The sequence below is a fragment of the Gemmatimonadota bacterium genome, assembly GCA_026705765.1.
Taxonomy (GTDB): Bacteria; Latescibacterota; UBA2968; order UBA2968; family UBA2968; genus VXRD01.
Map to the genome: position 1 here is coordinate 1 of JAPPAB010000137.1, position 44,246 is coordinate 44,246.

Below are 44,246 nucleotides of genomic sequence, written 5' to 3' on the forward strand. Positions count from 1 at the left end.
TATACTCAGCATAACACGCTTTGGTAAGGATCAATTTGCTAAAGCAAAACAAATTCTAAGCCCTTAACTCCCAAGTTTAGAAACTTCGGCATCACGGGCTTGTGAGGTGAACAGGCAAGTGTGGATAGTAATTTCAATAATATACCTATCTATTTCCCACCACAGACTCGCGATGACAACCTGCCGGGACTTCAAACTCTCCACAGACAAATCTCCCGTACTCATCGCAGCCTGTAAGCGCGCCTCCCAATTCTCTGGCGTCCACCCAAGACTGCGGCTCAAATGCAGCAACCACTTCTCATGTGGAATATACTCCCGGTTGGCTACAAAAAGTGCTTGAACCAACGCAGTGACAGCCTGATTGAACACATAGTGACCCTGTAGAACATCCCCGCGATGAATCCAGCTATCGCCCGCAAGCCGGAAATACCACCAGCAACTCATCAGCAAATTTCCCGCCTTACCGGGTTCAGGTCGCTCAGCCAATTTCTCAGCAAAAAGTGAATGGATAAGCTCCCGAGGATCAAACAGAATCTCCGCATACGATGCATCCCACAACTCAGTATCATCCCAATCGCGCGCGCTTTCAGCCCTAAAATCTACATACTTGATATCATAGAGTTGCCCCGCCAATTTGGTAATCCCAACAGCAATCGGAGGCTTACTCAATTGCCAGTCCACAAAAGCTTCTGAAGTCAAATAGATAGTTACATCAATCTCCGAGAGATGATCTGCATAACCCCGTGAAAGACCACCGTTCAAGGTCAAGCCTACAACACCCGGCAAAGCTTCAAACTCCGGCAACATCTTTTCCAAATGATGTCGAAGCGCAGCGATCTTGTTCTCAGACTCGATTTGTACCTGTGGACGATTCACTTCTTCACTCATATCCCGCAACTCTTTACCTCAAGAACGATCTACAAACGGATCTGGATCGTATTTTGAATGATTTTGTGAAATGCACTGTAGCACTTGATAGTCATCTATAGACTGCCACATATAAATTCTTCTGCATTGTGAACACAAAAAAAGAATATTGTCATCATCAAGCGGATCGTAGAGTTTCTCGATCAACCTCGATTTTCCATATTTTTCATATAATGCATTGAGCGTTTCCAGAGGAATCGCGCGTAATGCCTCTTTAGAAATCTCCGGTTTTATACCCCACAGAGGTTTCAAATCAAACCCACAAACGCACTGTCTATCGTGCATATCCCCGTCCCGCCTGTGTACGCGTTCATCGTCAAACCATCTCCAATCGTATAGCCTTTTGCACTTTGAACACAACTCATAATGGGCTGATGTCCCCGGCATCTCTTCATTTTCTATGAGGCGATTAATCTCCTCCTGTTCTGGCAGACCCAGCACCTTCTTTGTCCCAACCAAACAGTATCGGCATCGCCGATTTTTTTGGCGAATATAGAAGATCAGATAGATGGGACCCACCACAATAATCAGCAACAAAATAAAAGACAATAATCGTTCCATTGTTATTCCATAACTTCACTCTGAAATATGAATATCTTCGACCTGCACCACATCAATCGCATAATGAACGCAAGCGCGAATGTCGTCTTCTTGAAGGTCGGGAAAATAATCAGGGAGAATCGTCTTAAACGAGATTCCCTCACGCACCAATTCGAGAACATCAACTACTGGAATCCGGGTTCCTGCAACACAAGGCTTACCAAAATGAATTTGGGGATCAACCGCAATCCTGCCTCGATAATTTCTATTGTCCATATCGCTTAGACTCCAAATGCCAAGATTCACCACAGGCAATTCACCCATTAGCCGCGAGGTCATGGAAGATAAGACCTTCTCGTTGTGGATAACTTATAATCGCCACATCATCAACAACCACGACAGAGTGTGGCCCGTTCGGAGCCTCGCCCAAATACACTGAACACTGGATGCGACCCGTGAGTTTGTTTAGGGTGACAAGCTCACGATTATTCCGGTTAACCGATAGGAGCTTATCGCGGTAAAGGGCCTGAGAAAGTGGATCGACCCATCGAAAATGCTTGTTTCTCGCATTAGGAGCGAAACGGAAGTTTCCCAGTATTTCCCGCCCCAATTCATCAATGAGACAGATGCCTCTCAGTGACTGGAACATACCAACGAACAGGCGTGTTTGCTCCGCATCGTATGTCAGGCAAATTGGCATGGAGTTGTCACTTTGACCGCTCTCGACTTCGGCGAGATAGAGATTGCCAATATACCGACGCTTGGCAAGATCATAGACCGCCAGAAAGCAATTTCCTCCCTGATAGGATATGCCGTCCAAATTGCCACCTCGCTGGATGCCGATATAGAGAAGCGGTTTGGATGGATGAGGAAGAATACATAGACTACCCCGGCCACCTTGAGGATAGTCAATCGCCTCATACTCGTAGGTGGTGCTGTCTATAACGAACAGGCAATTGACTTGGTTGCTCGCGAAATAGACATGCCGTCCATCTGGAGAGGCCGCGATCGCGCCTTCGCCTCCGCCTGGAATCTCGATTCGGTTGATGATTGATTGCGTGTCAATGTCAATAACGAGAATAACCTTCGAGAACACCTGACCGACGAATAGCTTTCCATCAGCACATGCCATATTGCCGGGTGGATACTGCCTGATGACCCTTCGGCTATTTATAGTCCCTTGATCTTCATATTTGTCCAGATCAATTATGCTTTCAATGGATCGGGATACAGGATCGACAATGGCGATGTTGCCGACTTGGGGTGCGCCCCAATTTCCGACAAATACGCGTCCTTCATACTTCAGAAGATGATGCGGTTGGTAGTGGTTTGGAAACACCTGGACCGGTGATGCGTCCGGTTCGTCGGACTCTTTGAGGATAAGTGGGATACGGGTCCTGTTCAACTGCGCTGTTTGCCTGAAGTCTTCAAGTGAACTTTGAAGAAGGATGTTTGTGTTTTGCGCCGCCTCGGACGCACCCGACTGAAATCCGCTCTCGCAAAAGATAAATCCACGGTCGGCTCCAACGTCTTGAACGATACCCTGTAGATTTAGAACCTCTTTCTTTTCCACAGGCCTTGATGTCAGCTTGCATTCAACAATCCAGCGACAGTCATAGCCGAACTGTGGAAACGTTACATACACATCGATTTTGTGCTTTCCGCGCGCACCTGTAATCGTCTTCTCGACTTCGGCTCTACAACCGAGTTCCCTGAAGACCTCCGCCGCGGCCTCCTGATACTCCAGCCAGTTTCCGTATTTCGGGCTCATTAGAAAGGAATGCCTCCAAAATAAGCCGGTGTCTGCGTCGAATCTGTATTGATAGTCAAGAGTAGGGACCTCTTCTCAAAATCCGATTTCCTTTCGATATCCCGAGTTGTCGCAATAAGATCAAGCGGTTTCAAGATCCGTCTCCAAATGCAGGCGCCGCCACTTGCGATACACATGCTGCCAATCAGATTTCTCAACCCATGACGGGCTGGGGAACTCGCCTATGCCCGCCTCAATCAACTTTGGACGGATGCGTCTGATGAAGCTGGATGTCCAACTGGAGTCGAGCCGTTTCTGGTCACCATCGAAGACAATAATGATGCGAAGATACGTTTCGCCGCTGGCGTCAGAACCAAATTCATCGACCAAGGGCACCACCACAATGGGGTCGAACACGAACTCGTCCGACGAGAACCGTTCCGCAAGGGTCTCGCTGACAATGGTCTGGACTTTCTCATTTTGTTCCTGTGTCATCACAGTGTCTCCCTGTGGGATAAAAAATACATTTTCCGCTGTGTATTCGTCTGGACTTGGTCCGTTTTAGGTGAATGTCATTCCAATGTTCCTGAAGCCTTCTTCTGGGTCGAACTCCGCCACTTCAGCACGTTTATCAACAATCGGAAGGTCGAAATCCTCTGGCTTCTCGCAGAAGTAATTCTTTCGACCTCCTCCCTTAAACAAAGACATATCGTAGCGATTCTTGTAGTCTGGCCCCCAAATGATTTCCAGCCGGTCACCCAGTTCCTCCCACCCTTCGGAGTTCATCCTGACTGTCATCCAGCACCAGAACTTGCCGTGAATTTGCATTCGCTCCTGTCGCTTTCGTAGGCTATAGACGTACTGGGAAGGTTCGAAATTGTCGTTCACCGCATATTCCGCTATTCGCAAAGTGCCAAAGATGACCTCGTGCAGGAACTCTATGCTCACCATGGGCATGGACTTTGGGTTCTCAATGAGGTAGTAGCGCCAATCAAAGGAACCGAAGTGTTTTCCCTTGTTCTCCACGCCGTCGAGATTGGTTAGAAAGTCGTCAAGACATGTAAACGGAAACGTCATGTTGTTCTCGAAGGCAAGAACGCCCCTGAAGTCGTCGTAGTATTCCCTAAGAAGATCTTTATCGTCTTCCGGCAATCGTAGGAACAACTCGTTCAGCGTGTGGATCAGGTCCGGCGTACTGCCGTGTATGTGAATAAGCAGCTTGAAGGACTCTTCCAAAAGGAAATATCCACAGATAACATAGCCCCATGCCTGGTATATCTCGTGGTTAGCTACCCTGTCAGGTTTCACAGGACACTTGGCGTATTTTTCCTTCTCCATACGCAATGCCGTGTCCAGACCAGCTACTGTCGCGAGATCGGCATCCTTGAGGTTGCTCTTATTCTTGCTCATTTCGTCAACGTATAGTAGAAAAGTTGAAAAAAATTTCACGCCTACGATCCATCTACTGTCAGAGCGGTATTACTGAATACACTCTCTTCAGCACATGTTCTGCCTCAATCATCCACAATATATCCGAAAGCCAAAAAGGTGTCAACGAACCCTAAAGTAAAAAAAGCACGCTCTAAACAGAACGTGCTTTTTCATTTTACTTCTGAAACCGCTATTCAGCCCCACAACTGGTTTCGTAGGTACCAATACTCACTATTTACAGATCTGCCAATTTACCATAACGCACGTACATGGGGATAACTTAAAATCTGTTGATCCACAGTTAAAACAGTCGCATCAAACAAGCGTGCCGATGCGACAATCATTTGATCTGACGGATCTTGGTGAAAAGGCTGTGGAAGCCGCGTACTCTCAATGGCTATTTCAGGAGACAGAGGAAGCAATTGAAAATGTGACATATTCAACGCCTGTTCAACCCATTGATCAATCTCTATACGCAACCTGAGTCTGTTTTTCTCGACCAATTTTGCAACTTCCCACACTGAAATTACAGACATCAAGAGCTGATCGGTTGCATCCAAATTAATGATCATATCGCGAACTGCAGGTGACAGTTTCTCTGGTGCTGTATGCCACCAGACCCATACATGGGTATCCATTAAATATATCATCGTGCAGCATCCCAGATATCGGCTCCCAGAGGGGATACAATATCAACTTCCTCAAGTACTGTTCCTTTCAACTTGCCAGGCTCTTGAACCGCTACACCTTCTGAAACATCTGCCCCATAGGCTAATGGTACTACCTTAACAATCGCCTTTCCCCGTTTTGTCACGATCACAGGTTCGCCTGTTTGAACAACCTGTTCCAAAATTCCCAAGGCTTGAGCCTTAAATTCAGTTACACTCCTCGTCTGCATTGTTTCCTCCTATAATCTCATTTTTTGACTAACCAATTTTTTAAAGGCTTACACACTGATACTTAATCTTGCCATGAACTCCGTTATCCCAGAATACATATTAGTAACTTGCTCGGATGTATATTCGTCATATTTGCCGTGCGCTGCTTTGTTACGCAAGTCTAACCACATGGTTACGGCTTTTTGGTCTAATTTAGAATAAACATTTTCTTTTGCCAAATCTGAATTAAGCCGATCTGCTTTTTTGGGGATTAGAATACCCTGATTATTCTCAAACTCAATAGATACTGAGTTTGCATTGCAAAGTTGACGCAAATGCTCTTCTAAAACACTTCCTATGATTACAGCAGCAGGATCTTTATATTCTTGCGTTAATAAATGATCAGCCATTTCTAAGAAGTCGGCGAATAGTTCCGCGGCAACCAAACCTTTAACAGTAAACAACCAATCGCCTTCAATTTCTTGCTTAATTGAATTCAGGATCTCAAGACCAGACTCTATGTCTGAAGGATAATAGCCATCAACAGATGTATTAAAGCTATCATAGTAAGAATGATCTTTTCCATAGACTCTTTCTATAAAAGATAGTGAGGCTGCCTTGAAGCCATTAGCCTTACCTGTGTCAACATACCTTCCTCCATATTCGCTACTTTTTGTCGTCGCAAGTACTGCTTTACCTAAGTTTTCCACTTGTTCTAAACGATTTAATAGCTTTTCCTGCATAATCTATCCTTTCCGGTTCTAAGATGCGTCAATCATGCGGACGCTGCCTTCGCCCAGCTCTCAGGCATAAGGAGTCGCCATCGGGATATGAGACGACGGCATGAAAGCCTCGGATCGAGTTTGGCATTGCCCTGGGTCAAACGCGCACGGCACGCCTCAACAAGAGTGGTAGTGTTGGGGCCGCGTTCTGCCAGAAAGCCCAGGCGCTTGAATACGGCACCGTTACCGACCCGGTCTGCATAGGCAATCAGCCTGTCATCATCCCTATCCTTGCGCTCGAAATAGACTGCAAGACAATCGGCAACATGCTGGATACCGGCTCCGAGGTCAGGATCGTCAAGCATGTCGATAATGGTACGGTGAACATCCGATACAGCAATCCGGGTTCTTCCGAGCCAGACAGTCTTCGTGCCGAAGATCATATCCTGCCGGACATGCTTCAGGGTAAAATGTGCGCCATGGCGTTGCTGGCATTTCGCACGCACAGCACGCGCAGTCATCACAACAATATCGCGGAAGATCTGCTCTGTCAAATCCCAGTGTTCCGCAGCAGTCCGGCCGCCAATGTAGGCCGGCTTAAAAAGCGCAGGCACCAGCACCCAGGGATCATCAAGAACCAGTTCGCTGGTAAGGGAATCAAGGCCAACAGGTACATAAGCGCCTGGGCCGACGCGCCGCAACCAGCCCTGTCCCCTCCAACGGGAGAGAAGCTTGGTGGCGTCGGAACGGCTAACGCAAAGAGCATGTTCAGCATCGGCGATATGAATAATATCGCCTGCTGTCCGAATAACAGCAGACAACCTGCGGCGTCCCTCAGGTATGGTAGTCTCTAAGTTCATGGTAATGTATAGTCAAACTGCAAAAAATCGCATTTTATGTGAATTTTTGTCTTCATGATATATGATAGCCAAATTCTCGCAGTTTTTCAACCATTTTGTAATGTATTATATTGATTGTGGTGATTTCGTAACAACAAGGAGATAAACAGCGGAGGAAATAATGAAACTCTGGTATAACGAACCAGCGGAAGATTGGAATCACGCCTTGCCCGTGGGGGCTGGGAAACTCGGCGCCATGGTATTTGGTGGGGTGAGCAATGAACGCATACAAATGAACGAAGACTCGATCTGGGCGGGACCTCCCGTACCCAAATCACCGCCGGGCGCGCAACAGGTCGTCGCACGCGCGCGTCAACTGCTCTTTGAAGGCCAATACACAGAAGCGCAGGACCTCGTGCAAGAAGGTGTCATGGGAGAACGCATAGTACCGCGCAGCTACCAGACATTGGGCGACTTGCTCATCGAGCAAAGCGGTGTCGAACAACACACCGATTACCGCCGCGAACTCTCGCTAAACTCTGCAATCGCCACAACGCGATGGAATGCAAATGGCGTCGCATATCACCGAGAAGTATTCGCCACAGCAATCGACCGGGCAATAATCTGTCGCATCGCATCCGACAAAGCAGGCGCAATATCGTGTCGGATAGCTTTTCATCGGGAAGAAAACGCGCAGTGGTCGGGCATATCTGAAAACACACTCCTCATAACCGGCCGCTCAGGACACGGAGAAACCCATCCCGGCGTGAAATTCTCTGCAGGCATCAAAGCAATTGCCGAAAACGGGCGCATCCAGTGTGCCAACGACACCCTCATCATCGAAAATGCAGACGCAGTCACAATAGTCGTCTGCGCCGACACCGACTACAACTTTGACGACCCCTACACGCCCCTGACACGCGACCTGAAAACCTCCGCGATATCCACAATCGATAGTGTGCGTCCATATCTCCGCGTAAAACGCGAACACGTTCGGGATCACAACAACTACTTTAACCGATGCGCCTTCTCTCTCGGAGAAGACAAATACGACAACATCCCCACAGACCACCGCCTCGCCGAATTCGAACACACATCAGACCCCGCGCTCGTTGCACTCTACTTCAACTTTGGGCGCTACCTCACAATCTGTTGCTCGCGCCCGGGCAGTTTATGCGCCAACCTACAGGGCATCTGGAACCAGGAATACGAAGCTCCGTGGAACAGCGACTACCACATCAACATCAATATCCAGATGATCTACTGGCTCTGTGAACTCGTCGGCTTGCCCGAATGCCATGAACCGTATTTGGGATTTTCAAACGCCCTGCGCACAACAGCCCGCCAAACAGCAACAGAAGTCTATGGTTGTCGCGGAACCGCAGCGCATCACACAACAGATGCGTGGCGATTCACCGACCCATTGGGAAAGGTACAATACGGCATGTGGCCCATGGGCTGTGGATGGAACAGCAGGCACTTTTTGGAACACTGGGATTTCAACGGCTCAGAAACATTTCTGCGCGACCAGGCCTGGCCGGTTGTGCGGGATGCCGCCCTGTTCTTCCTCGACTGGTTGGCAGAAGATCCAAAAACCGGCAAACTCGTATCCGGCCCCTCCTCTTCACCGGAAAACCGCTTCCTCGCACCGGGCACCCAGGACGTATGCAACCTCGTCATGGGACCGAGCATGGACCAGCAAATAATCTGGGAAACATTCACAAATTGTATGCGCTGTGCCGAGATCCTATCCCTCGACGACCCCATTATCGACGACATAAAAAGCGCACTATCCCGTCTCGCAGAACCGCAAATCGGCTCCGATGGACGCCTGATGGAATGGACGGAAGAATTTGAAGAACCAGAACCAGGACACCGGCATATCTCACACATCTACGGCGTATATCCCGGCTTCCAACTCGTCAACCAACCCGACTTCTTGGCTGCCACGCGCAAAAGCATAGAACACCGCCTCGCACATGGCGGCGGACACACGGGTTGGAGCAGAGCATGGCTCATCAACGTGTGGGCGCGCTTAAAAGACGCAGATTGCGCCTGGGAAGACGTGCGACAACTACTCATACGCTCGACACTGCCCAACCTATTCGACAACCACCCCCCATTTCAGATGGACGGCAACATGGGCGGTGCCGCGGGCATTGTGGAAATGATATTGCAAAGCCATCACAACGCCGTCGAATTACTTCCCGCACTGCCAGACGCATGGACAGAAGGCAACGCAGAAGGACTGCGGGCAAGGGGAGGATTTATTGTAGATTTACAATGGAAAAACGGGGAAAAATCCGCGCGCATAACTTCCCTATTGGGCAATCCTATCCGCATACAATACAACGGCTCTATACGCGCAGTCAATGACGACCAGGAGGTCATCGCAGAAGGTCAGGGAGAAATCGCGTTCCAAACCGAAAAAGACAAAAGCTACAACATAGTCATCTCCCAATAATCAAACCATCGGGATCGACCTCATCGCGCAAAATGCACAACTCCGCTTCCGTGGGCGGCACCGTCTCTTCGACCTCAACCACCTGACCCAAATCAAACCCGGTATTCTCCTGCACCTGTTCAAACGTCACGCCGGGATGCAAACTCTCGACCTGCATCCGACATGTATCTTCATCAAAACGCATCACACCCAAATCCGTAATCACGCGATAGGGTCCCCCGCCTTTGGGCAACCCCGCAGCCTCGCGCGCCCCCGGCCCAGTCAGAAAACCCGGCGTCGTCAAAAAATCGACCTCCTCCACAAACCGACGGCGATCGTGCTGTGTAATAATCAGCGTGCGCCAGCAAAAACTCGCAAAATCATTGGCACCCCCGCTACCCGGAAAACGCACACGCGGTTTTTTGTAATCGCCAATAACCGTAGAATTTAAATTCCCATACGCATCGATCTGAGCACCGCCCAAAAACGCGTAATCCATCACACCCCGCTGGCACGCCTCCATAATGTCACACATACTCGTCGCCATAAGCGCCCGATGTGTCGTGCGCGAATCGCCCACAGAAATGGGCATCGCGGGCAACATCGGCGCCAAACCACCCGCCTCAAAAGCCACCAAAAGCCCCGGCGCATGCGTCTTTTGTGCCAGCATCGCCGCAGCACACGGCGCCCCCGTACCCACCCCAACGGTCGCCTCATCCTCCAGCAACCGGGACGCCACACAAATCGCCATTTCAACTTCATTGTAATCAAACATAACCCGCACCCTTACCTTCCAACCTCTGCAACTCCGCCAGCCGCTCTTCCCCGCCGCAAATCTCCAGATAGTCCTCAAAACAATCAACACCATACAAATACTTATCCAGAAACGCGCGATATGTCTCCGCATCTTGCTCTGCGTCCAACCACGCTTTGAGATGCACCTCATCCGAGAAATACTCCCCAGCCATATTGCCGGGAAACGATCCATAAGGCACATGACACACCGCATCAACACAAAAAGCCGGAATCGCGGTTGCATTGGGATCGCTGCGAATCTCATCTGTACTCACAATGCGCTCGGCACTCACAATCACACGTTTAGATGCACGCGACAAATCCCAATCAGCCACCGTAATACCCCGAATGCGGCAATTCCCGAATAAATCACTCTCGTGCACATGAATAAGCGCCACATCGGGATACAGAGCGGGCACAACCGTCAGCGACTTGCCCGTAAAAGGACACGCGATCTCCTTAGCCGCACTCTCCCGAAACGTATCCGTCCCCAACATACTGCGAACAGGCACAAAAGGCACACCCGTCGCCGCCGCCCGAAACCGACATGCCAGCGCGTAATTTGTCCACTCACACACCTCCACCTCTCCACTCTCCATCAACCGCCGCGCCTGTGCCGACAACCCGCGCGCTTCCAACCCCAAAATATATGCCGCATCCAACCGCGAAAAAATCTGCTTCCCCGTACGCGTACCCGCCGCCAAAATCTGAAAATCGTGCGTCGTCGTATGACCGGCAAACCCCAGATCCGTTCGCTCCTGCCGCACAACCTCGTGCAAAAGAGCCGTCGCAATCCTGTTCCCCCCAAACCCGCCAGAAGCCAGATAATCCCCATCGTGCACAAACCGGGCAACAGCATCAGACACAGATATCAGCTTATCTGTCAACGCGCCCTTCTTCTCTCGAAAAAACGCCCGTGCAACATCTGGATCGGGATCTGTAAACAGCGGTCCCTGGCCTGTATTTTCAGAACTCGTCATTATTCCCACCTCAAAGCGCTGTCCAACCGCCATCCACCAGCAGCGTATGCCCTGTAATGAGATCGGCAGCCGGACTCGCCAAAAACACCACCGCACCCACCACATCTTCGGGCTGTCCCACGCGCCCCAAAGGAATGCGAGAAAGCAAATCCTCGCGCAACTCTTCATTATCAAACGTCGATTGTGTCAACGGCGTCAAAATAAACGTCGGACCCACGGCATTCACCGTAATCTGATGGGGTGCCCACTCCACAGCCAACACCCGCGTCAGATTCACCACACCGGCCTTACTCGAACAATAAGCCGCCCGCTTGTAATAGCCCACCACCCCATTTTGCGACGCAATATTCACAATTTTGCCACCACCCGTCTCAATCATCGACTGCGCCACGCGCTGCGACATAAAAAACAACCCCTTCAAATTCACATCCAGCACCCCATCCCAATCCGCCTCTGTCACTTCGAGCGCATCCCTGGGAATATTCACACCCGCATTATTCACCAGAACATCAACCCGGCCATAAGTATCGACAACCCGGCTCACCGCAGCATCAATACTCTCCAAATCCGGCAATTCCAACGCCAAGGGCAACGCCCGCTGCTCCAAATCTTCAACCGCTTCGCACACCTCATCCAGCGCATCGATCTTCTGCGGCACCTCACACACCGCCACATCGGCACCCACCTCAGCCACTGCCAGTGCAATCGCCCGTCCAATACCCGAACCCGCACCCGTCACCAGCACCACCTTATCATCCAATCGCATACTGGGCAACACCATCACGCCCGCTCCTTTCACGAAGAAAAAGAAATATTATTCTCCGTATGCCGGCAAGAAATATCATCATCTCCGCGAAAATTCCTACACCCCCAGAAAACCCCATAGCGCCCCTTGCGCTGAACCATATCCGCGCCACACTTCGGACAAACTGGCAACCATGAATCACAATCGGCATCGAGACATATTTTAAATCGCCCAACGCGCTGCATCGGATTGCCACACTGTTGACATCCGCTCTCAGTATGATTGCACAACGGATAATTGCTACAACCGTAAAACGACTTTCCCTGCACGGCAACAAGCGTACCCGTCTTGCACTTCACACAGCGAATGCGCTCAAAAAACGCCTGTTCCAAACGGGTCTCAAAATCGTCCAGCGCCAGCGGATATTTATTCTTCAACAACTCGACCAAAAACTCAGAAGCATTCGCCATATCCCCAATCAAATACACGCGCTGTTTGGCGCGCGTCAGCGCAACATAAAACAAACGGCGCTCCTCCGAATGTGGAAAAGGATCTAACGCGGGCAACAACGCCTCGAGCAAAGAATGCGAAGTCTTCTGCGAAGGAAAACCGTACTGACCGCGTTCAAGCCCCAGCACCACCACATAATCCGCCTCCAAACCCTTCGCACCGTGAACGGTATTACACGCAATAGACAAAGAAGGGAACCGCTTCCTCAACATCATCATCTGCGTGTCATTGGGCAAGTTAAAACGAAACCTGCCCAACAAATAAACCGAACTACCCTCTTCCGCCCGCTCGGCGACATGCGCCAGCACACGATCCAACCGATCGTCAAGATCCGCCTCTGAACCGCGACGCCTCTTCTCGCGCAACAGTGAAACCGCGGGATAATTTACCATCGCGTGCGTAGTCAACGCCTTCTTAACCTGAGCCGGATTCTCAATCACAAACCGGGAAGCAACATCGCAAATACTATTATTAAACCGAAAAGTCTTATCCAGCACCGTAATTTTAGTCGCCCCAAACCTCGCCTCAAAATCCGTAGTAAACCGAATATCACTACCCGTAAAGCGATAAATCGACTGCCAATCATCGCCCACGCAAAACAGAGAACACGCACCAACAGACTCTCTCAGCGCCCGGACCAACCGCGCACGCGGCTCGGAAATATCCTGAAACTCATCCACCAGAATGTACCGCCAGGGCGAAACAAAGCGACCACATTGCACATACGCGATTGCCCTGCCAATCATATCGTCAAAATCAATGTGCTTATTTTCTTTCAAAAATGCTTCATACTTCTCATAAATCGGCACCACAATTTTCAAAGCCTGCTGCTGAGCCAGACTCAGATCGTCGCCCTGAACAAACTCTGTCCACGGTTGATCTGGACGAGGCAAATGGCTCTTATACCGCCTCAACAAATCTGCGAGCAACGGAGTCAAATCGCGAATCGCCCCAAACTCCCTCAGCGTATCCAGCATCTCATCTGTCGAACGCGGATTAAATTGTACCCCGGCCTGTATTAATTTTTCCTGCAAGCCAATTAGCAAGCGACCTTCGGAATATTCGTAGTGAAAGGTCTCAATCAAGCGCGTCTCGTACTTCTCGTGAACTCCGCGCTTCCATTCCATCCCCGCGTGATACTTCTTCTTCTCCACATAAGGCGCCGTATTCCCATCGCGGTCTATACCAAAGTGCTCCAGATAAATACCGTAATCTGGAAGATAAAAATCGGGTTGATATTGCCGATACTCTGGACTCCTCGTCTCATGCTCATAATCAGCCTCGTATCGATACGCCACCCCCAGCATAAACAGATGATTGGCAATCCACAACTCACCCAAACCCTTTACCATCTCCCCCTTCAAGGTGCGAATCTCATTCGCAAAAATATATTCAAAGTACTCCCCCTGGGTTTTAAAATCAAAGGGATTGACCTCCTGATACCTGTAATAACCCAGATAATCCAGAACCCATTGTCTATAGGTCGGAATCGCGAGCAACGCCTCAAACCACCCATCGACATGCTTCTCAAGCAACGCGCCATCTGTTGCCAGAGGAGAAATCGAAGGCTGCACCTTCTCGACCGAAGCAATAATATCCTTGCCCAACTTGTGAAACGTACTCGCAACAACACCTTTCTTATCCACGCGCTCATCCAGCCGCTCCTGCATCTCTCGTGCCGCCTTATTCGCAAAAGCCAGCATAAGAATCTCATCGGGCCGTGCCTGCCCGCTCTCAACCAAAAAACCCGCACGCCCCACCATCGCACTCGTCTTGCCAGTACCCGCACCAGCCAGCACCAGATTATTGTCCTCGTCTATCACACAGGCATCGCGCTGGCTCTCGCTCAGCGGATTGCTCTCCACCCCATCAAAAAAGGTCGAAAACGCTTCTTTGAGGCGCTTGACATACTGCGCGCGAAAATCTTCCACCTCTTGATCGCCCCAGTGCGCCACCTCCTGCACCAGCGTAAAATCGGCATGGCGCTTGCGATCCAAATACCCTACCGCCGGCACCATGCGAAACTGATCGAGCATATCCTGCGCCATCGCTTTTACCTTCAACAAACGGGAACTGCGCAGATAACCTTCATCCAGCAATAGATTAATCTCCTCGGCACACCGCCGCACCTCTGACGCGAACTTTTGAGACTCCTCCAACCAATACCAATAATCCTCCAACCAGTCGAAAAATCCCTCCACCTCTGATTTGCCCAACCCCTTCAGCCGCTCCTCTCCGCGATCCGTCGGCAACACCAGTTCAAAAAACAGCCTCCCCCGGTGTAATACATCTTCTCGCGTCAAATTTTCAGCGCATAAGGCAAAGCGTTTGCCCCCGCCCCTCTCCAAAATCAGACTATCAGATGAAATTAAAATCGTTGCCGTCCTCGCGCCCAAAAGACGCATCATCCAATGCGGGGTAATACTTTTGTTCTCAAGTGTATTCATCAGTATCTCAATTAAAAAAAGAAAAAGTCTCCTTACTTCGGAGACTTTTTTAAAAAATAGATGCGGTGTACATAATTCCTACTGTTGTGGTATAAATAGAGTTTTTCTATATATTTCCTTTTCATGCCTTCGGCGACTTCATTTTTTTGCGCGCCCAAAAAAATGAAGCAAAAAAAGGGCGCCCCTGCGGGGGGCTTGCACAGCGCAAAGCGTTTTTGTGATAATACGCCATGCTGTGGCCTGCACAGTTGGGATACCATAAGGATGCCCGCTGCGAGACGGACTTGCGCGCTGTGCATAATGGCTTTGATTGATGGCGTTTTGTGAGGGTGTGTTTTTGTGAGGGCTTATCTGAAGTACTGCGCAACATAAATTCTTAATTTTTAATTGCCTTCACTCACCTATCTCATCAAACCCATTCACAACCCGGCTGATCAACCCGTATTCCACAGCCTCATCGGGACTCATCCAATAATCTCGATCCGTATCTTCCTCAATCTTTTCAAGTGGCTGACCGGTCTCATCGGCATACATCTCGTTAATCTTCTTCTTAATCTTCACGACCTCCTCAGCCGTGCGTCGCACATCTTCAGCCACCCCTTGAAACCGCATTGAGGGCTGATGAATCATAAGGCGAGAATTTGGCAAAGCCAGCCGATCTGCCTTATCTGCCGCCATCATAATCACCGTCGCCGCACTGGCTGACAGACCCGCACTGATAATTTTTACTCTGGGGCGGATAAACCGAATCATATCGTAAATCGCAAACCCATCGTACACACTACCGCCGGGCGAATTAATAAAAATTTTAATCGGTTCTTCTGGATCTTCATGATCCAAAAACAGCAACTGCGCCGTCACCTTAGCCGTCAATTTGTGATCCACGGGATCGGAAATCAAAATCGTACGCGCATCTATCAGTCCCTTGTTCAAAATACCGTTCTTCGACGCGCCGTCTTCCTCTTTATCCTCATCCTCGAGGATCACATCGTCCTCAAAAATCATCCAATCCTCCAAAAAATAAAATCAAAAAACTCGTTATAACCAATGGCTCAATTTATCCTATATCCCCATTTGAGTCAAGAGGCTTGCTATTAATTTTTTCTCTCCAAACGCCTAATCCGCCCTCACCAACTTCACCTCCACACTCTTACCATCCTGACACATAAACGCCACAATCGTCTGATCCGACTGAACCCTTGCGTCCGCCAGATCATACGCACCATCCAAACGCCATTTTCCGCGCACTGTCACCTCCACCTTCCGCGGCATACTCGCCTGATTGACAATCAGCGAACCATCCTGACGGTGCGGCGTTTGAATCTCCCAGTCCCACCCAAAATCCGGATCAGCAACAGAAAGCAATAACCCGTCACCCACTTCTCGGACCATCACCAAACTCGGCAAAGATACAGCCTCAACAGGTCCACCTGTCGGCCTTGCATCCTTATCGAACAGCGCATAACCCGTCGCCTTCATCCCCCGGTGATGCACAATATGTGCCTGACCATCTTGCCGCCACACATAGTATTCCGGTGAACTCGCAAACGCACGCACCCTATCCGGCGACCTCTGAACCAGCACGGCATAGTGATACGACGCATCCTGAGGCGCGCTCCCGTGATCCAGATACGCCAGTTCAAAAGCCCCTGTACCGCCGCTATCCCTACCATAATTTTTAGAAACTTGCACCTGACGCTGCACCCGCAAATCGCCCCCATCGGGAACCACATACCCATTGCCCAGAGAATCCATCAGCCATGCCCTCTGCCCCATTGTCCCCGAAAACATGTATGGAATCGCATGCACACTTTCCCCATTCACCCCCGTAGAACGGTCCTCAGAGATAGCCGCCTGAAATAGCGGCGTCACCGTCGCATGCCCACCATCATCATTCTCAATACCCGACCCCAGGCAAACCAGCACATCGTCAAAACAGAACACCGTCTTAACCGCCCGAAAACTCGTATTGAATCTCGTATCGTGCAACTTCAGCGCAAACACGCCATCTTGTCCCTCCAAATTCACCCCACCCACAAAAGTCTCATCCGAAAAATTGCGATCGCGTCCCTCGTGTTTGAGCTGCTCATGACTCAGGCGAATCGCCGTCGTACCGGGCCACATACTCCAATCCCATCCATCTCGCACAATCCCACTCGCCTCACGGCCAACCGGATCGCCATTCGCGTAAATCAGCATCGTCCCATAGCTCAAATAACGACCGAGCGGATTATTCCTCCCCGACGATTCGTAATCCCACACGTACTTGCTCCACCCCTTCATACTCACCATCCAGTCCCCACGCCGATGTATGGACAGCGCGCCATAAGGCAGAGTCCAGTGCCCGGACGGCGGAGCGGCAGGTGCGTACCCCGCCTCTGCAAAATCTGCCATCATCTGCATCGCACCCGGCGTGTGCAAATACATCAGCCGCACCGATACCCGCTCAAACAAATCTTCTATCAGCAACTGCGATTGAGGTCTCCAAAGCTGCATAAACGCGCCCGATAATTCCGCATCCACCGGAGAATAGCTCAAAGCCACATACATATACGCCGGCAAAAGTTTGGTAGCCACCGCTGTATTCCGCGGAAAACGACCATTAACAGCCATTGAAATATCATACGTATTCGCCATAATCCTGGACGTCAACAGTGCCTGCTTCAAATTATCGCGCTTATCATCCGCAACTGCAAAAGGCGTATCATACAACAAATACACCAGCACAGAAGCCACGTGAAAAGCATTTGGCGCATACCCACTCGCGTAAATACCTCGATGGTGAAAACCCACAAAATCCGGCTTAATCGTATCCAGCCACCCAGGCGCAATAGATAGTGCATTATTGAGCCATACAATATAGCGACGCATATTCGCCACCTTCTCGGGCGAATCGTCCATCATCAAAATGCACAACAACCGATACATCGCCACCGAACGCAAAAAATCCGCATTCGCGCCCGGCACCTGCGGATCCTCATACAACTCGCCAAACATACTGAACCATTTCAGCGTCGCCAACTCTCGCGCCAGTAACCCCTTGCTCCGCAAAACATCCCGCATCAAATACACGGCATGGGCATATCCCGCAACCCGCAAAAACTCGTGATGCATCGCCCCAACACCACTGCCATCTGCCCAACCTTGATCGTGCAAATAATCGAAAATATCTATCACCCGGTCTCTCGCCTCCTCATTCCCATTCAACCGATAATCCAGCACCAGACGCAACAAAACCCCCTGAAAAACACTCTGAAAAAGGGGTTCATAGGGCGACAGCTCGGCAAACAGGGGCTTCCCCAAAATGCGGTCATCCTCGCGTCGAATCTCGTAATCCGCCAAGCTACGATACCCGCGTCTTATATAGTCTTTAAGCTCATTGAGCCGAATCCTCACAGGCTCCCGCTGGTCATCCTTCACCCCAGCACCCAGCACCCACGCCTCATATCGCCGGGCAATCGTCTCAAACGCCTGTCTCTCATCATCGGTAATCTGCAAAGGAAGAGGACCCGGCAACCTGTTTTGACTCCATCGATATTCGCGGCTCCTATCTGCTCTATTCGCATTGACAAAGGGAACCTGAGCATCTGGAGACCGCCTGGGGTGAATTCTCTCCACCAACGCCACCAGATCCAGATAAACAGCCCCGCTATTCGGTGCCCTGATTTCAAACGCCGTCACACGCCCATTTCTCGCCCCCTCATAAGACCTGTTCCGCGCATCATCCCGTAAATGGATCCACATCGCCCGCCAGCCCGTGAAATTCAAACCAAACTCAAACTGGTAGCGCGGATTATTTGCAGCCAATTCAGACTCTGTCCCAAACCGAAACGTCAGCACCTCATCGAGCGCCACCTCGTTATACACCCACGCCCGAAACCCGGTCAGCGCCTTATTGCGTCCCGGCGCGGGATCCGTGAACAAAATCCGCCCATTATTCTGCCATGACCACTTCAAGGAGTGCTGTCCCCCTTTGTACCGCCTCATCGAAAGCGACACCTCGCTGCCCGCATCTACCCGGTAGGCCCCGGACTCATCCTCAAAATCATAGTGCCAGGGCATATCCTGTGCCAGCGCCGCACTGGCCATACCAACTGCAAAAATAAAGATCCACTTCATACACACCCCTCTAAAAACTATACCGGCGCATCTTCTGGCCTGGGAATATTCACAAACCAGGCAAAAACGGCAACTATCAACACCGCTGGTGACAGCGCGTAAAACGCGGGTGCATAAGATCCCGCAGAACTAAAAATAGACTCCATAAACCACGGACCTGTTGCAGAAGCCAAAACCGCAAACACCTGTGCCGCCCCCTGAATCTTACCCAGATGAAGACGGCCAAAAATATCTGCCCACGCCGTAAAAAAAATCACCGAAACCACGCCACCTGAAAAACCGAGCAATCCCGCATGTGTCAGCGCTTGCCCCGGCGTTTTAAGCTCCGGAAACGCGATCAAATAAACGCCAACCGCCAGCATCGCAATCGTCATCAGCCTGCCCAAAGACCATCGGCGCGCCGCCCACCCCGCTGTAAAATTCCCCAACAAACCCGTCGCCATAAACACCGCCATCGCATATTGAAACACCGTCTCATCAAACCCCAACTCCCTCAATATAGACTGATTGAACAGCATCACCCCCGCAATAACCAGATTGTAGAGCGCACTCCCAATAGCAAACACATAAAAAGCCGGTGTCATCAATGCCTGTACGAGCGTAAATCCAATCACCGGCTCATCCGACTCATCATCTTTTACAACCTCGGTATCCAGCCCAACCGCCTCCGGATCTCGACGAACAAATAGCAGACACAAACCAGATAGAACCATCAAAATCCACCCCAGCCCCGACCACATAACCCGCCAACCCTGCTTGAGCACAACATCACCAGCAACAACAATAGCAACCGCAAAACCCAGACTCATAAGCACGGCAAAAATACCCATCGCAACACTCAACCGCCGCACAAACCACTTGCCAACCATCGTCAAACTAACCACAGACAGCGCGCTCTGCCCCACACCCCGCATCAAAACCAGCAACAAAAGCAAAAAACCAGCACCTGCCACCTGACTAAAACCCAAAACCACCAGACTCAGAACAAATAGCACCCCTGTCACAACAGCGCGAACCCCAAAGCGATCAATAGTTACCCCGCAGATCAAATTGAACAACGCCCCAAAAATCGTCGCCCAGAAATTCATCCTGGCAAAATCGAGCCGGGAAATCCCCAGATCCGCGATCAAAGGCTCCGTAATCAAACCAATACCAACACTTCTGCCCGGCAGCGTCGCCACCATCGCAACCGCCGCAAAAATCAGAACCACCCAGCCATAATAAAACGGCACACGCGCGGGTAGCGCATTGCCAAAAATATTTTTCGAACTCATTCCACACACGCCTTGAGCTTTGCCAGACCCTCTTCAGCAACCACAACAGACCCCTTCTCCCAATAACCCGGATTAAACAACTCCAGAGACAACATCCCCTCATACCCCGCATTCTCAAACCCCGCCAAAATCTCTGCCCAGGGCGCCAAGCCATCCCCCGGATAAACCCGATCCGCATCTGTTATGGTATCCCTGCCGGGCGACGCTGGATAATCATTCACATGCACCAGCCCCAGCTTGCCCGGACCCAGATGTTCCAGCCCGTGAAAATGTCCACTCCCCTTGTACATATGATAAACATCCGCCAGCAGCACCGTATCGGGCCGCCCGCATTCAGCCGCCACCAGCAAAGCCTCGCCCAACGTACCCAGAGTTTGTGCAATACCCCAAAACTCCAGCAGAGGTTTCGCTCGAAACCCGGCAACCTCATCCATCAACTCACCATAGCGACGCGCCACAGAAAACAAATCCACATCCCGGTCTCGAATCCCAAAAGGCGGTGCCGCGACATACGTGCAATTGAGCGCATCGGCCATCTCAAAACAGCGACGCGCCTCTTCAAGCCCCTTTGCCCGCTCCTCATCCTCTGGCACTGACCACTCAAAAAACGCGATCAAATTGACAATCTGAATCCCCCTACCCGCTGCCTTATCGCGTATCTCAGACAGCGAACCACCCCCCGCAACCCACGCATCAATTTCTGCTACCCATGGCTCAATCCCCTCATACCCCGCATCCGCCGCGATATCGATGGCATCAACCACAGAAACGCCCTCATTGCGAATCGTGCTGGTATTCAAACAATACGAAAAACCCATTTTTATTCTCCCGATTCGTTGATGAACTGCTGGCGCAGTCATGCTCGAATTACTCGCCTTCATACCCCGTTTCGTTGATTCGTCTATTCGTTGATTCGTTTTTTTATATACTCGGCAAAGGTGCCGTATCGCCCGTCTCGTGCTGCCACAAGCGAATCGCCGCCGACATATTGCGAACGCGGTCCCGATGCTCGGGCGCATCGAACAAATTATGCTCCTCAAAAGGATCGGTATTCAAATCGAACAACTCGCACTGATCGCCCGCACACAAATTCAACTTCCACCGGTCGCCCGTCACAACACAACGCCACGGCAGCGTCGCCACCAAATTGATATCCGGATTCCCCAAATTGCGGTCGCCAATCCCATTCCACTCCATAAACGCCATATGCGCCTTCAAATCGCGTTCACCTGTCAACGCACCTGCCACACTCTCACCCTGACACTGGTCTGGAATCGGCAGCCCTGCCAGATCCAAAAGCGTCGGAACCAGATCCGCGTGACCAAACACCCCATCCACCCGCGTCTGCTCTGTACTCAACCACGGCACATGCATCAAAAACGGTACCCGTGCCGACTCCTCGTAAAACGCCCGCTTCTCCCACATGCGATGATCGCCCGCCATCTCGCCGTGATCACTCGTAAACACAAAAATCGTATTCTCCATCTGACCCGTCTCATCCAGCGCCTGCACCATCTGACCAATGGCATCATCCACAATTTTCACATTGCCCAAATACTGCGCCCGCAACTTCCGCCAATTCTCATCCCGCGTCATATCTTCCGCCACAACCCGCGCATCCGTAGTATTGCGATAAAAATCCGAGCGCACGCGGTTAAACAGCGAATGCCCCTCTGGATGCTTCAAAAACGTCGGTCCCACCGGAATCTCCTCCGGATCGTACAACCCGTCATAAGGTCCCCGATAAGGCGGATGCGGCTCAAACGTACTGGCAACGAGCAGCCAAGGACGCTCCGTATTCTCGCGAATAAACCGCTCGGACTCCGCGCCCACATAAGCCCCAATCTGCGCGGAAGCCGGCATCTCCGCGCGTTGTTGGGGCGTAAACCTGTTGGGCACATTCGGCGCAAAGCCCTGATCCAGCAGCCACTGGTGGTACCCGCACCCATCCGCAATACTGCACCACTCGTCAAACCCGTGCTGACAGTTGCCATCATCTCCCAAATGCCACTTGCCCACATACCCCTTGCGGTACGCATCGGGCATCATCTCCGCTATGGACAACGTCTCCTCCCTCAGCGGGATCCCATTGACCACACACCCATGCGAATGCGGATAAAGCCCGGTAATCAACGACCCGCGCGCCGGCGTACAAACCGCCTGCGTCACATAGGCATTCTCAAAAACAAAACTGCGCGCGGCCAGTGCGTCATGATGCGGCGACTGAATCCACTCATTGCCATAACACGCCATCGTATCCGTGCGCTGTTGATCGGTAATAATAACTACAATATTTGGTTGATGGGACACTGCGAATCCTCCCTAAAAAATGAACTTGCATAAATATGCTGAATTTAGCATATTATATCTTGTGTATGCAAAACCACAAAAATACTGGAAAAATAGAACATGAGCGAAAAAGCAAACTACACCGTAGGGGCCGGCAACGTTTTTAAGGACCTGGGATTTGATCGTCCTGATGAAGAATTGGCAAAATCAGACCTGGCAATTCAAATCAGTAAAATCATCCAACAAAAAGGTTGGACGCAAAAAAAAGCCGCAGGTGTTCTCGGCATCGACCAACCCAAAGTATCCGCGCTCAAAAACGGACGACTGGGCGGATTTTCTATCGAGCGTCTGTTGTCTTTCTTGCGGGCATTGGACCGGGACATTGATATCGTCGTACGTCCCAAAACCGAAGATGTAGCACATATCCAGGTTGCAGAAGCAATCAATCGTCCCAGATATGTAACGCGCTAAAAAAGGGGCTTATGTAGGATAGGGCCGAAATGCTGTACATGCAAAAAGTTACTTGACTTTATGTCAAGGAGTTTTTTATCCTTCAAAAAACAGCGCAATCCGCGCATACACAGCAGAAGCCACGCGCCAATAGGCGCATACAAGGAGACAGGTGTATGGAAAAAGCAGAGAATGTGCTATCAGAAGAGAACACTGCCTCTCGCTTCCTTTATCATTGGTGGAGAAATCGACTTACGGATGACAACAATGAAAGACTGCTAACGCATAAGTTGCCTTTTGCAAAAAAAAATAAAGGACAAGGTATATCTTCTCCAGTCCATGAATTTCAAATTGATTTACCCCTGCCTTCCGGACATTGGCCTATCATTTTTGAAGAATTTCCAGATGGGTCTTGGGCGGTATATTTTAAGGATTTCCCAGACATTATCGCGGGTAGTAGTGATGATTTGGAAGAAGCATTAGAGTGTTTAACAGAGATTGTTATTGATGAACTTTCAGACGATAAAAATATTTCTGATAACATTTCTCCATATCAGAAAAGACGATATCAATTCTTGAAAAAGGTTTTCGGGGTATGAATGTGAAAGAACACCGAAGAAAGGTACTGAGAAAGCTCAAATTTGTTAAAAAAGAAGGAAGAAAACATGAAATATGGATATTTGACGCTGGAAAAGTACGTGTAAGGACGGTTGTAAGCCGCGGCACTCAAGATATTGGAGATGGACTTTTGAAAACCATTTGTCGCCAACTACATGTTTCAATAAGTCAATACCGAAAAATTGTATCCTGTAAGATGTCGAAGGAAAACTATTACAAACACCTGGTTGACACTGAAATTGTTTAACTCCTCTATTTCCGAAATCAAGATACCCAAAATAGATATAAAAGGGAAATTCTCCAATGTAGGAAGATCAGCAACGGTCCTATTCCATTCTAACTTTTAGCCAGATTCCCACTGGCGTGTACTAATCCTCTGCCACATTATCTAATTCCTGTAGCAGAACCCCATCAATCAAATCAATCAATTCTTGCACCGTCTCAACAGTGAGTTGCGGCGACTTAAAACCATGGGCAACCGCATCTCGCGTTTTCTGTGCGTGTTTGAGTTCGTGATATGTTTCTCGTGCAATGATCCCTTCAAAAGCCATTTGCTTAAGCAGATAATCGGGCGTTGCTGTTTCGCCCGCTATTTCCTCTTTCACCGCCAGGACTCTCAAAGTCGCTTCCGCCAAAGACCACCCCACAAGAAATGCAGCCTCTAAATGCCCGTTTTCCACAAATAGAGCCACTTCCACAATTTTTGAACGAATTTCTTCGACAGTAAATAGCGAAGCTCCATTCACAAAAAATGAATTTTCTGGTCCCAATAAAAACAACTCAAATTTCCAGTCAGCCTCGTTTTTGACAATTTTTGCCAATTCATTGACTTGAGGAAAATCAGAAACCTGTCCACGCACTCTTACTTCGACCACAATATGCTCATCGCCTTTATGCACAATCAAATCTGGCCGAAACGCCTGTAAAAAATCAGGTAATTGATCGCCCTGAGGTTCGATCAACACATCATAGCCTTTGTCGCGATATACTTGCCCAACTTTCTGGACACGCTGGCTTTCGCTCTCATGAGCAGTTAAGTCAGCCATTGAACACATCTTCCTTTATTTGGCGTTTCATTTTTTGGAAAGATCGATATTCTTCAGGCTTAACATACCGCCAGGATTGAGGAGCTACAAAATTCGAGAATAGATTTCTCAGCTTGCTCAAATCAACCGGATTTTCATATTCCCAAACGTCCGTGACTTGCAGGGCATAAGCAATTTCACACCCTTCATAATAGGTATCAAAACCTCGCTTATCGACACCAGCGAGTTCAGATACCTCATTCCAAATTTCCTCGGGCGAACCCTGCCAAACATGTCCCACGCGGAAACCGCCGCGGAGTTGCCTGACAGGGCTTGACACGTAAATAAATACATCACGGTCCTCTATACAGGACGCAATACGCCTACGCAACTCGGCTTTTTTTAATCCTTCAAAAATCAAGTCTGCATAACAAGGCTTCAATGACAAAAGTAATGGTTTTGTTATTGTGTTCATGGCCTACCCGGGTATCCAAGGTGAAAGAGTTTACAGAATGTTTCTGTAGGTATTTTTAATGGAGATCGTAGCCCCAGCCCAACATTATCCTCTTTGAAAACCGTTCTCATCGCCTCTAATGAAACCGGCTGTGGAAAAGGAAATGTGTGCGAAAATCTCAACGCCATGATCTCTGTTTCTGTATTACGACCACACATTTCATAGAGATGCTTCCAATCCAGTATCCCGAGATTTTTAAATTTCTTGAATAGCACTTTGGGAGTACCTATCTCAACATCATCAAGGTGGGATACCGCCACAATTTGTTTTTTACCACTTACGTACCACAAAATCCGGGCGGGTGGCTTAAGCATCTTATGGTGAGTTTTCTTTTTATAATAAATGTTATCCCAGCGCAACAATACCTTGGTATTTCCTCCGAAGAGATCTTCGGCTGATTGGTGGATGTCAATAAGACTCATCGCATAACCTGGGCGAATCGGTATTAGAAAGTAATTCTGAACAGTCCCCAAATTCAAAGGTGAACAGTGTCGGACAAGCTCAATATCTGACATATTCTGATAATTACTTGTGGATTCGGGACATAATTCAGCAATAGCAGATAATACTTCTTGGCGTTCAAGGCAACGCGAAAAACAAAATCTCACAAAACCGTCGTTACATTTTGTAAATCCCATCATCAAAAGATCTGACTCTAGGCTAGGAGTAAGAGAGGCTTGCTCAAATTTCACCATGCTGAGATTCTTTTCTACGGCCTTGTCAACAGTATCCACAATGAGATAACGTTCGAATAGTGAATCCACAGAAGATGAGACTCTACTAAAAGGTACAGCAAGTATTTTTTTCCCACTATTCGTGAGAACTCTAAGCGCTATGGCTTTATTTTTTAACCAGAGTATCTTGCATTCATATTGATTGGGCTTCGCAAGAAAAACATTCAATTTTTCTCTGAAATTACCTTTTCTCTCTCCTTGGACAAGGAATGAATCAAATGGAAAAACTGCAAGTTCACCAGATTTCAATCGGCGCCATTCAAGACTAAAGCCCGAAACACGAGCGGGTGTATAAGATTGCCTTTCGGAAAGTTCGTGGAGTTGAATAATTAACTCATTCGGGGATAACACCTGAAGCTTAGTCAGTTCGGAAATTTTCTTTGCCTTTTTTAAAAAAGCTTGGTCCCTTGTAACAAAAGTGTTTATATCGGAAGCAGCAGCCTTTGCTAATTGTCTAACATCGGATTCCTGGTTTGGCCTATTATCGGGTAAAATTTTCCTTAAAATTTCATCAAAATTTTCAACCAAGCGTGGCTCGGGCTCTACCGGAAAGAAATTTTGGGCTCTATTTCGGGATTTTATGCGCTGATTGAGATCGCTATTTCGGTTGATTTCATTGAATATTTCATCCGTAACCCGAAGGTTGAGAGAATCTATAAAAAAATCAGAGAGTAGCTCTTTGGAGGGCCCTGACTTGTCACTATCTATCTCATCAAAATCAAAGAAAATTTGCGCGTCAATAATGACATCAAAAGTGTCATCTGATGTTTTCGCTTGAAAAAGTTTCAATTGGTCATCTTCGGCCAGAGTAAGACACCAATGAGTCAGAAGATGCCCGTCTTTAGATCGCCCAGGTTTTTCACCAAAGGCCACAAACCCTAATTGAGGCCAAAGCTTATCCGCTGGAAAATCACGACGGCAATGTAGTTTTATGACCTTCTGGGTAGTAGCAGAATTCTTTAGAAACTCAATAAGCTGCTTTGCGATGCCTTGGTCTCGAGAATTTTCTGACACGCAAAGTTGGGCTATACGGAAATAGTTTGTATAAGCAGCAAAAAGAAGATATCCCACAAGTTGACCATCATCAGTTTTGGCACCTAACGCGCCTCCTTTTTTTATAAAACCGTCTAAAAGAGTTTCTTTGGTAAGAAAGCCGAGCGTCCTAATGTTGTGTTTCATTAAATCGTCCACTGCTTCGATATCAGTAGATTTCAGTTGTAAGATAATTGGCTTCACATCTTTCCTTTCTGCTGTTCCACTACTGCGATGACAGACGGGAGCCTACCGCGTAGGGGGTACGGGGCCTGCCCCTACATGTCTTAAGCAGGGGACCGTCCCCAACACCATCTCGACCATCCCACCAAACCCTCATCCTGTCCATCTTTTCATTACTGGATAGAACCACTCCAGTGCAGGCTCTGCCCATCCTGATGAACTGGCCTGACACCAGTTGCACACCGCTTCAGACAGTTTCCACCACATCTCATCATCTGAGAAGCATGAAGGTTGACAGGGGCATGCTAACGATTCGGGGATCGTCAACTTCTTCGGAATTGTCCTGCGTGATCAGCAGGCCAAAAGCGGCATTGTTCACTGATTTTTCGAGAAATGACCGAATGCCCAGCGTATCCCGTAAGGGATCTATCCTGCGTTGATATTTGATTTCTACCGGCACGCGTTGAGCACCGACAGTCAAAACAAAATCCACTTCGCGGTCTATTCCCCGTTCGGGAAAATGGGCGATGTCCAATCCGTGAATCGTCGAGGCAGTTGCGCCGAAAATACTCTCCGCGAGATGCCCGGCTAATGTGGTGAGTTCAGGACGCTCTGTCAGGGCTTCCGACGTCAATAGTGTTAGTGCGCCCTGCCAGACTATACCAGCCTCTTTCAGTCTCCAGTTCGGAACTTTCAGTAACGACAACTTTCACAGAGGCATTATCTACGAGAAACTTGAGTTGTGCATCCCAGCCGTCCAGATTCTGAATCTCGTCAAAAAAGAGATATGCCTTCTGGCCATCTCGCGCTAACGCATTGAAACGCGCCCCTGTTATCTTTCGTTCAAACCAGCGGGAAATGGCGAGAATCGGATCCTCTATCCTTTGCAACGATGCCAATTCCTCAAACTGCACGCGAAGGATGCTTGTGGGAGGCACGCCTTCGTCGAGCAAATCCGCAATAATTTGAAACTGTGCCGTCGTCTTTCCTACCTGGCGCGGGCCTCGCACCACGATGATAGGAGCTATCTCCGCATCCAGACGGCGACGCATCTGCACGACCAGATGGCGGCGCGTTTGCGGTTGCAGAGGCATGGGATCGCCCTCCCACCACGGGTTCAGATCACGCAAGTCAGCGACCAATTGCGGCGGGAGCCCGCTATCGGCAAAAAGCGAATCCTGACTGCTCATGATCAATCCTTTCTCCAAAGTATTGCATTTCGACAACGCGAAACGCCAGCTACCTCCACATCCCAATAATATACAGCATCAGTGCCAAATCCAGACAATTTCCACCACATCCCGTCCATCCCTATATGCACTAAATGAGCGACCTGCCTTTCATCCTGTCCATCCTTCCATCCTGCCTATCCTGATCCAAAGTGTCTCCCTTCTTTAGCTGCTTGCCATTGGTCTTCTGTGTCGATCTCGGCACCGGAATCGCCCTGTTGTTTCATCCAGCAATCGAGCTCGGCAGACAGGCTTTTCTTCGCCTCTGCGTGCGCGGGATCATCGGCCAGATTATTCAACTCGCAGGGATCCTCATCCATGCGATACAACTGCTCGGGCGGGCGGCGCATGTATCGATCCACCAAAAACCGCGTATGCTCATTAAACGTCGTATCAAAAACCCACGTTGGCCAGTACTGATGCCATCGAAACTGCCCCATCAGATGCTTCTCAATATAGATCGCCTCGGGCGTCAAATTGCGAATATAGTGATACGTACCATCCGTCACCGCGCGAATCGGATAGGGCGGACCCTCGGGAATATTATTATGCATAAAATACGCGAACGCCCGATGCGCATCTGCCTCGCCCAAAAGCACAGACATAAAACTCGACCCATCAAAATCAATCGCATCGGAATCACCGCCCGCAGCCTCAATCAGCGTTGGCGCGACATCCTCATACTGAATAACCGCATCGGTATATCCCGGCTTCACCACGCCGGGCCAGCGCACAATAAAACCCGTATGAACACCCGTATTCCAATTTGTCCACTTGCACCCGGGAAACTGCGACCCCTGCTCAGACGTAAAAATCACCAGCGTATTATCCGCCTTCCCGGACTCATCCAGCACCGCGAGAATCTCACCGACCTCCTGATCCAGCACCTCAATCTCCGCCAAATACCTGGCATAATCGCTCCGCGTCTCCTCTGTATCTGCCAGATACGGAGGCAACTTCAACGCATCCAGATCAAAATGCTCGGGATTGCCCAGCGTCCACGGCGCGTGCGGCTCAAAAAGACCCGCCACAAGACAAAAAGGCGTATCCCGACACGCTTCCACAAACGCGCGAATACCCGCAACGCCAAACTCGGGATCGGGATGTGTGCATCCCCCCTCAATACCCGGCACATATTCAAACGGAAAACTCTTATTGGGACCCACGTGCTTCTTGCCACAAAGCCCCACGCGATACCCCAGATCCCCCAGAAAATGCGGAAGACTCTTCGTCCCCGGACGCGCGGCAGAATGATTCCAGCACGAACCATTGCGCGCTGGGTACAACCCCGTATAAAGCGCCGTACGACACGGATTGCACATCGCCATAGGCAAATACGCCCGATTAAAAACCAGACCTTCCCGCGCCAAACCGTCAATATTCGGCGTATCCACATTCTGCCCACCGTAAAGCGACAAATCGAGATACGTCGCATCATCTGCAATCATAATCAAAATATTCGGTCCCATAACCCCTCCTTTTTAAGTCCCAACCGAATCAACAATTCCGACGGCGCATCAATAGCGCGCAACTTTTCAACCATCAAACGCTGCATACGGGCCAGAGCATCTGATTCACCATCGGCGAGATCATTCTCCTGCTCGGGATCCGAAGGCATGTGATACAACCGCGTCTTGTGCTTCTCGGGATGTCGCGCAGGCGTCTGCTTGCTCCGAAGCACATCGGCGCCCCAATCAAACTGATTCCGATTCGCAATAATACTCGAATACGCATACACCGGCGGATTGGACTCATCCACCCCCTGCAACAGCACATACTCCCCATCGGTAATATTGCACGTCCCCGAAAACTGACCGTACAAAATCGCATCGCGCCCGGGCGCATCCTCATCCCGCAGAAACGGAATCAAACTCTGCCCGTGCAAATTCACCCCATCGGGCACCCCCAACCCCATAGCCTCTACCACAGTCGGAAAATAATCAACCGGCTGCGCAAACTGCACAGGACGCGCACCGTGACCAAACTCGGGATGCCACACAATCATCGGAATCCGCGTAATCTCATTCCAGAGCACCCAGTTCTTTCCCGTGCGCCCGTGATCGCCATTGTGCGTCCCGTGATCCGACGCGAGAATAATCATCGTATCATCCATCAACCCCATATTCTCAACCTGATCGAGAAAATGCCCCACCCAGCGATCCACCATCGTCACCTCACCCGCATAAATCGCCTGCACCCGCTTCAACTCCGCCTCCGTCAAATTGCCATCCACCCAATCGTAAGGCGCAACCGGATACTCCATCACATCGTCTTCCGAATCATCGTACAACTTCACATAGTGGCGTGGCGGATCCCATGGTTCGTGCGGATCAAAAGAATCAATCATCAAAAAGAACTCTTGATCGGCATTGTGCTGAAGCCACCGCGCCGCCCTCGAAAACAACTGCGGCGAAAACCAGTCGCGCTCTTCTTTCCGGATATATTGCGCATTGCGAAAATGCGGTTGCTCGGGCCTGTTATGCGGCGGATAATCCAGCGTCCGATTCTCAAAAACAATATCCGAATCCGTCACATACCGGTCCCGCTCCTGCCCGCGCACAAAATCAAATCCCGAAAACGGACGCCAGTACCCACTGCCCGGATTGCTCGTCCAATGGTGATACACATCCGTAAAAAAATAGGACACCTTACCCGCCTCATGCACCGTCCCACCCAGTGTCACATCATCAGGCTCTATACCGCCCCATCCCCGCCATGGAAACTCGTATCGCCCCGTCGCAATATCCCGGCGACACGGCAGCGTGGGATACGAAGCCAAATACGCATTCTCAAAAACCGCGCCCCGCTCGGCAAAACGATCTATATTCGGCGTGTGAATCCGCGAATTGTCATAACACCCCACGTGATCTCGACGCCATGTATCCAGCACAATCAAAATAACATTCATAAAAAACTCCTCATGTTAAAACCCCTTCTACCCTCACCCGCAGATCCGCCACAGAACCACCCGCGGTATTGAGCACCGCAGGACCATCATAACCATTCGCCTTGAGCGCGAGGACCACATCCATATCATCCTCCCCAATCGTCACCATACCCATACGCTCCACATACTTATCCACAATCCCAACAGCGTTATCAACATCCATCGCATTGAGCCAGATATGTGCGCGCTCGGGCAAATCGGGCATCAAAACATCAAAATCCGCCGCACTTTCCAAACACGTATCCACCCCATTCCCGATATTCAGCGTCACATCTGGAATATTCTCAAGCAACGCCTGCACACCCCTCACCAGAGCCTCGCGCGCCTCGCGGGAACGCGCACCACAGAGAAAACTCGCACACCGCAAGCGAAGAGCCCGCGCCAGATGAACATCCCACTCAACCTGCCGAAAATTAGAACCTGGATCATCGCGCACATGTAACCCCATCAACGCCACACCCGCATCGTCAAAATAATCGCGAATCATCCTCACCGAAGCATCTGGATGAAAAGGCGAACTCGCCGTAAACGCACAATGCAACACCATAGCATCAAAACCCGCTGCCTTTGCAATCTTCAAGGCAGCGGGCAACACGGCTTTTGGACACATAACAGGATCAAAACACAAACGCACAATAAGCCTCCTTCTCTCTTTCCCTCAACCCCCAATCGGTCAGCTATCAGCCCAACCAGCCCCAGTCCCTCTTTTTCATCTGCGTTCATCTGCGTCATCTGCGGATCACACTTCTACATCCCCTCCCAATACGCCCACATATCATCCGGATCTTCAAACTTGAGATCATCCCAATTCGTCCATCGAAAACGCGTAATAATCGCCATGCGAATCTCATTGCTACAATTCATACTCGCGCTGTGAATCAAATGACTGTGCCAGATCATCGCGGACCCCGCTGGCCCTGAAATCTCCTCATAATCCTCCTCATCCCAATCGAGAATCTCCAGCGGCCTCGTCGAACGCGGTTCGCCCTCGTAAATCGGCAAATCGTAAAACTTCTTACCCAGACTCACCCGCGAATGGGTCTTGAAATAATCCGCCATGTGTTTATGCGTCCCCGGCCACACGCAGGTACCACCACCCTGGGGCTTCACATCATTGAGATACAGCGTAATACCCACCGTCCAATTATTCACAACACCGCTGCCAAGCCCGTGCCCATCCATGTGATTACCCCTGGGTTCTTCCCACTCCCCACCCTGCGGAAACCGCAAATTTGCCGACGTAACTGGTGGATGCAAAGGCGCCAAACGCCCCTTACCAGCCAACTCTTCAACCATACTGTACAGCGGCGAATCGTAAACCAACGCGTGAAACGCCGCGTGCCCATCCATCCCCTGAGACCCCTCTTTCCCAACCCACGTAGAAGGATCATTGCGATCCACAGGCAAATGATCCCAAATCACATCTCGCGCGGCTTCCATCTGTTCGGGCGTCACCACATCGCGTTTAATCACATAGCCCTTCTCTCGAAACGCCTCTTTATCATCAACCGTCAAATAAGCCATCACACGCTCCTTCCATCGGCGATATACCGCTCGACCATCTCCCTGAACTCGCGCACAATACCCGGTTCTCTGCCAAACAGATTATAAGACTCAAACGGATCATCTCCCATATGATAAAGCTGACCCCTTGCCCCCGGCACAGGACCCGTGCCCGCACACCCATCTATACCGCGCCCCATATCTCCGGAATTGTCACAATCGACAATCAACTTCCAATCCCCACGCCGAATCGAAAACACCCCCATGCAGGAATGGTGTATCAAATCATCCCGAACAGGCTCAGTCTCACCCATCAACGCGGGCAAAAAACTCGCACTATCTTCCCCCGCATCTTCTGGAAGCGTCTCCCCCACAATATCCGCCACAGTCGCCATAAAATCCTGCAACCCAACCAGCGCATCGCAAACCGAATTGGGCGCAACAACACCTGGCCAGCGCGCGATAAACGGCTCTCTGTGTCCTCCCTCCCAGATAAACCCCTTAAAACCGCGCCAATCACCACAAGACTTATGACCATACGTGCGACCATCACAACCCGGCAAAGCACCATTATCACTCGTCACAATAACCAGCGTATCATCCGCCAACCCACAGCGATCCAGCGCATCCATCACCTGCCCCACCATCCAGTCAACCAGCGCGACCATATCCCCCCGGGGACCTGCCTCACTCGCACCGCGCAAAAACTCCGGCACACATTCGACCGTACACGGTTCATGCGGCGCAGAAGCCGCCAGATAAAGAAAAAAAGGCGTATCTTCATCCCTCGCCCGCTCCTCAATATACGCCACAGCCTTCTCCGTAAAAGCCGGATCCGCCTCCTTGTGGTCCCAATCCGGAATCATCAACCCGCGCCGACCACCCGCCATCTCAACCGGCTTTTGCACACTCGGAACACCCACCGTCTGATCCTGATCGATAAAACAATAAGGCGGTTGCGCCGTCGAACAACCCGATGTCCCGTAAAACCTGTCAAATCCCAATTCAATTGGTCCCCCCGCAATCGGCTTTGAAAAATCGATCTTATCTTCCTCCACAGGATCGGGTGACCCACCCGGCCACGGCAGGGGCTGGTCAAAATCAAACACCTCACCATCCTTCACACCCCAACCCAAACCCAAATGCCACTTGCCAAAACACCCCGTGTGATAGCCACACTTCTTCAACAAAGAAGCCACCGTCACGCGCTCGGGCTCAATCAACGGCAATTCGTAATTGAACAACACATGGGCCTTCAATTCTGTACGCCAGCAATAACGCCCGGTCAAAATCCCATATCGCGTGGGCGTACACACCGCCGAAGGCGAATGTGCATCCGTAAACCGCATCCCCTCGCGCGCCAACCGATCCATATACGGCGTGGGGATCTTCGACTGCGGATTATAATACCCCACATCGCCATAGCCCATATCATCGGCGAGGATATAAACAATATTCGGACGTGTATTAGACATCTCTAATCCCTCATATTAATCCACGGTTCATCCCCCGACACATCAACCAGCACTTCACCATCGAATTTAGCCGGAGACAAAATCGCCAAAAAAACCAGATCCTCATCCCCGGCATTATACGTCCCGTGCACCATATCCATCGGAATATGCGCCGCATCTCCCGGACCCAGAATTCGCGAATCCCTATCCACCCACTGCTCCGCCGTCCCTGCAATCACATAAATAATCTCTTCCATACACGGATGGCGATGAAACGCATGCGCCTTGCCCGGCGGCATCGTCACCCGCACCAGCAACAAATGATCCGCCTCGGTCAACCCCTCCCGACTGATCCACTCGTGCGGACCCCACGGCAATTCCTCCACCTGCACATCGCCTTGCCTGATAAACCTCAACACATCTGACATAGTTATCCCCCACCGATCAAATCGCGCGCATCGACAATAGCTTTCAACTTTGCCTCCGCCACATGTGCCGAAGCCACGGGATTATCGGCGAACGTGGCAAAACCGCAATCCGGTGTCAGCAAAACGCGCGCTTCTCCAAACAGATTGATCGCCTGTGAAATTCGCCGCCGAATATCTTCTACCAACTCCACCGAATCCAGCTTCTGATTCACCACACCAACCCCCACGCGCTTATCGTCCGGAACCGCTTTCAACACATCCACATCACCAGCCCGCTCAGTGCAAAGCTCCAGAAACAGCGCCCCCACATCCACCCGTTTCAGCACATCCATCAGCGCGCCATACCCCCCGGAAAGCGCCGCGGACTCATCCCGCGTCCAATTGCCCCGGCAAATATGCAACCCCAGCCGCTCCCCCGGCAAACCCCGCACAACCTCATTCAACAAACCGACCGCAAAGTCAAGCTCCATCGACGCCTCTAACTTCTCGCTCAATGCCCCACACATAAAACTGCGATTCCCGGTCGCACTCCCAAAAACCACCTCTGTCAAAACCGGCTCATCGAACTGCACCAGCGCAACACCCGCTGCCAGCAAAAAATGCACCTCCTCCCGCAAAACCCGCACCACATCCCGCGCCAGTTCATCCCGCGACTCGTACGGACGCTCCCTGAGACAATCCAGCCACATCGTACGCGTCAGCAAATAAGGCCCGGGCAGCGCCACCTTCACTGGCTTATCCGAACAAGAACTCGCAAACTCAAACTCGTGAACCGCCAGCGGACGGCTCCGCCCCAACTTCCCGTACACCACCGGATGCCGCACCTCAGCCGCCGGAACATCCAGCGCGCGCAACTCCTTCTCAAACTTCTCCGAATCATCCACCATCGCCGTCAAATCGCTCAGCGGAATAAGCTGGCAATTATCCAGCAACCCACCCACAAAACTCGCATAACTATCCCGACGCTGCTCCCCATCCGTCAGCACATCAACCCCTGCGCGAGACTGCGCGCCAATACAAAGCCGCACCGCATCATCTGCCGTCGCCTGAAACTCTGCGTCATCCAGCCTGCCCTCGAGCCGATCGTGTACCGCCTGCAGCATCCAGCGAGGACGCGGCCAACTCCCAATCCCCATAACAGACAGCGGCGCAATCCCCGGCGCGGGCGCAGGACCCGGCAGCGACTCGGGAATCGTCACCGCCACCCGAAGCTGCTCCCCAACAGAAGCCACAGCCCGCCCGCGGTCCTCAAACGGCCCCTTGCAAACGAGATAACTGCGCTGCCGCCCCACCTTTGTCCACGACACCAGTTCATTGCTCGTCAACCGACACCATGCGGGCAACTCGACCTCAACCGTCGCATCCGTAGATAAAATCTCTAACAATCCACCGCGCGCCAGCGGATCGATATGCCGGCGAATCAGCAATAACAAACCGCCGCCGCAATCCAAATCCCCACCATCAAAACTGACATCGGGCGTATATTCGTGTCGTACTATCGGCTCCAACACACCTCCTAATACGTAATACAGGGCGTCCCATCGGAAAGAAACTCCACCAGCGCAGCGCCCCCAACCATAATCGCCCCATCGACCAGATTATTCTCATCCAAACCGCGCTTCTTAAAACACGGCGCACACACGTAAATCGTTCCCCCACCACCTACAAACAAATCCATAAGATCCTTCAGCGGCAAAAAGCCCTCCTCCGCCACATCGTCGGCATAGCCCTTCTGGGAAAGCCGAACGCCCTCCGTAGTCATAAAAAGGAGTGTCTCCTTCTCCGACCCCAGCGCGGCATTGGCAACTACAAAAGCCACAGTCGCTTTATCCGTATCGTCCTTCGCACAAGTCAAACTAACACAAAATTTTCCAGCCACTTTTACTCCTTTACTATGTTGATTTCTGTTCTATCCAGTAAAACGGGTGAGCCGCGTGAACCATCCGCCGCCCGGTCATGCGGCACCAGGCGGGCAAATCAACAGGCGCGCCAGGATCATACGCCGTAAGCTTCAAAACCTCACCCTCCTCGAGCTTTTGCATCCGCATTCGAAGCAAAATAATAACCTCGCCGCACCCCATGTGTCCCGCATCCCATTCATCGGCTGCGACAATATCCCGTTCATCCGACATCTTCACTCCTGCGGCAATTCCTCGGCACTGATATCGATCTCCTCGATCAGCCGCGCCAGATCTGCTTCCACTTCTGCCTGCACATCGGCATACGCCGGATCGCCATACACACTCGTCATCTCCCAGGGATCCTTCTCCAAATCGAACAAATCGCGCTCGCCGGTTCGATGTACCGCGAGCGTATAATTTTGCGTACGCACGCCATAGTGCTTCGTCGGCCCATCCCAATACGCATAAAAAGCCGACTGCCGCCAATCCTCTGGCGTCTCCCCCTCGCACAGCGCGCGAAAACTTCTGCCCTGCACCTGTGCATCGGGCTGCAACCCTGCAAAATCGAGATACGTCGCACCAAAATCCACATTCACCACAATATCCTCATTCACCGAACCCGGTGCAATCGCTCTCGGATACCGCATCACATAAGGCATGAGCAGTGACTCCTCCAAAATCAACCGCTTATCAAAATACGAATGCTCGCCCAAAAACATACCCTGGTCAGAAGTATATACCACAAGCGTATTCTCCGTCAACCCCTCCTCATCCAGAAAATCCAGCAACCGCCCCACACCCTCATCAATCGCCACAATACACCGCAAATAATCCTTCACATACTTCTGATAAGCCGCGTGAATCTTCTCCGTCGTATTCATCCCCGTCGTATCCAACCGCCCCGTAGGCCACGCTCTTCCCCGGACGCCCTCATCCATCCGCTCGGCCTGCATAAGAATCGTGCGATGGTGATTCTCCAACGCGCTGGACACCTTGTCAAACGGCTTATACAAATTCGACGGCTCGGGCAAATCCCCATCCGTGAACAAATCCGCATGACGGGGCGCGTACTCCCACAAACCATGGGGCGCCTTGTGGTGGCACAGCATCAAAAAAGGCTTATCCGGATCGCGCGCCTTCAACCAATTGAGCGACAAGTCCGTAATAATATCCGTCGCGTACCCCTCGTACTGCGTTGGCTCGCCATTGCGCGTAAACGACGGATTAAAATAAGCCCCCTGTCCCGGCAACACCTCCCAATAATCAAACCCATCGGGCTCAGACCCCAAATGCCACTTACCCGCAATACCCGTTTGATATCCGGAAGCCTGCAACTGCCGCACAAAATTGGGGTGATCGTCACTCAGAGGTTGATTCAACCGCAACACCCCATTTTTATGGCTATATTGCCCCGTAATAATACTCGCCCTGCTCGGCGAACACAGCGCATTGTTGCAAATACAATTGTCAAACCGCATCCCCTCATTGGCGATGCGGTCAATATTCGGTGTATCCACCACCTCATTCAACCATCCGTTATAACAACTGATAGCATTCACAGTATGATCATCAGACATAATGTAGAGAATATTGGGACGTGGATCAGACATTAAAACCTCCATGTGTAAAAAATATCACCTCTCCGGAACATAATCATCGACGAACTCCGGCATCATATCCAACACCTTCTGCAAGCGCTCACGCGCCTCTTCGGCATCGACATCGCCCTGCCCCAAAACAATATCGTACTCTTCCAGCCGATCTGCAGGCACATCGTAAAACCGTCCATCGTGATAAATTTTAAACCGATGTTCCCGCGCAAACTGTCCCGCGTGATCTTGACCAAAGCCAAAACGCGGATTATAATGACAAAAAATCCAATCCCTCGGATTACCTCCCTCACCCCGCAACTGGGGCAAAAAACTCCGCCCATCGCACGGCATTCCCTCAGGAATGGGCGCATCGGCCAAATCCATCAGCGTCGGCAAAAAATCGCTAAAATCCACCAGATCATCTAACACCACGCCCTGTGGCACCACACCCTGCCAAAAAGCAATAAAAGGCACATGCGTCCCCGCATCGGGCATCGTACCCTTACCACCCACAATCTCAACACCACCCTCAAGCTGAGACGTAATCGTGCGATGCGTACCATTATCACTTGTGAACATCACCAGTGTATTCTCGAGCAAACCGAGCGCCTCGAGCCTCTCCACAATCCGCCCCACCAGCTTATCGGCATACGCCACCATATCGGCAAAATAGCGCGTATTCTGCTCACCCCTCCGACCTCTATCCCGCCACTCCGGGCTATCGGGCGTGGGAACAAAAGGCGCGTGAACCAGAATCATAGGATAATAGGCAAAAAAAGGCACATCCCGATGTCGCTCAATAAAATCCAGCAAATAATCACAACAAATATCGGGACCATACCGATCTTCGATATAATCGTCTGGCAGCCATTCCCCATTGCATTCAATTTGCGGATTTGCATATCGCCCTTTGGCAACGCGCGCAGGGTCTTCTGGAAGCGGCGTCATATTCCACAAACAATGCTCGTCAAACCCAAAATGCGCCGGCATCTTATTATCCTTGCTCAACTGCCACTTGCCCGCAACACACGTAGCATACCCCGCATCCTGTAACAAATTGCCAAACGTCTTTTCTTTGGGATTCAAATAGGCGAACCTGTCGTAATTTCGAAAATTGTACTGCCCCGTCATAATCTCCACACGAGAAGGCGTACACAGCGGCGTCGAATAACAATGCGAAAAGCGAATCCCCCGCGATGCCAGATCATCCAACACTGGCGTCTCATACGTCGTACTCCCATAACAACTCAAACACTCAAACCCCATATCATCTGCCATAATCAGCACAATATTTGGTCTCGCCATACATTCCTCCAATGCATAAACCCGGAGCCAATTTAACACGATAGCATTGCTATATCAATTCTCTTCTGGCACCACTATGAATCTGGTTGACACACCAATGCCGTAGATAATACTATATATTTTCCGTGGAAACAACAGAACAAAGGGGAAGGACAAAAAATGAACATCTCGCTCACATCAACAGAACGAAGCTCTGGCGAACTGGCAAAAGACAAATTGGCAAATGCGATAGAGGCAATTCGAAAAGACGGCTATGTCATCATCGAACAAGTGGTGGATCACGCGATCCTCGACGCCCTCAAAACGCGCATGGATGAAGACTCTGCAAAGCTGATTGAGGCACAAAAATGGGGTGGCGCAGGTGGCGTACAAGGGCATTTACAACAAGGACCCCCACCATTTGACCCATACCTATCTCCAGACATCCTCGTCAACCCTTATGCCGTTCAGATCTCACGAGAAATGCTGGGTAAAGGGTTTTACTGTTGTTTTTACAACGGCAACACCAACACGCCAAACAGCACCTTTCAACCCCTTCATTCTGACGGCGTTCACCTCTGGGGAGAGCAAAACCGCCCCCATCCAGCAACCCAACTCATCATCAACATCTTTCCCCAGGACACATCTAACAAAAACGGATCGACACAAATCTGGCCGGGTTCGCACCTCGACATGCGCCCCGTAACAGACGAAACAGAAGCCGACCGTCAATCCTTTTCCCCACCCATTCAAGCCACCTTGCAAAAAGGCGACATCCTGATCCGCGATTCGCGCCTCTGGCATCGCGGCGTGCCAAATCCCTCCGACCACAACCGCCACATGATCGCAGTTGTGTACAACATCGGGTGGCTGGTCAGACGGCGAACACTCTTCTTTGATAAAAGCAGTGAAAAAATATTCGAAGCAAGCGGCATCGATCCCAATGCCGAATTCATCGACCCCCCGTTCGAATACCTGTTTGAAATGGCGTGCAAAAAAATAAAAAACGACCCCATGCGAGGCGTCTAATCCACTTCATTCTCGCTCGGCATAACCGCCCAATCGGTGCGCAGTTCGGCAACGAGTTCAGCCGGTGGTTGCATAAAACGCTTAACCCGGACACTGGCTTTGGCCTGTCGCCCAGGTCCGGCCAGTTTCCAAGCGTTGTAGTGAAATTTGCCTTCGGGTTGCATCACGCGGACGTTCAACGTACGGCGAGGCTTCCGGGTCTGGTTCATGCCGGCGCAGTGCAAGCAGGCCGCATTGACCACCAGCAGATCACCGGGATCGCCAATAACCTGGACTCTGTTGCTATAGTAATTCGGGTTGGAATCCGGCACCTCGGGTTCTTCGCCAGCCTTGAAGCGATGAGTACCCGGTATCACCGAAGTCGCACCGTTTTCCGCCGTGTACCCGTCAAGTAAAAAAAAGAACCACAGGCCCCTGTGCTTGCCATTGGCGGTAAAACCCGGGCGAAAATCGCGGTGGATGCCTTCAGATTGCTTTCCGGGGTTGTAGCGTTGGGTATTGGCGACAAGGTCAGAGAAGTGATAGGTCCCCAAGGCAGGCTCGCAAATCGCGTGAACAGTATCGTGGTCGAGCAATTCTATCGCCGCATCGCCCCATAAAAAACAGGCACGGGCATTGGGATTCAGGTCGAATTTGCGGTTCCCGTACTTATCGCCGATATTCACTTCAGACAGCTTCATCCCGCCACGCCAGGCGGCAATATAGTCATCGGCGGCACGCTGGGCGATATCGCGCAAAGGATCAAGGTACTCGGGTGCGATCTGATTCCGTATAATGGTAGAGCCGTCGCGGTCGAGATTGGCGACGTGTTCGCCCAGTTCGCTATCGCTAAGGGGATGGACCGGTCGCATGGGCTGGTCTCCTTATCTCACTCTTCCTGCTTTTGTTGATTTCGCAAAATCTCGTCGAGAAGCGGCAGTCCTTTGAGCCGCGCTTTCCAGTTTCGAGGCTGTTTTTCGGCAAGGCTCATAATGCCTTTATTGTATTTGAACCCCTCGCTGGTCACATTCTCAATAATCGGATGCCAACTATCCCCCGTGCGATCTCTCACAACCCCGACAGAGGGACCTCTAACCCGTTTGATCTTCCTATCATTCTTATCAAACCGTAGCTCTTTCAGGTATTCCTCCGGAACATTCGCAAGCCCCTTGAGTGCAATGGCCGCATTTGTCCCAAATATCGCATGGATATTCTTTACCGTAGTCCCATCTGCAAACACACCGGGTTTATAACGCTCATCCGCCTGATTCCGTTTCTCCACATAACCAGGTCCCATCGTCACGGCAAAAGCACAGCTCTTCACAGTCACACCGTCAATTTTGACAACGCCGTTTTGAGCTTTGTGTGGTCCAAGCAACACCGCAGTACTGCCATTCTCACAATATAGATTCTTTGCCGTAATATCATGCACTCCGCCGTTATGCCCTCCAGCACCCGTCTCCAGTCTAAAAGTCACCCCACCGCCAATGGCCTCGAGATTTTCAAAATGGATGGTCTCCCCCGCATGCATCTGAACCAAACCGTATCCCGGGCTGGTATTCGTACTTCTCAGGTTTCTCACCAGACCATCGGTGGGCCTGAAGACGCCCCCACTCTCCACATCCCTATCCCTGGACGGCGTAAAGATAAATGCAGAATAAGTGGTAAAACTATCCTTAACATCAATATCGGAGAGCAGGAAATTTTTGACCTTCCTGCAGTTGACGGTCCGTATGCCTTCCCCCGCCACACTTCCGCGATCTGAATAATCGACAATAAACTTACCGCCCAACCCGCGAATACTGACATTCTCTATGGATTCGGCATTCCCCCCTGCACCCAATCCAAAAACAATGGTCTTCGTACCTTTGGGCCAATAGGGTTTGATAACCGTATCTTTCTCGATCAACAGGTGCACATTGGACTTCAAATTGATACCCCCAAAACGATAAACCCCTTTCGGAACGATCAGGCGTCCGCCACCTTTTGCCGAGACCTCATCAATCGCTTTTTGCAATCGCTCACTCTGATTGCTCTCACCCCCATCATCAACCAGTCCGAAATCCGTCTTCAGATTCATCGTCAAACCATTTAGATCCATCGTTTCCACGTATGTCGCCTCCGCAACCGCAGTCATTACAAATAGGGTTATCATCAACAATACGGTCTTCATGGTTGTCTCTCCTCATTGACGCGCAACATAAACATAGTACGCGCCGCAGATGGGCTGGTTGCGCTCGTCGTCGAACCAGGTGTGCAAAAGCGTGGGACCCGGCTCCAGATCTACGGTAAACACAACACCCTGGTCGTCTGGCTTAACGGGCCTGGCGTAGAATTGTCCACCGATCAGCACACGCGCTCTGGCAATCGGCAGCGCAATTCCCGCTTTCAGTTCGCCATCGGTCAATTGAGCCGCCTGGCAAGCCTCTCTCAGCTTGAGGCCGCTCTCTCTCGGCCAGCGCCGCAGTTCAAAAGTGTACTTGCCAGCGGCTTTGACCAGCAGGTGCCAGTAACTGTTCTTCCGCACGGCCGTCCTCACCTGCCGCTGCTGATCCACAAAGACATCCCGCCACTCGCAAGCCGACAGCGTCATCGGATTCTCGGCCTCACTGCCGATGGTAATCCGCTGCACTTGATTGGCGACCGGTTCCACTTCTCGCCACCATGCATTTAGGTAATCCCGCATCTGCCGGACAGTGTCAGGATGCTGATCGGCAACGTCGAAATTCTGTTCGGGGTCGCTATCCAGATCATACAGTGCCGTTCCTTCAAGCAAGCGCCACCGTTTCCAGAGCACAGCGGCACCCTCGCGTCTTATGAACGAAGGGCTATCGGGCGTCGGGTAGTCCAACTCCCCGGGCATACGGCTGTAATTCACCGTCAACATGCGATCTTCCGGCACCTGCTCCGCACCCCGCAAAACCGGAGATAGGCTAATCCCGTCCAAACGCAATTCAGCCAGCGGTTCCAGCCCACAAAACTCGATCAAAGTCGGCAAAATATCCTGCGCCTGAGTCAATCCCTCAATCTCCCGGGGACTGCCCAGATCACCATTTGGCCAATGCAAGAAAAACGGTACCCGGTGCCCACCTTCCCATAGCTCACACTTTTTGCCCCGCATCCCGGCATTGTAATAGACAGGGCCGAAAGTACTGCCATTATCAGTCATAAAAATCAGGATGGTATCCCTATCTACGCCCTGTTCTTGCAGAAAGCGCCGAAGCGCACCGACCTGAGTATCCAAATTTCGAATCATAGCGAGAAAACGAATGATATTTTCTCGCAAATTTTCGGGAAGTGCAGGCAACTGGTGTTCATCCTCTGCAAATGCCGCCTCAATGGCCTCGCGGTCTTCGGCAGGCACAAAAAGTGGGGCGTGCGGGGCATTGGTCGGCAGGAAAGTGAAAAAGGGTTCTGAAGCCGCGATCCGTGCTTGCATCCACGCTTTTGCCGCGTTGAAAAAGACCTCGGTACAGTATCCTTCCTGTCGCACACGAGAGCCATTGTGACAATATACATCATCGAAGTAATCGTTCTCCCAGTAGTCGGGCACAGAACTGATATGAGAGGATGGAAACCAGAGACTTTCCTCAAAACCGCGGTCCTGAGGACGGTACGGATAGTTATCGCCCAGATGCCATTTGCCAAACACACC

At 50.8% G+C, this 44,246-nt stretch carries 42 protein-coding genes; 4 read left to right on the plus strand and 38 right to left on the minus strand.

What is annotated here, in order from left to right; genetic code table 11:
• Positions 1 to 63: 63 nt before the first annotated feature.
• The 10 genes from OXH16_18160 to OXH16_18205 all read right to left on the minus strand — a co-directional run bounded on the left by OXH16_18160 (position 64) and on the right by OXH16_18205 (position 7,069).
• Complete coding sequence (locus OXH16_18160; protein ID MCY3683326.1) at positions 64 to 888, minus strand: DUF4037 domain-containing protein; 825 nt, start codon at positions 886 to 888, stop codon at positions 64 to 66.
• A gap of 18 nt (positions 889 to 906) precedes the next feature.
• The gene (locus tag OXH16_18165; protein ID MCY3683327.1) at positions 907 to 1,488 is read right to left on the minus strand and encodes a hypothetical protein; all 582 of its coding nucleotides are present in this window, start codon (positions 1,486 to 1,488) and stop codon (positions 907 to 909) included.
• Positions 1,489 to 1,503: 15 nt separating this feature from the next.
• Complete coding sequence (locus tag OXH16_18170) at positions 1,504 to 1,743, minus strand: DUF433 domain-containing protein (GenBank protein MCY3683328.1); 240 nt, start codon at positions 1,741 to 1,743, stop codon at positions 1,504 to 1,506.
• Positions 1,744 to 1,783: 40 nt separating this feature from the next.
• Complete coding sequence (locus OXH16_18175) at positions 1,784 to 3,238, minus strand: restriction endonuclease (GenBank protein ID MCY3683329.1); 1,455 nt, start codon at positions 3,236 to 3,238, stop codon at positions 1,784 to 1,786.
• A 120-nt stretch (positions 3,239 to 3,358) separates the two neighbouring features.
• Positions 3,359 to 3,712, minus strand: a complete 354-nt coding sequence (locus OXH16_18180; GenBank protein MCY3683330.1) for a hypothetical protein — start codon at positions 3,710 to 3,712, stop codon at positions 3,359 to 3,361.
• Between the two features lie 66 nt (positions 3,713 to 3,778).
• Positions 3,779 to 4,666 (minus strand): hypothetical protein, encoded by an 888-nt coding sequence (locus tag OXH16_18185; protein MCY3683331.1) that lies wholly within the window; start codon positions 4,664 to 4,666, stop codon positions 3,779 to 3,781.
• 233 nt (positions 4,667 to 4,899) lie between these two features.
• Positions 4,900 to 5,286, minus strand: a complete 387-nt coding sequence (locus OXH16_18190) for a type II toxin-antitoxin system VapC family toxin (protein MCY3683332.1) — start codon at positions 5,284 to 5,286, stop codon at positions 4,900 to 4,902.
• A gap of 8 nt (positions 5,287 to 5,294) precedes the next feature.
• Positions 5,295 to 5,546 carry a type II toxin-antitoxin system Phd/YefM family antitoxin gene (locus OXH16_18195; GenBank protein ID MCY3683333.1) on the minus strand — a complete coding sequence of 84 codons (252 nt, stop codon included), beginning with the start codon at positions 5,544 to 5,546 and terminating at the stop codon, positions 5,295 to 5,297.
• 48 nt (positions 5,547 to 5,594) lie between these two features.
• Complete coding sequence (locus tag OXH16_18200) at positions 5,595 to 6,269, minus strand: hypothetical protein (GenBank protein MCY3683334.1); 675 nt, start codon at positions 6,267 to 6,269, stop codon at positions 5,595 to 5,597.
• A 32-nt stretch (positions 6,270 to 6,301) separates the two neighbouring features.
• The gene (locus OXH16_18205) at positions 6,302 to 7,069 is read right to left on the minus strand and encodes a hypothetical protein (GenBank protein ID MCY3683335.1); all 768 of its coding nucleotides are present in this window, start codon (positions 7,067 to 7,069) and stop codon (positions 6,302 to 6,304) included.
• Positions 7,070 to 7,268: 199 nt separating this feature from the next.
• Here OXH16_18205 and OXH16_18210 point away from each other — a divergent pair, with 199 nt between their 5' ends.
• Entirely contained in the window at positions 7,269 to 9,551 is a 2,283-nt protein-coding gene (locus OXH16_18210) for a glycoside hydrolase family 95 protein (protein ID MCY3683336.1), read from the plus strand.
• Here OXH16_18210 and OXH16_18215 read toward each other — a convergent pair.
• The 9 genes from OXH16_18215 to OXH16_18255 all read right to left on the minus strand — a co-directional run bounded on the left by OXH16_18215 (position 9,538) and on the right by OXH16_18255 (position 22,710).
• Entirely contained in the window at positions 9,538 to 10,305 is a 768-nt protein-coding gene (locus OXH16_18215) for a 3-oxoacid CoA-transferase (protein ID MCY3683337.1), read from the minus strand. The two genes, OXH16_18210 and OXH16_18215, sit on opposite strands and share 14 nt — an antisense overlap.
• Positions 10,298 to 11,305: a CoA transferase subunit A gene (locus tag OXH16_18220; protein ID MCY3683338.1), complete on the minus strand. Its 1,008-nt coding sequence runs from the start codon at positions 11,303 to 11,305 to the stop codon at positions 10,298 to 10,300. Before OXH16_18220 ends, OXH16_18215 begins: the two co-directional genes overlap by 8 nt.
• A 10-nt stretch (positions 11,306 to 11,315) precedes the next feature.
• Entirely contained in the window at positions 11,316 to 12,086 is a 771-nt protein-coding gene (locus OXH16_18225; protein MCY3683339.1) for a glucose 1-dehydrogenase, read from the minus strand.
• A gap of 14 nt (positions 12,087 to 12,100) precedes the next feature.
• The gene (locus OXH16_18230; protein MCY3683340.1) at positions 12,101 to 15,007 is read right to left on the minus strand and encodes a UvrD-helicase domain-containing protein; all 2,907 of its coding nucleotides are present in this window, start codon (positions 15,005 to 15,007) and stop codon (positions 12,101 to 12,103) included.
• A 393-nt stretch (positions 15,008 to 15,400) separates the two neighbouring features.
• Entirely contained in the window at positions 15,401 to 16,012 is a 612-nt protein-coding gene (locus tag OXH16_18235; protein ID MCY3683341.1) for an ATP-dependent Clp protease proteolytic subunit, read from the minus strand.
• Positions 16,013 to 16,123: 111 nt separating this feature from the next.
• Positions 16,124 to 19,126 carry a chondroitinase family polysaccharide lyase gene (locus OXH16_18240; GenBank protein MCY3683342.1) on the minus strand — a complete coding sequence of 1,001 codons (3,003 nt, stop codon included), beginning with the start codon at positions 19,124 to 19,126 and terminating at the stop codon, positions 16,124 to 16,126.
• Between the two features lie 17 nt (positions 19,127 to 19,143).
• On the minus strand, positions 19,144 to 20,400 hold the full coding sequence (locus OXH16_18245) for an MFS transporter (protein ID MCY3683343.1): 1,257 nt from the start codon (positions 20,398 to 20,400) through the stop codon (positions 19,144 to 19,146).
• Positions 20,397 to 21,218, minus strand: coding sequence for a sugar phosphate isomerase/epimerase (locus tag OXH16_18250; protein ID MCY3683344.1), 822 nt, complete (start codon positions 21,216 to 21,218; stop codon positions 20,397 to 20,399). Before OXH16_18250 ends, OXH16_18245 begins: the two co-directional genes overlap by 4 nt.
• 103 nt (positions 21,219 to 21,321) lie before the next feature.
• Positions 21,322 to 22,710: a sulfatase-like hydrolase/transferase gene (locus tag OXH16_18255; GenBank protein MCY3683345.1), complete on the minus strand. Its 1,389-nt coding sequence runs from the start codon at positions 22,708 to 22,710 to the stop codon at positions 21,322 to 21,324.
• Positions 22,711 to 22,809: 99 nt separating this feature from the next.
• Here OXH16_18255 and OXH16_18260 point away from each other — a divergent pair, with 99 nt between their 5' ends.
• Together OXH16_18260 and OXH16_18265 are read left to right on the plus strand one after the other, a co-directional pair.
• The gene (locus tag OXH16_18260) at positions 22,810 to 23,160 is read left to right on the plus strand and encodes a helix-turn-helix transcriptional regulator (protein ID MCY3683346.1); all 351 of its coding nucleotides are present in this window, start codon (positions 22,810 to 22,812) and stop codon (positions 23,158 to 23,160) included.
• 155 nt (positions 23,161 to 23,315) lie between these two features.
• Positions 23,316 to 23,738 (plus strand): hypothetical protein, encoded by a 423-nt coding sequence (locus OXH16_18265; GenBank protein MCY3683347.1) that lies wholly within the window; start codon positions 23,316 to 23,318, stop codon positions 23,736 to 23,738.
• A gap of 387 nt (positions 23,739 to 24,125) precedes the next feature.
• On the opposite strand, the gene OXH16_18270 is transcribed toward OXH16_18265, so the two are convergent.
• The 16 genes from OXH16_18270 to OXH16_18345 all read right to left on the minus strand — a co-directional run bounded on the left by OXH16_18270 (position 24,126) and on the right by OXH16_18345 (position 39,604).
• Positions 24,126 to 24,803: a hypothetical protein gene (locus OXH16_18270; GenBank protein ID MCY3683348.1), complete on the minus strand. Its 678-nt coding sequence runs from the start codon at positions 24,801 to 24,803 to the stop codon at positions 24,126 to 24,128.
• Entirely contained in the window at positions 24,796 to 25,257 is a 462-nt protein-coding gene (locus OXH16_18275) for a hypothetical protein (GenBank protein ID MCY3683349.1), read from the minus strand. The genes OXH16_18270 and OXH16_18275 overlap by 8 nt, the downstream gene beginning before the upstream one ends.
• Positions 25,254 to 27,266, minus strand: coding sequence for a GNAT family N-acetyltransferase (locus OXH16_18280; GenBank protein ID MCY3683350.1), 2,013 nt, complete (start codon positions 27,264 to 27,266; stop codon positions 25,254 to 25,256). Before OXH16_18280 ends, OXH16_18275 begins: the two co-directional genes overlap by 4 nt.
• A gap of 250 nt (positions 27,267 to 27,516) precedes the next feature.
• Complete coding sequence (locus OXH16_18285; GenBank protein ID MCY3683351.1) at positions 27,517 to 27,879, minus strand: hypothetical protein; 363 nt, start codon at positions 27,877 to 27,879, stop codon at positions 27,517 to 27,519.
• Positions 27,848 to 28,435, minus strand: a complete 588-nt coding sequence (locus tag OXH16_18290; GenBank protein MCY3683352.1) for an AAA family ATPase — start codon at positions 28,433 to 28,435, stop codon at positions 27,848 to 27,850. Before OXH16_18290 ends, OXH16_18285 begins: the two co-directional genes overlap by 32 nt.
• A gap of 176 nt (positions 28,436 to 28,611) precedes the next feature.
• A complete protein-coding gene (locus OXH16_18295) occupies positions 28,612 to 29,943 on the minus strand; it encodes a sulfatase (protein MCY3683353.1) in 1,332 nt (443 codons plus the stop codon).
• On the minus strand, positions 29,925 to 31,382 hold the full coding sequence (locus OXH16_18300) for a sulfatase (GenBank protein ID MCY3683354.1): 1,458 nt from the start codon (positions 31,380 to 31,382) through the stop codon (positions 29,925 to 29,927). The genes OXH16_18295 and OXH16_18300 overlap by 19 nt, the downstream gene beginning before the upstream one ends.
• Positions 31,383 to 31,392: 10 nt before the next feature.
• Positions 31,393 to 32,055 carry a hypothetical protein gene (locus tag OXH16_18305; GenBank protein MCY3683355.1) on the minus strand — a complete coding sequence of 221 codons (663 nt, stop codon included), beginning with the start codon at positions 32,053 to 32,055 and terminating at the stop codon, positions 31,393 to 31,395.
• 113 nt (positions 32,056 to 32,168) lie between these two features.
• Positions 32,169 to 32,945, minus strand: a complete 777-nt coding sequence (locus OXH16_18310; GenBank protein ID MCY3683356.1) for a phytanoyl-CoA dioxygenase family protein — start codon at positions 32,943 to 32,945, stop codon at positions 32,169 to 32,171.
• Positions 32,945 to 34,399: an arylsulfatase gene (locus OXH16_18315; GenBank protein MCY3683357.1), complete on the minus strand. Its 1,455-nt coding sequence runs from the start codon at positions 34,397 to 34,399 to the stop codon at positions 32,945 to 32,947. The genes OXH16_18310 and OXH16_18315 overlap by 1 nt, the downstream gene beginning before the upstream one ends.
• Positions 34,400 to 34,401: 2 nt before the next feature.
• Positions 34,402 to 34,806, minus strand: a complete 405-nt coding sequence (locus tag OXH16_18320; protein MCY3683358.1) for a cupin domain-containing protein — start codon at positions 34,804 to 34,806, stop codon at positions 34,402 to 34,404.
• 2 nt (positions 34,807 to 34,808) lie between these two features.
• Positions 34,809 to 36,317: a 5-methyltetrahydropteroyltriglutamate--homocysteine methyltransferase gene (locus OXH16_18325; GenBank protein MCY3683359.1), complete on the minus strand. Its 1,509-nt coding sequence runs from the start codon at positions 36,315 to 36,317 to the stop codon at positions 34,809 to 34,811.
• A 5-nt stretch (positions 36,318 to 36,322) separates the two neighbouring features.
• Positions 36,323 to 36,685, minus strand: coding sequence for a DsrE family protein (locus OXH16_18330; protein MCY3683360.1), 363 nt, complete (start codon positions 36,683 to 36,685; stop codon positions 36,323 to 36,325).
• A gap of 13 nt (positions 36,686 to 36,698) precedes the next feature.
• Positions 36,699 to 36,938 (minus strand): sulfurtransferase TusA family protein, encoded by a 240-nt coding sequence (locus tag OXH16_18335; protein MCY3683361.1) that lies wholly within the window; start codon positions 36,936 to 36,938, stop codon positions 36,699 to 36,701.
• A gap of 2 nt (positions 36,939 to 36,940) precedes the next feature.
• Positions 36,941 to 38,317 (minus strand): sulfatase, encoded by a 1,377-nt coding sequence (locus OXH16_18340; GenBank protein ID MCY3683362.1) that lies wholly within the window; start codon positions 38,315 to 38,317, stop codon positions 36,941 to 36,943.
• A 24-nt stretch (positions 38,318 to 38,341) separates the two neighbouring features.
• Positions 38,342 to 39,604: a sulfatase-like hydrolase/transferase gene (locus OXH16_18345; GenBank protein ID MCY3683363.1), complete on the minus strand. Its 1,263-nt coding sequence runs from the start codon at positions 39,602 to 39,604 to the stop codon at positions 38,342 to 38,344.
• 159 nt (positions 39,605 to 39,763) lie between these two features.
• Between OXH16_18345 and OXH16_18350 the strand changes: the two genes are divergently transcribed.
• Positions 39,764 to 40,612: a phytanoyl-CoA dioxygenase family protein gene (locus tag OXH16_18350; GenBank protein MCY3683364.1), complete on the plus strand. Its 849-nt coding sequence runs from the start codon at positions 39,764 to 39,766 to the stop codon at positions 40,610 to 40,612.
• Here OXH16_18350 and OXH16_18355 read toward each other — a convergent pair.
• The 3 genes from OXH16_18355 to OXH16_18365 all read right to left on the minus strand — a co-directional run.
• Positions 40,609 to 41,463, minus strand: coding sequence for a phytanoyl-CoA dioxygenase family protein (locus tag OXH16_18355; GenBank protein MCY3683365.1), 855 nt, complete (start codon positions 41,461 to 41,463; stop codon positions 40,609 to 40,611). The two genes, OXH16_18350 and OXH16_18355, sit on opposite strands and share 4 nt — an antisense overlap.
• A gap of 17 nt (positions 41,464 to 41,480) precedes the next feature.
• Positions 41,481 to 42,764 carry a hypothetical protein gene (locus OXH16_18360; GenBank protein ID MCY3683366.1) on the minus strand — a complete coding sequence of 428 codons (1,284 nt, stop codon included), beginning with the start codon at positions 42,762 to 42,764 and terminating at the stop codon, positions 41,481 to 41,483.
• 12 nt (positions 42,765 to 42,776) lie between these two features.
• The coding region (locus OXH16_18365; GenBank protein MCY3683367.1) for a sulfatase-like hydrolase/transferase at positions 42,777 to 44,246 on the minus strand (1,470 nt) is incomplete at its 5' end.

Bases quoted from the DNA above. Each gene is read 5' to 3' on its own strand.
- OXH16_18270 (MCY3683348.1), bottom strand. From the start codon at position 24,803: ATGGCTGACTTAACTGCTCATGAGAGCGAAAGCCAGCGTGTCCAGAAA.
- OXH16_18190 (MCY3683332.1), bottom strand. From the start codon at position 5,286: ATGGATACCCATGTATGGGTCTGGTGGCATACAGCACCAGAGAAACTG.
- OXH16_18195 (MCY3683333.1), bottom strand. From the start codon at position 5,546: ATGCAGACGAGGAGTGTAACTGAATTTAAGGCTCAAGCCTTGGGAATT.
- OXH16_18180 (MCY3683330.1), bottom strand. From the start codon at position 3,712: ATGACACAGGAACAAAATGAGAAAGTCCAGACCATTGTCAGCGAGACC.
- OXH16_18310 (MCY3683356.1), bottom strand. From the start codon at position 32,945: ATGGCTTATTTGACGGTTGATGATAAAGAGGCGTTTCGAGAGAAGGGC.
- OXH16_18235 (MCY3683341.1), bottom strand. From the start codon at position 16,012: ATGATTTTTGAGGACGATGTGATCCTCGAGGATGAGGATAAAGAGGAA.
- OXH16_18215 (MCY3683337.1), bottom strand. From the start codon at position 10,305: ATGTTTGATTACAATGAAGTTGAAATGGCGATTTGTGTGGCGTCCCGG.
- OXH16_18165 (MCY3683327.1), bottom strand. From the start codon at position 1,488: ATGGAACGATTATTGTCTTTTATTTTGTTGCTGATTATTGTGGTGGGT.
- OXH16_18335 (MCY3683361.1), bottom strand. From the start codon at position 36,938: ATGTCGGATGAACGGGATATTGTCGCAGCCGATGAATGGGATGCGGGA.
- OXH16_18340 (MCY3683362.1), bottom strand. From the start codon at position 38,317: ATGTCTGATCCACGTCCCAATATTCTCTACATTATGTCTGATGATCAT.
- OXH16_18210 (MCY3683336.1), top strand. From the start codon at position 7,269: ATGAAACTCTGGTATAACGAACCAGCGGAAGATTGGAATCACGCCTTG.
- OXH16_18225 (MCY3683339.1), bottom strand. From the start codon at position 12,086: ATGGTGTTGCCCAGTATGCGATTGGATGATAAGGTGGTGCTGGTGACG.
- OXH16_18230 (MCY3683340.1), bottom strand. From the start codon at position 15,007: ATGAATACACTTGAGAACAAAAGTATTACCCCGCATTGGATGATGCGT.
- OXH16_18175 (MCY3683329.1), bottom strand. From the start codon at position 3,238: ATGAGCCCGAAATACGGAAACTGGCTGGAGTATCAGGAGGCCGCGGCG.
- OXH16_18350 (MCY3683364.1), top strand. From the start codon at position 39,764: ATGAACATCTCGCTCACATCAACAGAACGAAGCTCTGGCGAACTGGCA.
- OXH16_18220 (MCY3683338.1), bottom strand. From the start codon at position 11,305: ATGACGAGTTCTGAAAATACAGGCCAGGGACCGCTGTTTACAGATCCC.
- OXH16_18315 (MCY3683357.1), bottom strand. From the start codon at position 34,399: ATGTCTAATACACGTCCGAATATTGTTTATATCCTCGCCGATGATATG.
- OXH16_18265 (MCY3683347.1), top strand. From the start codon at position 23,316: ATGGAAAAAGCAGAGAATGTGCTATCAGAAGAGAACACTGCCTCTCGC.
- OXH16_18360 (MCY3683366.1), bottom strand. From the start codon at position 42,764: ATGAAGACCGTATTGTTGATGATAACCCTATTTGTAATGACTGCGGTT.
- OXH16_18295 (MCY3683353.1), bottom strand. From the start codon at position 29,943: ATGGGACCGAATATTTTGATTATGATTGCAGATGATGCGACGTATCTC.
- OXH16_18170 (MCY3683328.1), bottom strand. From the start codon at position 1,743: ATGGACAATAGAAATTATCGAGGCAGGATTGCGGTTGATCCCCAAATT.
- OXH16_18320 (MCY3683358.1), bottom strand. From the start codon at position 34,806: ATGTCAGATGTGTTGAGGTTTATCAGGCAAGGCGATGTGCAGGTGGAG.
- OXH16_18240 (MCY3683342.1), bottom strand. From the start codon at position 19,126: ATGAAGTGGATCTTTATTTTTGCAGTTGGTATGGCCAGTGCGGCGCTG.
- OXH16_18250 (MCY3683344.1), bottom strand. From the start codon at position 21,218: ATGGGTTTTTCGTATTGTTTGAATACCAGCACGATTCGCAATGAGGGC.
- OXH16_18345 (MCY3683363.1), bottom strand. From the start codon at position 39,604: ATGGCGAGACCAAATATTGTGCTGATTATGGCAGATGATATGGGGTTT.
- OXH16_18160 (MCY3683326.1), bottom strand. From the start codon at position 888: ATGAGTGAAGAAGTGAATCGTCCACAGGTACAAATCGAGTCTGAGAAC.
- OXH16_18290 (MCY3683352.1), bottom strand. From the start codon at position 28,435: ATGAGCAGTCAGGATTCGCTTTTTGCCGATAGCGGGCTCCCGCCGCAA.
- OXH16_18200 (MCY3683334.1), bottom strand. From the start codon at position 6,269: ATGCAGGAAAAGCTATTAAATCGTTTAGAACAAGTGGAAAACTTAGGT.
- OXH16_18300 (MCY3683354.1), bottom strand. From the start codon at position 31,382: ATGAATGTTATTTTGATTGTGCTGGATACATGGCGTCGAGATCACGTG.
- OXH16_18275 (MCY3683349.1), bottom strand. From the start codon at position 25,257: ATGAACACAATAACAAAACCATTACTTTTGTCATTGAAGCCTTGTTAT.
- OXH16_18260 (MCY3683346.1), top strand. From the start codon at position 22,810: ATGAGCGAAAAAGCAAACTACACCGTAGGGGCCGGCAACGTTTTTAAG.
- OXH16_18245 (MCY3683343.1), bottom strand. From the start codon at position 20,400: ATGAGTTCGAAAAATATTTTTGGCAATGCGCTACCCGCGCGTGTGCCG.
- OXH16_18355 (MCY3683365.1), bottom strand. From the start codon at position 41,463: ATGCGACCGGTCCATCCCCTTAGCGATAGCGAACTGGGCGAACACGTC.